General features: G+C 64.8%; 52 protein-coding genes and 1 pseudogene (2 of these 53 only partly in view). 9 read left to right on the forward strand and 44 right to left on the reverse strand.

The features are described 5' to 3' along the window. The 4 genes from B9Y97_RS04225 to B9Y97_RS04240 all read right to left on the reverse strand — a co-directional run. Positions 1–1105, reverse strand: the 5' portion of a protein-coding gene (locus tag B9Y97_RS04225) for an ABC transporter substrate-binding protein (RefSeq protein ID WP_085525574.1). The gene continues 155 nt to the left of window position 1, outside the view; 1105 of the gene's 1260 nt are visible here — the first part of the coding sequence; it begins with the start codon at positions 1103–1105; its stop codon lies off the left edge, out of view. A 24-nt stretch (positions 1106–1129) separates the two neighbouring features. Then, complete coding sequence (locus B9Y97_RS04230; protein WP_085525575.1) at positions 1130–2680, reverse strand: CehA/McbA family metallohydrolase domain-containing protein; 1551 nt, start codon at positions 2678–2680, stop codon at positions 1130–1132. Continuing rightward, entirely contained in the window at positions 2677–3933 is a 1257-nt protein-coding gene (locus B9Y97_RS04235) for a Gfo/Idh/MocA family protein (RefSeq protein WP_085525576.1), read from the reverse strand. Before B9Y97_RS04235 ends, B9Y97_RS04230 begins: the two co-directional genes overlap by 4 nt. Positions 3934–4005: 72 nt before the next feature. Further along, positions 4006–5076: a GntR family transcriptional regulator gene (locus B9Y97_RS04240; RefSeq protein ID WP_176224297.1), complete on the reverse strand. Its 1071-nt coding sequence runs from the start codon at positions 5074–5076 to the stop codon at positions 4006–4008. 388 nt (positions 5077–5464) lie between these two features. Here B9Y97_RS04240 and B9Y97_RS04245 point away from each other — a divergent pair, with 388 nt between their 5' ends. Then, complete coding sequence (locus tag B9Y97_RS04245) at positions 5465–6013, forward strand: hypothetical protein (protein ID WP_085525578.1); 549 nt, start codon at positions 5465–5467, stop codon at positions 6011–6013. 86 nt (positions 6014–6099) lie between these two features. On the opposite strand, the gene ugpC is transcribed toward B9Y97_RS04245, so the two are convergent. From ugpC to B9Y97_RS04270, 5 genes are all read right to left on the reverse strand, one after another. Continuing rightward, a complete protein-coding gene (gene ugpC / locus B9Y97_RS04250; protein ID WP_085525579.1) occupies positions 6100–7152 on the reverse strand; it encodes a sn-glycerol-3-phosphate ABC transporter ATP-binding protein UgpC in 1053 nt (350 codons plus the stop codon). 4 nt (positions 7153–7156) lie between these two features. Continuing rightward, positions 7157–8005 (reverse strand): sn-glycerol-3-phosphate ABC transporter permease UgpE, encoded by an 849-nt coding sequence (gene ugpE / locus B9Y97_RS04255; protein ID WP_085525580.1) that lies wholly within the window; start codon positions 8003–8005, stop codon positions 7157–7159. Positions 8006–8017: 12 nt separating this feature from the next. Beyond that, entirely contained in the window at positions 8018–8908 is an 891-nt protein-coding gene (gene ugpA, locus B9Y97_RS04260; protein ID WP_085525581.1) for a sn-glycerol-3-phosphate ABC transporter permease UgpA, read from the reverse strand. A gap of 79 nt (positions 8909–8987) precedes the next feature. Next, positions 8988–10307, reverse strand: a complete 1320-nt coding sequence (gene ugpB, locus B9Y97_RS04265; protein WP_085528102.1) for a sn-glycerol-3-phosphate ABC transporter substrate-binding protein UgpB — start codon at positions 10305–10307, stop codon at positions 8988–8990. A gap of 476 nt (positions 10308–10783) precedes the next feature. Further along, positions 10784–11668 (reverse strand): ABC transporter substrate-binding protein, encoded by an 885-nt coding sequence (locus tag B9Y97_RS04270; RefSeq protein ID WP_254900845.1) that lies wholly within the window; start codon positions 11666–11668, stop codon positions 10784–10786. Positions 11669–11806: 138 nt separating this feature from the next. Here B9Y97_RS04270 and B9Y97_RS04275 point away from each other — a divergent pair, with 138 nt between their 5' ends. Genes B9Y97_RS04275 through B9Y97_RS04285 form a run of 3 tightly spaced genes read left to right on the forward strand, consistent with a single transcriptional unit; the run spans position 11807 to position 14584 of the window. Beyond that, positions 11807–12784 carry a FecCD family ABC transporter permease gene (locus tag B9Y97_RS04275; RefSeq protein WP_139828222.1) on the forward strand — a complete coding sequence of 326 codons (978 nt, stop codon included), beginning with the start codon at positions 11807–11809 and terminating at the stop codon, positions 12782–12784. Next, on the forward strand, positions 12784–13800 hold the full coding sequence (locus tag B9Y97_RS04280) for a FecCD family ABC transporter permease (RefSeq protein WP_139828390.1): 1017 nt from the start codon (positions 12784–12786) through the stop codon (positions 13798–13800). Before B9Y97_RS04275 ends, B9Y97_RS04280 begins: the two co-directional genes overlap by 1 nt. Next, complete coding sequence (locus tag B9Y97_RS04285) at positions 13793–14584, forward strand: ABC transporter ATP-binding protein (protein WP_085525585.1); 792 nt, start codon at positions 13793–13795, stop codon at positions 14582–14584. Before B9Y97_RS04280 ends, B9Y97_RS04285 begins: the two co-directional genes overlap by 8 nt. A 59-nt stretch (positions 14585–14643) precedes the next feature. On the opposite strand, the gene B9Y97_RS04290 is transcribed toward B9Y97_RS04285, so the two are convergent. Then, on the reverse strand, positions 14644–16044 hold the full coding sequence (locus tag B9Y97_RS04290; protein ID WP_085525586.1) for a Glu/Leu/Phe/Val family dehydrogenase: 1401 nt from the start codon (positions 16042–16044) through the stop codon (positions 14644–14646). Positions 16045–16442: 398 nt separating this feature from the next. Between B9Y97_RS04290 and B9Y97_RS04295 the strand changes: the two genes are divergently transcribed. Beyond that, positions 16443–17261: an IclR family transcriptional regulator gene (locus B9Y97_RS04295; RefSeq protein WP_085528103.1), complete on the forward strand. Its 819-nt coding sequence runs from the start codon at positions 16443–16445 to the stop codon at positions 17259–17261. Positions 17262–17267: 6 nt separating this feature from the next. Here B9Y97_RS04295 and B9Y97_RS04300 read toward each other — a convergent pair whose 3' ends face one another. The 15 genes from B9Y97_RS04300 to B9Y97_RS04370 all read right to left on the reverse strand — a co-directional run bounded on the left by B9Y97_RS04300 (position 17268) and on the right by B9Y97_RS04370 (position 30845). Then, entirely contained in the window at positions 17268–17870 is a 603-nt protein-coding gene (locus tag B9Y97_RS04300) for a pentapeptide repeat-containing protein (RefSeq protein WP_085525587.1), read from the reverse strand. Further along, a complete protein-coding gene (locus B9Y97_RS04305) occupies positions 17867–18334 on the reverse strand; it encodes a flavodoxin domain-containing protein (protein ID WP_085525588.1) in 468 nt (155 codons plus the stop codon). Before B9Y97_RS04305 ends, B9Y97_RS04300 begins: the two co-directional genes overlap by 4 nt. Then, entirely contained in the window at positions 18331–19569 is a 1239-nt protein-coding gene (locus B9Y97_RS04310) for a ferredoxin--NADP reductase domain-containing protein (RefSeq protein WP_085525589.1), read from the reverse strand. Before B9Y97_RS04310 ends, B9Y97_RS04305 begins: the two co-directional genes overlap by 4 nt. Then, positions 19566–21074: an aldehyde dehydrogenase gene (locus tag B9Y97_RS04315; RefSeq protein WP_085525590.1), complete on the reverse strand. Its 1509-nt coding sequence runs from the start codon at positions 21072–21074 to the stop codon at positions 19566–19568. Before B9Y97_RS04315 ends, B9Y97_RS04310 begins: the two co-directional genes overlap by 4 nt. Then, positions 21074–21886, reverse strand: a complete 813-nt coding sequence (locus B9Y97_RS04320) for an aspartate dehydrogenase (protein WP_085525591.1) — start codon at positions 21884–21886, stop codon at positions 21074–21076. Before B9Y97_RS04320 ends, B9Y97_RS04315 begins: the two co-directional genes overlap by 1 nt. A 3-nt stretch (positions 21887–21889) precedes the next feature. Then, positions 21890–23566 carry a thiamine pyrophosphate-binding protein gene (locus tag B9Y97_RS04325; RefSeq protein WP_085525592.1) on the reverse strand — a complete coding sequence of 559 codons (1677 nt, stop codon included), beginning with the start codon at positions 23564–23566 and terminating at the stop codon, positions 21890–21892. 10 nt (positions 23567–23576) lie between these two features. Beyond that, the gene (locus B9Y97_RS04330) at positions 23577–24365 is read right to left on the reverse strand and encodes an SDR family oxidoreductase (protein ID WP_085525593.1); all 789 of its coding nucleotides are present in this window, start codon (positions 24363–24365) and stop codon (positions 23577–23579) included. Then, on the reverse strand, positions 24365–25294 hold the full coding sequence (locus B9Y97_RS04335; protein ID WP_085525594.1) for a VOC family protein: 930 nt from the start codon (positions 25292–25294) through the stop codon (positions 24365–24367). Before B9Y97_RS04335 ends, B9Y97_RS04330 begins: the two co-directional genes overlap by 1 nt. A gap of 31 nt (positions 25295–25325) precedes the next feature. Next, positions 25326–26135 carry an alpha/beta fold hydrolase gene (locus B9Y97_RS04340; protein WP_085525595.1) on the reverse strand — a complete coding sequence of 270 codons (810 nt, stop codon included), beginning with the start codon at positions 26133–26135 and terminating at the stop codon, positions 25326–25328. Beyond that, positions 26132–26872 (reverse strand): SDR family oxidoreductase, encoded by a 741-nt coding sequence (locus B9Y97_RS04345; RefSeq protein WP_085525596.1) that lies wholly within the window; start codon positions 26870–26872, stop codon positions 26132–26134. Before B9Y97_RS04345 ends, B9Y97_RS04340 begins: the two co-directional genes overlap by 4 nt. Next, entirely contained in the window at positions 26872–27918 is a 1047-nt protein-coding gene (locus B9Y97_RS04350) for an aromatic ring-hydroxylating oxygenase subunit alpha (protein ID WP_085525597.1), read from the reverse strand. Before B9Y97_RS04350 ends, B9Y97_RS04345 begins: the two co-directional genes overlap by 1 nt. A 28-nt stretch (positions 27919–27946) precedes the next feature. Next, positions 27947–28714, reverse strand: a complete 768-nt coding sequence (locus tag B9Y97_RS04355) for an ABC transporter permease (RefSeq protein ID WP_139828223.1) — start codon at positions 28712–28714, stop codon at positions 27947–27949. 80 nt (positions 28715–28794) lie between these two features. Then, positions 28795–29769, reverse strand: a complete 975-nt coding sequence (locus B9Y97_RS04360; protein WP_085525599.1) for an ABC transporter substrate-binding protein — start codon at positions 29767–29769, stop codon at positions 28795–28797. Between the two features lie 13 nt (positions 29770–29782). Then, positions 29783–30553, reverse strand: a complete 771-nt coding sequence (locus B9Y97_RS04365) for an ABC transporter ATP-binding protein (RefSeq protein ID WP_085525600.1) — start codon at positions 30551–30553, stop codon at positions 29783–29785. Continuing rightward, entirely contained in the window at positions 30543–30845 is a 303-nt protein-coding gene (locus B9Y97_RS04370; protein ID WP_085525601.1) for a recombinase-like helix-turn-helix domain-containing protein, read from the reverse strand. The genes B9Y97_RS04365 and B9Y97_RS04370 overlap by 11 nt, the downstream gene beginning before the upstream one ends. A 223-nt stretch (positions 30846–31068) precedes the next feature. Here B9Y97_RS04370 and B9Y97_RS04375 point away from each other — a divergent pair, with 223 nt between their 5' ends. Continuing rightward, a complete protein-coding gene (locus tag B9Y97_RS04375; protein ID WP_085525602.1) occupies positions 31069–32220 on the forward strand; it encodes an FAD-dependent monooxygenase in 1152 nt (383 codons plus the stop codon). Positions 32221–32347: 127 nt separating this feature from the next. Here the strand turns inward: B9Y97_RS04375 and B9Y97_RS04380 are convergent, their stop codons facing one another. Then, complete coding sequence (locus B9Y97_RS04380; RefSeq protein ID WP_085525603.1) at positions 32348–33295, reverse strand: cupin domain-containing protein; 948 nt, start codon at positions 33293–33295, stop codon at positions 32348–32350. An 84-nt stretch (positions 33296–33379) separates the two neighbouring features. Between B9Y97_RS04380 and B9Y97_RS04385 the strand changes: the two genes are divergently transcribed. Beyond that, positions 33380–34159 carry an IclR family transcriptional regulator gene (locus tag B9Y97_RS04385; RefSeq protein WP_085525604.1) on the forward strand — a complete coding sequence of 260 codons (780 nt, stop codon included), beginning with the start codon at positions 33380–33382 and terminating at the stop codon, positions 34157–34159. 125 nt (positions 34160–34284) lie between these two features. Here B9Y97_RS04385 and B9Y97_RS04390 read toward each other — a convergent pair whose 3' ends face one another. The 4 genes from B9Y97_RS04390 to B9Y97_RS04405 all read right to left on the reverse strand — a co-directional run bounded on the left by B9Y97_RS04390 (position 34285) and on the right by B9Y97_RS04405 (position 38080). Continuing rightward, positions 34285–35346, reverse strand: coding sequence for a TRAP transporter substrate-binding protein (locus B9Y97_RS04390; protein ID WP_085525605.1), 1062 nt, complete (start codon positions 35344–35346; stop codon positions 34285–34287). Between the two features lie 35 nt (positions 35347–35381). After that, positions 35382–36890, reverse strand: coding sequence for a TRAP transporter large permease (locus B9Y97_RS04395; protein WP_254900964.1), 1509 nt, complete (start codon positions 36888–36890; stop codon positions 35382–35384). A gap of 26 nt (positions 36891–36916) precedes the next feature. After that, positions 36917–37402 (reverse strand): TRAP transporter small permease subunit, encoded by a 486-nt coding sequence (locus B9Y97_RS04400; protein ID WP_085525607.1) that lies wholly within the window; start codon positions 37400–37402, stop codon positions 36917–36919. Between the two features lie 381 nt (positions 37403–37783). Next, complete coding sequence (locus tag B9Y97_RS04405) at positions 37784–38080, reverse strand: nickel-binding protein (RefSeq protein WP_085528104.1); 297 nt, start codon at positions 38078–38080, stop codon at positions 37784–37786. A 50-nt stretch (positions 38081–38130) separates the two neighbouring features. Between B9Y97_RS04405 and B9Y97_RS04410 the strand changes: the two genes are divergently transcribed. Further along, complete coding sequence (locus tag B9Y97_RS04410) at positions 38131–39228, forward strand: GlxA family transcriptional regulator (protein WP_254900846.1); 1098 nt, start codon at positions 38131–38133, stop codon at positions 39226–39228. Positions 39229–39580: 352 nt separating this feature from the next. Here B9Y97_RS04410 and B9Y97_RS04415 read toward each other — a convergent pair whose 3' ends face one another. From B9Y97_RS04415 to rpoN, 12 genes are all read right to left on the reverse strand, one after another. Then, entirely contained in the window at positions 39581–40729 is a 1149-nt protein-coding gene (locus tag B9Y97_RS04415; RefSeq protein ID WP_085525609.1) for a CaiB/BaiF CoA transferase family protein, read from the reverse strand. Further along, positions 40729–41937: an acyl-CoA dehydrogenase gene (locus B9Y97_RS04420; protein ID WP_085525610.1), complete on the reverse strand. Its 1209-nt coding sequence runs from the start codon at positions 41935–41937 to the stop codon at positions 40729–40731. The genes B9Y97_RS04415 and B9Y97_RS04420 overlap by 1 nt, the downstream gene beginning before the upstream one ends. 21 nt (positions 41938–41958) lie before the next feature. Next, positions 41959–42288, reverse strand: a complete 330-nt coding sequence (locus tag B9Y97_RS04425; protein WP_085525611.1) for a DUF4387 domain-containing protein — start codon at positions 42286–42288, stop codon at positions 41959–41961. An 8-nt stretch (positions 42289–42296) separates the two neighbouring features. Continuing rightward, a complete protein-coding gene (locus tag B9Y97_RS04430; protein WP_085525612.1) occupies positions 42297–43655 on the reverse strand; it encodes an acyclic terpene utilization AtuA family protein in 1359 nt (452 codons plus the stop codon). Between the two features lie 165 nt (positions 43656–43820). Further along, complete coding sequence (locus B9Y97_RS04435) at positions 43821–44801, reverse strand: sigma-54 interaction domain-containing protein (RefSeq protein WP_085525613.1); 981 nt, start codon at positions 44799–44801, stop codon at positions 43821–43823. 27 nt (positions 44802–44828) lie between these two features. Next, positions 44829–45929 carry a C45 family autoproteolytic acyltransferase/hydolase gene (locus B9Y97_RS04440; RefSeq protein ID WP_085525614.1) on the reverse strand — a complete coding sequence of 367 codons (1101 nt, stop codon included), beginning with the start codon at positions 45927–45929 and terminating at the stop codon, positions 44829–44831. Further along, entirely contained in the window at positions 45926–46939 is a 1014-nt protein-coding gene (locus B9Y97_RS04445; RefSeq protein WP_085525615.1) for an ABC transporter ATP-binding protein, read from the reverse strand. The genes B9Y97_RS04440 and B9Y97_RS04445 overlap by 4 nt, the downstream gene beginning before the upstream one ends. After that, the gene (locus B9Y97_RS04450; RefSeq protein WP_085525616.1) at positions 46936–47928 is read right to left on the reverse strand and encodes an ABC transporter ATP-binding protein; all 993 of its coding nucleotides are present in this window, start codon (positions 47926–47928) and stop codon (positions 46936–46938) included. Before B9Y97_RS04450 ends, B9Y97_RS04445 begins: the two co-directional genes overlap by 4 nt. Next, positions 47925–48815, reverse strand: coding sequence for an ABC transporter permease (locus B9Y97_RS04455; RefSeq protein ID WP_085525617.1), 891 nt, complete (start codon positions 48813–48815; stop codon positions 47925–47927). Before B9Y97_RS04455 ends, B9Y97_RS04450 begins: the two co-directional genes overlap by 4 nt. Further along, complete coding sequence (locus B9Y97_RS04460; RefSeq protein WP_085525618.1) at positions 48812–49819, reverse strand: ABC transporter permease; 1008 nt, start codon at positions 49817–49819, stop codon at positions 48812–48814. Before B9Y97_RS04460 ends, B9Y97_RS04455 begins: the two co-directional genes overlap by 4 nt. A gap of 29 nt (positions 49820–49848) precedes the next feature. Beyond that, positions 49849–51384, reverse strand: a complete 1536-nt coding sequence (locus B9Y97_RS04465) for an ABC transporter substrate-binding protein (protein ID WP_085525619.1) — start codon at positions 51382–51384, stop codon at positions 49849–49851. A 242-nt stretch (positions 51385–51626) separates the two neighbouring features. Next, entirely contained in the window at positions 51627–52964 is a 1338-nt protein-coding gene (rpoN, locus tag B9Y97_RS04470) for an RNA polymerase factor sigma-54 (RefSeq protein ID WP_085525620.1), read from the reverse strand. 188 nt (positions 52965–53152) lie between these two features. Here rpoN and wrbA point away from each other — a divergent pair. Then, positions 53153–53713, forward strand: a pseudogene (gene wrbA / locus B9Y97_RS18315) (NAD(P)H:quinone oxidoreductase); the annotation flags it as partial. A gap of 3 nt (positions 53714–53716) precedes the next feature. On the opposite strand, the gene B9Y97_RS04480 reads toward wrbA, so the two are convergent. Both B9Y97_RS04480 and B9Y97_RS04485 read right to left on the reverse strand, forming a co-directional pair. Further along, the gene (locus tag B9Y97_RS04480; RefSeq protein ID WP_085525621.1) at positions 53717–56884 is read right to left on the reverse strand and encodes an efflux RND transporter permease subunit; all 3168 of its coding nucleotides are present in this window, start codon (positions 56882–56884) and stop codon (positions 53717–53719) included. Then, positions 56881–56922, reverse strand: partial view of an efflux RND transporter periplasmic adaptor subunit gene (locus tag B9Y97_RS04485; RefSeq protein ID WP_085525622.1) — the end only. Its footprint extends 1311 nt past the window's final position; 42 of the gene's 1353 nt are visible here — the last part of the coding sequence; the start codon falls outside the window, past its right edge — the gene reads right to left on this strand; it ends in the stop codon at positions 56881–56883. Before B9Y97_RS04485 ends, B9Y97_RS04480 begins: the two co-directional genes overlap by 4 nt.

Below are 56922 nucleotides of genomic sequence, written 5' to 3' on the forward strand. Positions count from 1 at the left end.
GGGTGGTGCCGTCAAGAACCGGCTTCCACAGCGGGATGAACGGCATCTTCTCGGCCACCTCGGCATCGTCGTAAATCGCCGTGATCGTGGCCGGACGCGAGGTGTCGATGGCGCGCATCTTCTGGTTCTCGAAGTTCACCAGGAATTTCACCAGTTCGATCGCCACTTCGGGGTGCTCCGAATAGGCCGAAACCCCAAGCGCCGCACCGCCCAGCGTGGCCACGGCCCCGCCCGGCCCGCCGGGCAGCGGAGCGACCTCGACCGCGTCCTTCACCGGGCTGTCATCACCGGTGACGAGGGCATAGGCGTAGTTCCAGTTGCGCATGAACACCGCGTTGCCCGACTGGAAGGTGCCACGCGCATCTTCCTCCTTGTAGTTCAGCACGCCGGACGGGGCGATGCTGCCGACCCACGAAGCGGCCAGGTCGATCGCCGCCGCGGCCTGCGGGTTGTTGATGCCGACGCTGCCGTCTTCGCCCACGATCATGCCGCCGCCCATGGCACCGACCCATTCCATCGCGTTGCAGGTCAGGCCTTCGTAGGCCGCGCCCTGGAAGACGAAGCCCCACATGTCGCCGTTGCCTTCGGCGCGCTCGGCCTCCATCACCTCGGCCGCCGTGGCGGTGAGTTCCTCCCAGGTGGTGGGCACGCTCTTGCCGTGCTTCTCAAGCAGGTCGGCGCGGTAGTAGAGCGCCGGTGCCCCCATGAACATCGGCATCGCCACCAGCTTGCCATCCACCGTCTGCGCATCCAGCGCGGAGGGCACGAACTGGTCGCGGATATCTTCAACCGCCTCGTTCATGTCGACGAAATGCTCCGAAATCTGCGGTGCCCAGATCACGTCGAGGCGGTAGACGTCGATATCGGACGACTGCGCCGAAAGCCAGAGCTTGTACTGGCTGAACTGATCGGTCGTCGATTCCGGCATCGAAACGATGTTGACGGTATGACCGGTGGCCGCCTCGAAGGCATCGAGTTGCCGGCGCAGGATCTCGTCGTCCATGCCGACCGCGCCGTGCACGATGTTCAGCGTTTCGGCCTGCACCGAAAAGGCGGCAAGGCTGACCAGCGCAGCCCCCGCGAGAGATTTCAAGTATTGGGTCATTGTCTTCCTCCTGTTGCAATCATGTTATGAGGTTTGTTCCGCGCGGCAAAAGACCGGCGAGGTCCACGCCATCTGTCCCCCCGCCTGCCGCAGGCGGAGATAGATGTTTTCGCCCGGCGAGACCGTGCCGAGCGGCACCCGGCCGTGCCACTGCCATTGGCGCGGTCGTGGCATGGCGTGGAAGCGCCAGGCCGGGCTGTCGATCGAGCCGAGATTGCCCGACTTCGCACTTTCGAACAGCCGTTCGGCTGGCAGCTCGATGTTTTGTCCGCACAGCTCCGCGCGGATCGTCGCGCCCGCGTCGAGCCGCAGGCGCAGCAGCATCCCTTGGGTGGCGGACGTGAAGTTGTTCGGGTTCGCCTCGGCGGTCACGGCAAAGCGCAATCCGCTGCCGTCTGCGACCAGTTCCGGCAGCGGCGCGCCGCCATCCTGCCCCTCCAGAGGCGAAACCACCTCCGCCCCGCGCCAGCGCGGCTCGGCCGAAAGGATCTCGCCGCCTTCGACCGAGAGCGTGCCGGTCCAGTCGTGGCGCGAGCGTCGCGCACCCCAGCCGAGTTCCAGAAACAACAGGGTCTCGTCGGCCGCACCGATCGGCGCGGGGTCAAGCTCCGGGCTGATCCGATGCCATAGCTGCCCGTTGCGGATCACGTCGATACTGTCGATGAAACCGCCGGCCACCGCTTCGATCCGCAGATCATACGTGCCCGGCGCGACGATACCGCCCTGGATCGCCGGGCCGACCGCCGCCAGAAGGTGAATGTTGTCGCCGGTGAGCGCGTTGGTCGCACGCGACATGAACGCCTGCCACAGGTCATCGCGCCCACCGCTGCGGGCATAGGCACACATCCGGCCATGCCCGTAGCTGCCCGGAAAGGCGGAATGGTGATCGGTATTGCCGACGATTCCGAAAACATGGCCCTGCGCCAGGCCGTGCGCCATGGTGGAATGGCCATCGACCGGCCCCATCGAATGCAGGTAGCCCCGGTCGGTCTCGGAGGTTTCGGCGCAGCCGTGCATCGAGAGCATTTCGACAAAGGGCGAAAGCGCCGGATCGAAGGTGTTCCAGTTGATCCCCCGCGCCCCTTGGCGATAGCCGATGTGATGCGGAAAGGCGAGTGCGCGCGCGCCCTTGCTTTGCCGCAGTGCCGCTTTGAGATCGGCTGGCGTGTCGGCCAGGTGGAGCGGTGCGGGGTCGAGATCGGCATAGACGATCGTGTAATCCCCGTCGGCGTTGGAATGGATCTCGTAGCCGGGAAACACGCAAAATCCGGGACCGTCCGCCGCCTTGAGCGCCTCGAAATGATCCATCCAACCGGCGCGCAGCTTGGCGAAGCCCTTGACGTGGAAATCGACAATATGGGCCACCGACGGGTCATCCACCGGCATGTCGGGCCAATGCGCGTGCCCGGTGATCGACACGAAGTCGAGTTGCAGCGCGGCCCGGGCGAGCGCATCGGCGAAACGGCCGTGGCCATAGCTGAGATCGGAATGATTGTGGATATCGCCATAGAACGGACGCAGGCCCAGTTCGGTGGCGAGCGGCGTCAGCGACGCGGGCAAGGGGGCTCGGATCATGCCCAATCTCCTGTTCTTGGGTCGACCGGGCGGCCCCCGGCGCGCAGGCTCGCCTGCGCAGCCAGAACCAGCCGCAACGACGCGATGCCTTCCGGCACGCCCACGGGTGGATTCTCGCCGTCGAGAAACCGCCGCAGCGACCGCACCAGTTGCAGGTCGGCGCCAAAATGGCTCGTCCCGCGATCGGGGATATCGGGGTGGACAACCTCGCGCTCATGGCCGTGGGCGGTGACGAGGTCGATCGCGCCGGAGTGGCGTTCCATCCGGAGCCGCCCGGTGCTGCCGACGATCTCGAGGGTTTCCTGGTCTTCCGCGAAGGGGCCGAAGATGGCCAGGAACAGGCAGGCGACCATGCCGTTCTCATAAGTGACCGTGACGATGGCGTGATCGTCGATATCGGATCCCGGCAGGTAGACGCAGTTGTCGTTGCGGTCCTGCGATGCGTCGGCGGTCACCCAGCTTTCGTTCGGCACCCGGGCCACGCCCTCGGCGCGGTCGATCAGGGTTTCATGCCGCCGGTAGGGGCAATCGCGGTCGCAATCGCGGCAGCGCGCGGGCGCGTCCGGGTCGGGCGTGAAGATCGCCGAGCGCCCGCCCTGCGCCGAGACCCGCACCGCCGGACTGCGCGCGATCCAGTTCAAGACGTCGAAATGGTGCGATCCCTTGTCGTTGAGCGCCCCACCCGAAAGCGCCTGCTCCCGGTGCCACAATTGCAGATAGCGGGTGTAGGGAATGACCGACCGAAGCAGGATCATCTGCGGCGCACCGATCTCGCCCTCGTGCGCCATTCGCACCGCCTCGATCCAGGGCACCTCGTAGCGGCGGGTGAAGCCCATCATCACCGGGTGCGCGGCCTGTGTCTCGGCCGCGCGGATCGCGAGGGCGTCTTCCATCGTGACGGAAATGGGTTTGTCGAGGTAGACATGGCGGCCCGCCGCCAGCGCCGCCTCGACCGGGGCGCGGTGGGCGTTGGTATGAGTTGTGACCAGCACGAGACGCACCGCCGGGTCGGTCACCGCCGCGTCGAGATCGGCAAACACCTCGACCCGGTGATTGATGCCCCGGCTGGCGTAGATCGCGTTGAGGTGGTCGGCCGACAACCGGGCGCGGTCGGCCAGCCGGTCCTGCACTCCGACGATGCGCAGCCCGGCCTCCAACGCGCTCTCTGCCATCCGCGCGCCGATGTAATAGACGCCGCGCTCGCCTGCGCCGATGATCGCAACCCCGTAAGTGTTCGCGCTGTTGCCGTCCATGACGCCGCCGACTCCCTTGATTCGAGAGTCGGAAGCTATTCAAGTATATTTCAAAGATACTCAAAATTATACTTATTCGAGATCGGCCCGGCTGCTGCCATGGCGGATCAGGGCAATCGGGAGATAATGGGTCTCGACCCGCCGCGACCGCCCCCTCATCCGATCGAGGATGACATTCTCGAACAGATCGAGCTTGGCCGCGTTGCTGTTGCCGATCACATCGAACATGTTGCGATGCTCGGAGGGAAAATCTGTGCTGCCCAGCAGGATCACGCTGATGTCGCGACCGGGCACCAGGCCCGCCTCGGCGAGCGCACTTTCCAGCAGGTAACCTTCGACAACCCCCCATGCAATCAGCGCATCCATCCGCCCGGCGGCACCGGAAATCGCCGCCGACAGCTCGGCCCTGGTATATTCGCCTGGCAAGCGATCGACTTCGATGAGCAGGTCTTCACGCGCCGGTGTCAGCGTCCGGCACAGCAGGCCATATTCGCGCCGGGCCATGGCGATCTGGCGTGCCGGGTGTGACGAGGTCAGGAACCCGATCCGCCGGTGACCGGCATGGAAAAGGTCGAAAAAGGCCACCGTCAGCGCCTCGCGCCAGTTTGTCCCGATCCCGTCCGCCTCGATCCCCGTAACCGACACACCGTCGATCACCAGATGGTCGGCATGGGCGTGAAGCGCGGCCAGAAAGGCCAGCGACAGGGTTTCGAAATGCAGTTGCAAAAGGCAGACTCGGAACCGCTGCATCCGGTCCAGAAGCGAGATCGGCTTGGTCTCGGTGTCATAACCGATGTGCAGCATGGTCAGCCCGCGCGACCGCAGGCGAACTTCGATCTCCTGCATCAGGTTGCGCGCGAGGCGGCTGTCGGAGAGCCGGTAAAGGATCAGCACATCGGCTTCGTACTCGGCCCGATCGGAGGCCTCGGACGGATCGGCAATACGCAACCCGCCTCCCCGCCGTGCGGTGATCTGCCCGGCCTCCACGTAGGGAGCAAGCGCCAGCTCGACACGGCGCTGCCCGACGCCGAACCGGCCCATGATGTCGCGGACCCGCGGCAGCCGGTCGCCCGGTTGCAACGCGGCGATTTCCTTGGCCAGCCAGTCGGCTATCTCGCGGTCTTTGGTTCTGTCATGCGCCATGGATCGAGTATTGGAGTACAGGACGGAAAAGCCAAGTATAACTTTCGCTTGTATGGTGTGCCTCCCGGCAATGCTTGCGCCGAGCGGGGCCCGGCAGCGGCCAGGGCCCGGCGTCTGCCTGTGAAGCAGATCTAGTTGTCTCCATGGCAGAAGGTTTTCGGCCCTTTGCGGTCCGCGCTGAGCAACCTTGTTCGAGAAACTCCGCCAACTCATCCGGGGACCGCCCGACCCCGGACTCGCCCCGAGGATGCAGGGTTGGAATCGCCACACCGAAGCGATAGTTTCTGCGCGTCACGTTCGTGACGCTGTCACCGGGACGGCCTTCCTGCGCTTTCGCACTAGCCGGCCCGGCGTCTTCCCGGCTTAATTGAACACAAGGAATTCGATCATGAACAAGTCTCGCACAACGGCCGTTCTGGCGATGACATGGATTGCCCTCTCGCTGGCGCATCCGGCTCTGGCACAGCCCAAGACGAATCCGCTCGGGACGGTCGAAGCGACCCTCGATGGAACCCGCTATTCCGGGGAAACGCTCTCCGTGCCGTCCGAGGGAACGGCAACGTCGGAGTTCGCCGCGTTCGGCCCGGTGACATCGGTCACCATCCAGGCGCACGACCCGCAGGCCGACAGCATCATGCAGAACGTCCTGTCGATTGAATTCTCTTTGATGGGCGAAGACGCTTCGGCCTCGATGATGGACGCATCGGTTTCGTGGTGGCCTGAAGGGATGAGCCAACCCTTCTTTCACAGCGAAGGCAGCGAGGCGGAATTGACCGTGGCACTCGAAGCATTGTCGCTCGAAGACGGCGCGGCCAGTGCCAAGGGCCGCTTCAGCGCGCGGATCTGCCGGAAAGACGGCTTCGTCGCCGAGGCTGACCTGAGCGACTGCATGCCCGTCGAAGGGGTGTTTGAGACCGCCCTGCACAAGAGCGAGTAACAGCGAATATGCCACGCCCGGGTCAAGAATGCAGTCGGTGCCGAAGAACCGCCCGGAACTCCGTCAAGGCAGGGCAAACACCCCGTTCAGGCCACCCTTAGGCCCGAAGCGCGGTTGAACGGATGCAACACCGGGAGCGGGGCGAAGAGGTTCAAATCTGCTCCCTCCGCCACCGTCGGCAAGCCCTGCACGCGCACCGTGATCGGCTGGGCGCTCCCGCCAAGCGTGACGTAGATGTGGCTTTCCGCCCCGGCAGGTTCCAGCAGCGCAACCTGGCCGCTCAGCCGCAGGTGCGGCCCCTCCGGCGCGGTCATCGACAGGTCGTCGGGCCGGACGCCGATCAGGTCGGTGCCCGGCGGAAAGCCGTGCAGGGCATCGCCTGCGCCGGTCTCGCGCAGATAGTCGACATCCAACATGTTCATCGCCGGCGAGCCGATGAAGCCCGCCACGAAAACCGAGGCGGGCTTTTCGAAAACCTCCATCGGGGTGCCGACCTGTTCCACCTGCCCCGCGTTCAGCACGACCAGCCGGTCCGCCATGGTCAGCGCTTCAAGCTGGTCATGGGTGACATAGAGCGACGTGGTGCCGAGCCGTTTCTGCAACTGCCGGATCTCGACCCGCATCTGCACCCTCAGCTTGGCGTCGAGGTTCGACAACGGCTCGTCGAACAGGAACGCCTCCGGTTCGCGGACCAGCGCGCGGCCCATCGCCACCCTCTGGCGCTGTCCGCCCGACAGGTTGCGCGGCTTGCGGTCGAGGTATTCCTCGATCTCGAGCATCTTCGCCGCTTCACGCACCCGGCGCCCGATCTGGTCTTTCGGAACCTTGCGGTTCTTCAAACCATAGGCAAGGTTGTTGAAGACGGTCATGTGCGGGTAGAGCGCGTAGTTCTGGAACACCATGGCAATGTCGCGTTCGGCCGGTTCCAGCGTGTTGACCACCCGGTCGCCGATCTTGAGCGTGCCGCGCGAGATCGTCTCCAGCCCCGCCACCATGCGCAGAAGCGTGGACTTGCCGCAGCCCGAGGGCCCGACAAGCACGATCATCTCGCCGTCGGCGATGTCGAGGCTGACGCCTGTCACGGCCTTGACGCCGCCGCCATAGACCTTGTGCAGGTCGTCCATGTGAATTGAGGCCATGAGGTTATTTCTCCGTCTCTGTCAGGCCTTTGACGAACAGCCGTTGCATGAACAGGATCACCAGCACCGGCGGCAATGCCGCCAGAACAACGGTCGCCATGACCAGGTGCCAAAGCGGTTCGCTGTCACCGCCGGTGACCATGCGCTGGATGCCCATCACGATGGTATAGAATTCGGGGTCGGTGGTGATCAGCAGCGGCCAGAGATACTGGTTCCAGCCATAGATGAACATGATCACGAAGAGCGCCGCGATGTTGGTGATGCTGAGCGGCAGCAGGATGTCGCGAAAGAATTTCATCGGCCCCGCGCCGTCCACCCGGGCGGCTTCCATCAACTCTTCCGGGACGGTCATGAAGAACTGCCGGAACAGGAAGGTGGCGGTGGCGCTCGCGATCAATGGGATCGACAGCCCCGCGAAGCTGTTCAGCATGCCGAGGTTGGCCACCACCTCGAAGGTCGGCACGATCCGCACCTCGACCGGCAGCATCAGCGTCAGGAAGATCACCCAGAAGAAGAAGATCCGGAATGGGAAGCGGAAATAGACGATGGCGAAGGCCGACAGGATCGAGATCGACAGCTTGCCGATGGTGATCGCCATGGCCATGACGAAACTGTTCCACAGCATCCCTCCGATCGGCGGCGTCCCCGCCACGGAGCGCCCATCGAAGATTGCAGTGCGGTAGTTTTCCAGCGCGTTTGGTCCCGGCAGCAACGGCATCACGCCGCGCACGAAGGTGCCCGGCGGATGGGTCGAGGCGATCACGGCAACATAGACCGGGAATACCACCAGCCCGACGCCAAGGATCAGCACCAGGTGCGACAACAGCATGCCCCAGCGATCATTTTCGACCATGTGTCGGGCCCTTCAATAGTTCACGCGCCGCTCGATATAGCGGAACTGGATGACGGTCAGAACGATGACGATTGCCATCAGGATCACCGACTGCGCGGCGGAAGACCCGGTGTTGAGATTGACGAAACCGTCGCGGAACACCTTGTAGACAAGAATGTTTGTGGCTTGCGCCGGTCCGCCCTCGGTGGTGGCGTGGATGACGCCGAAGGTGTCGAACATCGCGTAAACGATGTTTACCACCAGCAGGAAGAACGTCACCGGCGACAGCAGCGGCAGGATGATGGTCAGGAACCGCTTCCTCCGGCTGGCACCGTCGATTGCCGCCGCCTCGATCAGCGACTGCGGAATCGATTGCAGCCCGGCCAGGAAGAACAGGAAATTGTAGGAAACCTGCTTCCACGCGGCCGCCACGACGACGAGGATCATGGCGTCCCTGCTGCTGGAACGGTGGTTCCAGTCATAGCCGACGCCTTCCATGACGTAAGGAAGGATGCCGATGCTGGGGTTGAAGATGAACCACCACAGAACGCCGGCGATGGCGGGCGCGACGGCATAGGGCCAGACCAGGAAGGTGGTGTAGGTGTCGCGCGACCGGATCATGCGGTTGACCATCATCGCGAACAGCAGGGCGGCCGACATCCCCAGAACGGTCGTCCCGACCGAGAAGATCAGGGTGACCTTGAGCGAGTTCAGATAGAGCGTGTCTCGGAACAGGGCCGCGAAATTCTCCAGCCAAACGAAGGTTGGCGGCCGGATGCCGAACGCATCGCCCTGGCGAAAAAGCGACTGCCAGAGCGCCTGCGCGGCGGGCCAGATGAAGAAGATCAGCGTGACAAGCACCTGCGGGGCGAGCAGCGCATAGGGCAGCCACCAGTTGGAAAAGGTCGTGCGCTTGGTTTGCATCTGCCTGTGGTCCGAGCGGTGGGGAAAAAAATGAAATGGTCCGCCCCGGCAGTGCAGGGGCGGACCGGATGCCGTCGGATCAGTTCATCGACGCTTCAAACTCGCGCAGCAGCGCATTGCCGCGACGAACCGCGTCGTCGGTGGCTTGCTGGCCGGTCTTGGCGCCGGACATCACCGCTTCCATCTCTTCCGAGATGATGTCGCGGATCTGGACGAAGTTGCCGAAGCGCAGGCCGCGGGAATTCTCGGTCGGCGGGTTCAGCGTCATCTGGCGGATCGAGGTGTCGGCCCCCGGGTTCGCATCGTAGTAACCCTGCTCGGCGGTCAGGTCGAACGCGGCCTGCGTGATCGGCAGATAGCCGGTATCCTGGTGCCAGCTTGCCTGGACCTCGGGCTGCGAAAGATACTCGAAGAACTCGGCGACGCCCTGGTACTCGTCATCCGAATGGCCGGTCAGCACCCACAGGGTCGCGCCGCCGATGATCGTGTTCTGCGGCGCGCCCTCGGCATCGTCGTAGTAGGGCTGGAAGGCGAAACCGACATCGAACTCCGCGTTGTTGAGCACACCGGCACGGCTGGCGGAGGAACCGAAGAACATCGCGCATTCGCCGGAGTAGAACATCGGCGCCGAGTCAGGGCCCGAACCGGGGCCGCCCCAGCGGAACGCGCCGGCGTCCTGCCAGGCTTTCAGGTTGTCCCAGTGACGCACGACGAGGTCGGAATTGAACGCGAACTCGGTGTCGAAGCCGTCAAAGCCGTTGGCTTTCGTCGCGAGCGGGATATCGTGCCAGGCGGTGAAGTTCTCCAGCATGACCCAGCTCGGCCATGACGTGGTGAAGCCGCAGGTTGCGGCACCGGACTCGATGATCTGCAGCGACGCCGCTTCCATCTCCGCCCATGTCGCCGGCGGCGCATCGGGGTCGAGACCTGCCGCCTCGAAGATGTCGCGGTTATAGTACATGATCGGCGTCGAGGAGTTGAACGGGAACGACAGCATGTTGCCGTCCGGATCGGTGTAGTAGCTGACGACCGTATCGAGATAGGCCTCGGGTTCGAACGGCACGTCGAAATCGCTCATCAGCTTGTAGATCGGGTAGATCGCGCCCTCGGCCCCCATCATGGTGCCGGTGCCGACTTCGAAAACCTGGATGATGTGCGGCTGCTCGTTGGCGCGGAAGGCGGCGATCGCGCCGGTCATCGCCTCGGCATAGGAACCGCGGAAGCTCGGCACCACCTTGAACTCGGACTGGCTTGCGTTGAAGCCCTCCGCAATCGCCTCGAGCCGCTCGCCGAGCTCGCCGCCCATGGCGTGCCACCATTCGATCTCTGTCTGGGCCTGCGCCGTCGGCGCGGCCATCACAAACGCCAAAGCGGTTGCCGTGAGAAGTGTGCTTTTCATGATCTGGGACCCCATCATTTTCTGTCGCGAGCCGTTCGGAGCAAGCCGCGGGAAGCGCGCCTGTTCACGGCTGACGGAGGCGTGCATATTGCTCCGAGGTAACAGGGATATGTCGATCTCGCGAAGCCTGCCGCGACGGAAAGTTGGCGGCGAAGGGTCGGTTGAGGCGCGACCGCACATCCGCTGAAGTTTTCTTCGCAAGGCCCAATGGGCGCGGCCCTGGACGTGATGCGGACTCGTCGGCCCGGCCGGTGCAACCGGGGCGTGGGATCGCCAAGGCGCGGCTTTTGGCAGCGGTCGACCTTGTCGCGCGTCTTTGCGCCTTGGCCTTGGTGATCGTGAAGGAAAACAGGGCTTGGGATGCCCGCCTTGTGCCGGCTCACCGCCGGCAAGGCCGTGTCACGGGTGCGTTGCGCACCCGTGACATTGATGCGCCGGGATCGGGGTTCGGCGCGTCGGGTATCGAGATGTGCGGTCTATTCGACGCCGTAGATTCGCGCGATATCCGCCAGCATCCTGCGCGCGGCGATGATCCCACCTGCAGTGTTCCACACACCGTCATCGACGGCGTGGACCTTGCCGGCCTGAACCGCCGAAAGCGATTGCCAGAGCGGATCGGACAGCACGTCTTCCGCCGCCTTGATCCCTTCACCGTCGCCGGTTTCCCAGGTGAAGTGGAAGATCCGGTCCCCGTCCATGTCGGGAATACTTTCCTTGCCGGTGCGAATGGCAAAGTCGTCCACATTCTGGTTGTCGGGCCGATTGAAGCCGATGTCCTTCAGCAGCACGCCGGAGAAGGAATTGAGCTGGTAGATCCGGATCTGGCCGGGGAGGAAGCGGATCACCGAGACCTCCTCGTTCACCGCGTCTCCGAGGCGGTCGCGCAGATCAACCACGGCCGCGTCGTAGTCGGCGATCGCGGCCTCTGCTTCGGCAGACTTGCCGAGCGCCTCGGCATAGAGCTCGAAGTTGATCTTCCAGTCGCCCCGCAGTTCCGCCGACATCACCACCGGGGCGATCGCCGTGAGCTGGGGGTAGATTTCCTCGTGCCGCTGTTTGTTGGCGAGAATGAGATCGGGTTCGAGGGCTGCAAGAAGTTCGAGGTTCACCGCGCTCTCCGTGCCGAGCGGAACCGCGTCGCCCATGAGATCCTCGATATGCGACCACCATGGATCGCCGACCCAGGAATTCACCGCCCCCACCGGCGTCACGCCGAGGGCCAGAACCGCTTCCGTGCCCTCATTGGTGAGCACAACGACGCGCTGGGGATCGTCCGGCAAGCTGACCGTGCCCATCGAGTCGGTCACCTCCCGCGCCTGCGCGCCGGATGCAAAGAGAGCGGCAGCCAGGGGCAATGCCATCACGGCGGAACGAAGAAAGCGCATGTATTCACCTTTCAGAGTGTTTTTGTCGGAAAAGGTTTTCAGTTAGTTGACGAAAAGAGTCAACCATGCAATTCGGAGGCAATGACCCTCAGCCCAGCCCGCTCCTCTCGCACAATGGCCCTGCTGCTCCTCTCCGCTTTGCTCGCGGCGATGGTGGCAAGCCTGCATGTCGGATTGCGCACCTATGATCCCGACACCATCTGGCGCGGGCTCACCGGAGGAATCGAGACCGACGAGATCATCGTGCGCAGCCTGCGCCTGCCGCGCACGCTGATCGCGATCACCGCCGGGGCATCGCTCGCGCTCTCGGGGCTGATCATGCAAGCCGCAACCCGCAACCCACTCGCCGAACCCGGGCTTCTCGGCACCAACGCAGGCGCCGCCTTCGCCGTTACCGTCGGGCTCTCGGTGTTTGGCTATTCCGGTCTGTTGCAAGTTGGCGGCTTCGCCATCCTCGGGGCCCTCGTGACAACCGCCGTCGTGTTCGCCCTCACCCTGCGGCTCGGGCCGAATGCCGGGCGTGCCACGATCCTCCTGGTCGGGGTCACGATTGCCGCGATGCTTGCCTCGCTCACACAGATCCTGCTTCTGGTCGACGAAACCGCGCTCGAAACCCTGCTGTTCTGGCTGTCCGGCGGCTTTGCCGATCGCGACCTGCGCCTGCTCTGGCTCGGATGCGGCCTGCTTGGGCTCGTTCTCGTCGGCCTCGTTGCGATTGCCGGATCGATCGATGCCCTGCAACTCGATGATGCCAGCGCACGCGGGATCGGTGTCGATGTCATGCGCACCCGGATGCTCGCGCTTGGCGCGGCCGCCCTGCTCGCCGCGGGGGCCGTCGCGATGGCGGGCCCGGTGATGTTTCTCGGCCTCGTGGCACCGCACATGGCGATGCGGCTGACTCGCCGCCGCCCGGCTTTCCTGACGCTGGCGGGGCTCACGATGCTCTCCGGCGCGCTCGTCGCGGTTCTGGCCGACATCCTCGCACGCCTCATCGTCGCACCGGGCGAGGCTCCGATCGGCGCGGTGCTTGCCATCGTCGGCGTGCCGGTGCTGATCGCGCTCTTGCGCAAACGCGGAGCGCGCGCGGCATGATGCGGCTACGGACAGTATCGCGCCTTGGCCTTCTGACGGCGGCGGTCGTCGCCGGCTTCGTGACAAGCCTTGCGCTCGGATCGAGCCTGATACCCCCCGGGCGGGTGCTGGCTGCTCTCTTCGGCGAGGGCGCGCGGATGGACGAGGTGATCGTCTGGACACTGCGCTTGCCCCGGGTGCTGCTGGCCATCCTTGCCGGGGCGGCGCTCGCGCTCGCCGGGGCGCTGCTGCAGCGCGTGACCCGGAACCCGATGGCCGCCCCCTCGATTCTCGGCATCACGGATGGCGCCGCCCTCGGCGTGGTTTCCTTCCTGTGGGTCTTCTCCGATGAGGCCAACCGCCTGACCGTGTCGATCCATTGGCAACCGCTCGCCGCCGCAATCGGTGCCTTTGGCTTCGCCCTGATCGCGGGCGGGCTCACCCTTGCCGATCCCCGTGGACGCGGGCCGTTGCGCCTGATCCTCTACGGCATCGCCCTCGCCGCACTGGCCAAGGCGGCGGTGACACTGGTGATGATCATCGGGCCGGTCTACCGCGCAGGGCAGGCGCTGACATGGCTTACCGGGACGATCGGTGCGGCGCACTGGGGCGATGTCGCCGTGGTTGCGGCGGGCCTCGCGGTCGCGGCCCCGGTGCTCGCATGGCTCAATCTGCCTCTGCGTCAACTTGCGCTCGATCCACAGACGGCCGCTGCGACGGGGCTTCCGGTCGGCCGCACTCAAATCGTCCTTCTTGCGATCTCCGTCGCCCTGACCGCTCTTGCCGTATCGCAGGTGGGCGCGGTCGGCTTCGTCGGGCTCATTGCGCCGCACGCGGCCCGTCTGGTCATCGGCGCTTTCGCACCCGGATACCTCGTCGCGACGGCGCTCATCGGCAGCCTGCTGGTGCTGGGCGCCGATACCCTCGCCCGCCTGATCGCGGCCCCGCTCGAACTGCCCGCCGGGGCGATCACCGCCCTGATCGGCGCGCCGCTCTTCCTGACCCTCTTGATCCGAAGGCAAGGCACCCATGGCTGATATCCTCGCCCGAATGACCCAGATCACCGCCGATTATGACGACCAGACGGCGCTCGACGCGATTGACCTCGACTTGCCCGAGGGAAAGGTCATCGCCTTCTGCGGCCCCAACGGCAGCGGCAAATCAACGGCCCTGCGCGTCTTGAGGGGCCTGCATCGCCCGAGTGCAGGGGCAGCGTCGGTGGCAGGACGCCCGCTGACCGACTGGGAACCGCGCGCCCTTGCCCGCGAAATCGCCATGCTGAGCCAGTCGCCCGAAGCGCCCGACGAGATGAGCGTGGCCGATCTTGCGATGATGGGGCGGTTTTCTCACCGCAGCCGGTTTTCTGCCCCCTCTGCCGCCGATCACGCGACCGTCGAGCGTGCCCTCAAGGCCACCGGCATGACCACACTTGCCGACCGCGCGCTGGGTCATCTTTCCGGCGGCCAGTTGCAACGGGCATGGATCGCGATGACCCTGGCACAAGACAGTCCACGGATCTTCCTCGACGAACCCACCAACCATCTCGACATCGCCCACGCGCTCGAAGTGCTCGATCTCGTGGTCCGGCTGAACCGATCCGAGCACCGTAGCTTCGTTCTCGTCCTGCACGATCTGAACCTCGCGATGCGCTACGCCGACGAGGTCGTGCTGTTCAGACAGGGCCGCATCGCCGCCCAGGGCCCGACCGAAGCGGTCATGACCTCGGAAACCATCGGTTCGGTGTTCGAAATCGACTGTGACGTTGTCACGGTGGCCTCCGGCGAACGCTTCATCATGTCGCGTTCAAGGGCGAAACCGTAAGGCGTGCGGCTCGCGCGCACCGATCCATCCGTCGCGGCGATCAGGCACCATCCGGTACGTCAAATTCCCAGGTCATGATAGGCCAGCGCGATATCCTCGATCGCAAGAACATAGCCCGCGCGCCTCAGGGTCTTGAGCGATGGATCTTCAGCCAGCCTGTCGGCCATGCGGCGATAGGCAGCGCGGATCATCTCTTCGAGACCAGAGCGAACCAGATCGAGTTCGGTCCCGGTTTCCGACAGGTCCTGGCGGATCTTGGCCGGGATCGCCTCCGCCCGCGCCGCTTCGATCAGATCGGCCACGTGGCTGAACCGCCGCTGCGAGATGCGCCGCTCCATCAGGCCAAACGGCATGTGGGTCAGGTTCTTGACCCACTCGAAGTAACTGACGATCACGCCGCCCGCGTTGGCGCAGAGATCGGGGATCACCTCGACGCCGCGCTCCGAGAGGATGGCATCGGCATCGAAGTCGATCGGGCCGTTGGCTGCCTCGACGATGATCTTCGCCTTGATGGCATGGGCGTTGGCTGCGGTGATCACCCCCTCCTGTGCGGCCGGGATAAGGATATCGCAATCGACGCAAATCGCCTCCGGCGCGGGCAACTCAACCTGCCCCTGGTGGAACGTCTGGATCCCGGCACCCTTCGCAAGATGCGCCGCCAGCGCCTCAACATCGATCCCGGACTCGTCGAACAGGCAGCCGTCGCGCTCGAGCACGCCCGTGACCCTGACACCGAACTCGCGGGTCAGCGTCAGCGCGGCGTGGGAGCCGACGTTGCCGAAACCCTGGATCACCACGCGCGCGTCGCGCAGATCATCCTTGCGCCCCGACCGTTCGAGGTGTTCGGCGAGAACATAGGCAACGCCGCGTCCGGTGGCCTCCGTCCGCCCGGCGATCCCCCCGCGCGACAACGGCTTGCCGGTGACGCAGGCCGCGGCGTTCAGCGTCTCAAGCGGCGAGATTCGCCGGTACTCGTCGGCCATCCACGCCATTTCGCGCTCGCTCGTTCCCATGTCGGGGGCCGGCACGTTGCGCCCGGGGCTGATCAGCCCGCGCCGCGCAAGCTCCTGGGTGAAGCGCCGGGTGATCTTCTCGATCTCCGCCTCGGACCAGTCGCGCGGGTCGATGCGGAGCGCGCCCTTGGAGCCGCCGAAGGGAACCCCCGACAAGGCATTCTTCAGTGTCATCAGCGCCGCGAGCGCCTCGACCTCCTCCCCGTTCGCGTCGGCCGCGTAGCGGATGCCGCCCTTGACCGGCTCGACATGCTCGGAATGCACCGCCCGCCAGCCGGTGAAGCTGATCAACTCGCCGCGCAGCCGCACCCCGAAGGTGACACGGTAGATCGAGTTCGTCGCCTTGATCCGCTCGGCAAGCCCGGGCGGCAGTTCGATATGGTCGAATGCCTGGTCAAAATGCGCCTCGACACTGTCGAGGAAAGTGGAGCCGGGCTGGGATGTCATGGCGGATCCTTCCAGTCGGGAGATTTCGATATCGCCAAACGGGGCTCGCGCTTGGCGGGAGGACCAGATGATGCCACGATGGACCCGGTCAGGCATGGCATTGACCAAGGTTCACGGGCAACGCGTTCGGTCGGCCTCAATCTGATTGAACACAGTCCTGCACCCCGAAGTCAACGTCGTTGTCCAATCGCCGAGATGACGGCAGGGGCGATGAACCGAAGCTCGATCCCTCGACAGGCGAGGCCTGTCCACGAGAAAGGCCAGACCCGATCCTGATGAGGATCTGCCGCGGCGGGATTGAACCACCCGCTCCAAACCGGTCAGTCCGAAAAAGAGCTTTCGGCCACCATTGTGTTCTATTATGGCATGTTGTGTTCAAATATGTTCAACTGGATGTCATGAACGAAGACCCCACACCCGATAAAGCGAGCCCCGATTACTCGGTGCCTCCCGTTGAACGCGCCTTCAAGGTGTTGCGGTTCATAGCGGCGGGAAACCGATGCCAGAACACCAACCAGGCTGCCAAGGAGATCGGGATCAACCGGACCACGCTGATCCGCCTCCTTGCAACGCTGGAGGCGGAGCGGATGATCGACCAGATCCCCGAGCGCGGCGGCTACCGTCTTGGCACCGGGCTCATCACGCTTGCCTCGTTGGCGCTGAACGAACGTGGCCTGGTGCCAACGTCGCGCCCGGTCTTGCGCAGGCTGGTCGAAGAATTGAACCTGTCGGCCCATCTCGGGGTCCGGGACGGCCGCGAGATCGTCTATCTTGCGCGCGAGACGCCAAACTCACATCTCGCGAGCATGGTCCGCGAGGGCACCCGGCTTCCCGCACATGCAACGACGATCGGGCGCATCCTGTTGGCATCGCTCGGGGCGCGCGACCTCGAAGAACTCTACGCCGGCAAGACGCTCGAGGCCTATTCCGAAAAAACCCGCACCTCGCTTGAAGATCTGCGCGAGCAGTTGGAAAGAGACAGGTCGCAGGGGATTTCCTGGAGCGTGGCCAATTTCGAACCGGACATCGGGTCGGCCGCCGTTGCGATCTACGATCACCAGGGCCAGGCGATCGCCGCGATCAATGTTACCGGGCATGCCAGCGCCTTCGCCGCGGATGCACCGCTCGTCGGACGGATCGAAGCGACGCTGAAGGCCGCGGCGCGCGATATCTCCGAGGCGCTCGGCTATCGCGGCTGGGGCGCAGAACAGATGTGATCGCGCTCAGGTGTAGGTATATCCGAACGCCATCTCGACATCTCCGGCGCGCAGCGGCGCATTGCCCAACCGCGCCCCGCGCAGCCAGAGCCGACCGTGCACTTGAGTGCCCGCAAGGTCGGTCGCCGACGGCAAGCGCGCATTGTGGCACCACAAACCGCCCATGAACTCGCTTCGCGCAAGCCGCGCGGAACCCGAAACGGCGACGTCTTCGAGCGAGAAATTCCCGTTGCAGGTGACGCCCGAGGCATCGATGCCCGCGGCAAACCGGGCGCGGTCGAACCGGGCGATCCCGCGGAACTCGGCACCGCCAAAACCCGCCTCGCCTGCGAACGCCGCGTCTTCAAACCGCGCGTCGGAGCAGAACAAGGCACCGTCGAACAAGGCCATGGCATCGAACTCGGCACCGATGAACCAGCTCATCCCCTCAAACCGCGCGCCCCGCGCGTCGATCCCCTCGACAAATCGCGCACCGGAGAAATCGACCCCGGACAGCGTGAGTCCGGAGAGATCGAGCCGGCCTGAACAGGTGATCCCCGCGAAACCACTGTGTGAGCCGTGGCGGAATGGTGCCATGAGCGCCGCCCGGATCTCGGCCGGATCGGTCATGCCGGTGCACCAAGGCGTTCCTCGGCCTCCGCCAAGACCTGTTCGGCCCAGGGAAACGCGATGTCCTCGGCCAGGTCGGGCCCGGAGGCATCATGTGCAATTCGGTCGCCGATCTGCCTTGCCCCCCGGGCGATCATCAGTTCAGCAAGGCGCTTCGGTCCGCCGTTGAACGTCTCGTGATACTCGCTGTCGCCCAGGCCGAAGATCGCGAAATGCACGTTCGAGAGATCGGGACCGGCCTTGTCGATGGCCTCGGCGAACGGCTGGGCCGACGCGGGCAACTCGCCGTCGCCATATGTCGAACAGACCAGCAGGTAGAACCTTGTCGGATCGAGCGCGGTCGGGTCGGTATCGGCGAGGTTGTCGCAGGTCACGTCATGCGCGGCGTCGAGTTCGGCCTGAATGTCTTCGGCCAGCATCTCGGCGTTGCCGGTTTCCGTTCCATAGAGAATGCTGATCTTCATCTGCTCGTCGCTCCTTCAATTGCGGCCATCGTCATGCCCGTGCGCGTCGGGATCTTTATCCGGCACCGCCCCTGCGACGGGGCGGCCGTTTCGGCGGCATCAATGCGACACCATCCGTCGTAATCCACGATCCCCGGTCGACCGTCGAACAGGCCGCGGCCCGGCTTCGCGGGACTGGCGGAAATCTCCGCGAGAATGCGCCCCGCGAGCGCTTGCGCATCGGCCCGGTTGTCGGGGATCGTGCCGCGTGGCCCTCGGCGGAACCAGCCGGTGGCGTAAAGCCCGGGGGCGAGCGCACCCGCCTCGCGATCCGCGGCCGCGGCAATGAGGGCCTCGCGCGGCAGGTCGTCCGCCGGGCCGAAGCCGATCGCAGTCAGCACCGAGCTGCAGGCGATATGTTGCGCGTCGCCCGCAGCGGTTGAAAACCGCATGCCGGTCACTTTCCCCGCCGCGCCAAGCACCTCGGCCGGCGTCAGCTCGAACCGGAAGTCGATCTTGCGGGGACCGTCGCCGTGGCCGTCAATCACCGCCAGCGCGTCGAGACGTTTGGCCGCCTCGTCGTCGGGGGCCTCGCCGGCACCGATCACACGGATCGACACGCCGCCGAGCTTCGCCAGTTCCTTGATCATCACCGGATCGAACTTCGCGCGGGCAGCGGGCGACCGGCCCGTGACCGTGATCGTTTCGATCCCGCTCCGCGCCAGCCAGTCGCTCGGCCCCGGCCCGAGATCGGACCCGGCCAGCTCTTCGGGTTGCTTGGCCAGCAGGCGCAGCAGGTCGATCGCCACGTTGCCGTTGCCCACGATCAGCGGATGGGACCCCAGATCCGGCAGCGCCTCGGCGTCGGGGTGTTCGTAGAGCGCGCGGGTAATCCGCCCGGCACCGTAGACGCCTTCGAGATCGCCGCCGGGCACCCCGAGACGGTTATCCACCGACATCCCCGCCGCCAGCACCACGACATCGTAGGCGGCCCGCAGATCGTCGAGCGATATGTCACGCCCGATGCAGAGATTGCCGAAGAACCGCGCGCCCTGCCGCTCGAAGACACGGGCAAACTGGCGGGTGACGGCCTTCGTGCCCTGGTGATCGGCAGCCACGCCGTAGCGCACCAGCCCGTAAGGCACCGGCAGCGCGTCGATCAAATCGACCTCCAGATCCGGCGCGGCCTTGAGCAGCGCCTGGGCGAGGAAGCAGCCGGACGGTCCCGCCCCGACGATGGCGATCTTGCCGGTCACGACGACACCGCCGCGCCGGCCCAGGGCAGCGGCGCGCCCGTCAGATCGGTGTAGAAGCTCTTTTGCCGCATGTAGGCGCGCAGGCCCTGCCGGCCCTTCTCGCGCCCCATACCGCTCGCGCCGTCGCCGCCGAAGGGAGTCGAAACCGAGAACTGCTTGTAGGTGTTGTGCCAGACCGTGCCCGCCTCGATCGCGCCGCCAACCCGCCAGGCGCGGGGGAAATCGGGGGTCCAGATCCCGCAGGCAAGACCGTATTCGTTGTCGTTCGACTGCGCGATCACGTCATCCTCGTCGTCGAAGGGCAGAACCGCGAGCACCGGGCCGAACACCTCGTCGCGGCAGAGCCGGGCGGTGTTGGGCAGCCCCGCGAGGATCGTCGGCAGGTAGTAGCTGCCGCCCGCATAAGCCGCGCCTTCCGGCGCGCGCCCGCCGGTGAGCAACTCGGCCCCGTCCTCCAACGCGCGCGCCACATGCGCGGCCACCTCGGCGCGGTGATCGATGTGAATGAGCGGCCCGATCTGGGTGGCGTCGTCGAACGGGTGGCCGACCACGAGCCGCTCCGTCGCCGCCACCAGGCGGCTGACGAATTCATCGTAGATCCTGCGCTGAACGAAAAGCCGCGAGCCGGCGATGCAGCTTTGCCCGGTCGATGAGAAGATGCCATAGAGCACGCCGGCGAGCGCTTGATCCATGTCGGCATCCTCGAACACGATGGTCGGTGACTTGCCCCCAAGCTCGAGGCTCACCGGCATCAGCTTCTGTGCCGCCTTCACCGCGAGCGCGCGCCCGGTTTCGGTGCCGCCGGTAAAACTGACCTTGGCGATATCCGGGTGCTCGACAAGCAGGTTGCCAATCTCGCGCCCCGAGCCGGGCAGCACCGAGAACAGCCCCTTGGGCAGCCCCGCCTGATCGACGATCCGGGCCAGTTCCAGCGCGGTGAGCGGCGACCATGAGGCGGGTTTCAGCACCACCGCGTTGCCCGCCGCGAGCGCCGGGGCGACCTTCTGGGCGTCCGATGCAATCGGCGAGTTCCACGGCGTGATCGCGGCGACGACACCCAGCGGCTCGTGCACCGACAGCGTCATCGACGGCCCGCGCCGGGTGGTGATTTCCTCGTCCATGGTCTCGAGCACCGCGCCGAAGTAGCGGAAGGTGCCCGCCGCGGAGGCCGCGAGCGCGCCGGTCTCGCGCAAGGTCTTGCCGGTGTCGCGCGACTGGATGCGGGCGATCCGCTGGGCATTGGCCTCGATCCCGTCGGCGATCCGGTAGAGAAAACGCGCGCGTTCGTGCGGCTTGAGCCCGCGCCAAGCCGGGTCGGCCTGCGCCGCCTTGGCCCGCGCGATCGCGTCTTCGCCATCCTCGGCACTGGCACCCGCAAGCACCCGGTTCAGGCTGCCATCGGCCGGAAAGACCGATGTGATCTCGGCCCCGCGCCCCGTGCGCCACTCACCACCAAGGTAGAGCTTGCCTTCCGGCAGGTCGTTTTCCACGTCGCCATCCTTCATCAGATCACCCTTGGCCCGACGCGGTTCCGGATCTCCCTGAGCACCGAGTAGATTGTTGCCACGCTGGTTTTCACATTGCCCGCCGAGGGCAGGTTTTCGATATCGACCCGCACCCGCGCCGCCGGCGAGACAAGCTCGTAGCCATGCAGGTTGCCCGGCGCCGCCGGGTCTGCCACGAGTTCGACCCGTGTTGCATCGAGCCCCGGCCCGGCAAGGGCAAGGGTTGCAGCCACGTTGGCGTTCTTGGGATAGGCCGTGGCTGCCTCGCGCGCGGTGCCAGTGAAAAAGGTCTCCGCCGCGCTCAGCCCGGCAAGATCGAGTGCCTGCTCGGCAGGGGTTCCGGCCCAGGCCGCCGGCGGCTTGGTGCCGCGATAGGTGAGGTTCACCTCCCCCGCCGCGGCCAGTGCCGACACGAGGTCGATCCCGCCCACGGCACCGGCCGGCAGGATATAGCGCGCACCGCCCTTCCGGGCTGCCGCGTCGAGCCTTGCGGCGAGCGTGTCGTCGGCCAAAGCACCAACCGATACCACGACCACCTCGATCCCCGCTTCGAGACAGGCCGGCACATGGGCGCTCACGCCCGAATGCCCCGCCGCCTCGACCACGAGATCGGGTCGCGCCGCCACAAGCGCGTCGGTGTCTTCGACCACCTCGACGGGCAACTGGTGGCCAGCGAGCGCTGTCGCGGTCGCCCCGCCCCTGCCCGCGCGCACCAACACCGTGACGCGCCCCACCTCGGGCGCGTCCGGCCAGGCGAGGAAGTCCATCAGCGTTTCACCGATATTGCCGTAGCCGATGAGGCCGAGATGCATCGCTCAGTCCCCTTTCTGGGCCGCCCCGGCGGGCGGACCGGCAAAGGCCTCGCCGAACGGGCCGATCGCATTCATGTCGATCTCGATGAGACTCGGTCCCCTCGCCGCCAGGGCGGCGTCGAGTTCGCCGGCAAAGGCGTCTACATGCGTCACCTTTCGGTGCGGCATGCCGATCGAGGCGCAGAAGGTCTCGAACTCGGGCACCGCCAGCGCCGAGTAGTGCCGGCGGCTGTCGTATTGCGCATCCTGGATATTCTGGATGACGCCATAGGCCTGATCGTTCATCAGCACGTAGACCAGCGGCACCGCCTCATCGACGGCGGTGATCATTTCGGCAAGGCCGAGCATGGTGCCGCCGTCGCCCACGAGGGTCACCGCCTTCTGCCCGGGGTCACAGGCCAGCGCCGCGCCGACCCCCATCGCCAGCCCCTGGCCGATCCCGCCGCCCAGCGCATGCACGCCTTGCTCGGGCCGGCTGAGCCGCACGTAGCGATTGCCGAAGGTGGAGTTGGAGATCGTCACGTCGCGCACCCAGGCGTGCCCGCCCGCCGCCACCGCCTCGCTGATCGCGTCGGCGACGACGCGGTAGGGCCCGAGCTGTGCGCGCATCTTTCCTTCGGCTTCGGCCCGGGCGCGGGCAATGTCGAAGGAAAGGTTCGGATCGGTATCGAGCTTCGGCGGCAGCCGGTCGAGCAGGCGGCGCAGGCTATCGGCGGCATCGCCGTGGACGAACAGATCGACCGGGTAGTTGCGCCCGCCCTGGCTGGCATCGGCGTCGATCTGCAGCAGCGGGCGCGGCAGCGGCATGAGGTTGTTGCGGGTTTCGTTGCCGCGCAGGCGCGAACCCACGACCAGAACCAGATCGCAGCTCTCATAGAGCGCCACCGCATCCGGCCCCATGTTGAAGGCACCGAGGTTGGCGGCCGCTTCTTCAGAAACCGTGCCGCGCCCGTTGGTCGAGGTGACTACGCCCACGCCGCGGTTCATAAGCTCCGTCGCCTCGACCGTTGCACCGCGCGCGCCGCCGCCGAGCCAGAGCAGCGGTCGACGGGCACGCAGCAGCGCGGCGGCCAATGCGTCGAGCGCCGCGTCAGAGGCGCGCGGTCGTACTGGCTCTGGCACCAGAACCACGTCCTGCGCAACCGCAGCGCAGCGTTGGACATCGACCGGGATTTCAAGGCTGACCGGCCCGGTCGGTGCCGACAACGCCGCCGAAACCGCCGCGGTGAGCACACCGACGGCCCCGTTTGCGTCCCACATCCGGAACACCGCTTTCGATACACCGCGCAGCATTTCGGGCTGGCGCGGCACATCGTGGATCGCGGCCCGGTCGCGGTCGGCATAGGCAAGGTCAACCTGGCTGGTGATGTGCAGCACCCGGCTGCCCGCGGTCAGCGCCTCGGCCTGTGCCCCGGCGGCATTTCCCGCCGCGGTGCCGGTCGAGGTGATGCAGACACCCAATCCGCCGGAGACGCGCGCATAGGCATCGGCCATGTTCATCGCCCCCGCCTCGCCGCGCGCGGGCACGAAGCGGATGCGACCCTGGCGCGCCACCGCGTCGAGAATAGGCATGTTGTGGATCGAGATTACCCCGAACATCGTGGTCACGCCCACGTCAGCAAGATACCGGGCAATGTAGTCCCCGACGCTCGCGGTCTGCGCGATTGTTTCGTGTTTCATACCCATTTCCCTAAATATGGCGGGCCAGGCCGCCCGACACGTCAAGCTGTGCGCCGGTGATGTAGCTGGCCGCGCGCGAGCCGAGAAAGGCGATCGCATTGGCGGCTTCACCCGGATCGCCGAGGCGGCCCAGCGGAATGCCCTTGCGCGCCGCGAGCGCGCCATACCATTCGGCACGGCTCACCGACTGGTCTTCGCGCGCCGCGAAACGGCGCGTCCACTGACCGGATTCGATCAGCCCCATCAGTACCGAATTGACCCGCACGTCGGGGGCAAGCTCGATGCTGAGCGATTTCAGCAGGTTCTGCACCCCGGCCCGGGCCGAAGAAGTGCAGACCATGTGCGGTTCGGGCTGGTAGGCCAGCAACGAGTTCACCGCCACGATCGCGCCTTTCGCCGCACGCAGCATTGGCAGGAAGGCGTGGATCGGGTGAATCTGGCTGAACAGCTTCAGCTCGTATTCGGCGCGCCAATCCTCGTCTGATGTCTCGGCAAAAGTCGATTGCCGCCCGGCACCGGCGTTGTTGACCAGAAGATCGCAACGGCCCCAGGCCTGCTCAACCTCGGCGGCGAAGGTTTGAACGGCCGGTTTGTCGAGCACCGACAAGGCGCGCGCCAATACGCGGTCTTCACCGAAATCGCGCCGCAGCACATCCGCCACCTGTTCGAGGCGGCTTTCGTTGCGGGCGCAGAGGGCAACCCGTGCGCCCTCCTCCAGCAGAACCCTGACCGTGGCAAGGCCGATCCCCGAGGAACCTCCGGTCACGACCGCGACAGAACCGTCATAGCCATAGTTCATCAGGCCGCTCCCCGGTTGCGTTTGGCGAGATGCGGGAAACCCGGATCGGGGCGCCCCTGCATCACCGCGCGTTGCGCCGGCGTGGGCGGTCCAGCGGTCATCCAGCGGTCCATCGATTCCGGATCGGTCCGCGACCAGACCTTCGCCTCGTGGGTATCCTCGTCGATCTGCTGCAATTCGGAGGTGAACTCGATCACGTAGCCCGAGGGCGACACGAAATAGGCGAACGGGTTGTTGCCCGGCCCGTGTCGCCCCGGGCCCCAGCTCGGCACGTGGCCCTTCTGCTTCATCCGCCCGATCGAGCGCATGAACTCGTCCAGCGACGGCAGTTCAAAGGCAACATGGTTCACGCTGGGATATAGCGTGCGGACCAGCGCGATCGAGTGATGGTCGGTGTTGCAGCGCAGAAAAACCATCTGGTCGGCCGAGTAGTCGGAGGTGCGAAACCCGAGCACGTCTTCATACCAGGCCTGAACCCCGTCCATGTCGGGGGTGTTGAGCACGACGTGGCTGACCTTGCGCGGTTTGGCCCAATCGGGCTCATCGTCCAGCACGCGCGCCTCGGTGCGAAAGCGCAGTCGGCGGTTGTCGGGATCGAGCACCTCGAAACCGTAGCCGCCGGTCCAATCGTCAAACGCGGCCGGCGCGCCAAGCACTTCGGCACCCCGGGCGACGGCTTGCGCGTGCAAGGCATCCATGGAAGCGCGGTCGGGCATGGCGAAATGCACGTATTCGATGCCGTAGGTGTCACCGTCCTTGAGGCCATAGAGGAACGGTTCCGCGCCGGTGCCGCGCAGAAGCGCCTCGCCATCCGCCTGATGCGCGAGGCTGAGCCCCCACATATCGAGGTAGAACGGCAGGGTCTCGATCATGCCCGGCGCGCGCATCATGATCCCGCGCAGGTTTCCGACCCGGATCGTCTCGGTCATGTTTCTGTCCTTCTTCTGGCCGACGCTGTCATCACGCCGTTTCCGTTTGATCTTCGAGCATGGCCGCAAAGGCGGCGGGTGCTTGCTGGTAGAGCGCGTGCCCGGCACCGGGCACGAGAATGTAACGACCGCGGTGACGGGGCGGGACAGCACCGTAGGCCCTGAAGGCCCCGTCGGGCGGTGTCACCACGTCTTCCGCGCCCACGACCACGTCGGTGGCGACGGCGAGCCGCTCGATATCGTCGAGCAGACGCCCGGAGGCCAGCATCCGCGCTGCCTGTCCGTAGCCGGGCATCGTCACCGCCGACATCCCGTCGGTCACCTGCGCCACCAACTCGGGATTGGCCTGAGGCGCGTGCACCAGTCGCGGCGCGCGCGCCTTTGCGAAAGCGACCGGACCCATCCGCTCCAGATCGTCGATCCGCGCCTGGGCGGCCTGGCTCAAGGCCGCGCCGCGCGGCACGCCGTGGCCCAGCGCCGGCGAAGCAAGTACGAGCCGGGCCACCCTGTCGCGATGGCGCGCGGCGAAGGCCGCCCCGGTGAGCGTGCCAAGCGAGTGACCCACAAGCGTCACCTCAACCAGGCCAAGGGCATCGAACACGCCGAGGAGCGCGGCGGCATAATCGTTTGCCTCCGGCCAAGGCTCGGACAGCGGCCGCGATGCCCCGTAGCCCGGAGCATTCCACGCGATCACGCGGGTCTCAGGCGCAAGCTCCGAAAGCAGCGACGTGAACGACGCGGCCCGCGATCCGATGCCATGCAGCAGCACGAGCGCCGCACCGGCACCCGGCCGTTCGAGCACCTCGATCCCGTTCACGTCATGGCGGTGCCAATCAGTCATGAGAACACGAAGCCGTTGTTGACCGGCAGCACCTGCCCGGTGAGTGTCAGCGCCCCCTCGCTGAGCAGGAAGGCGACCACATCGGTAATCTCTTCCGGCCCCTGCGGACCCGGCACGGCGCGCCCCTCGGCATAAAGCCTGTGGCGCGCCTCGGGCACGTAGTCGGTGCTTTCGGTGGTGAGGATCCCCGGCGCCACGGCGGTGACACCGATCCGGTCCGGGCCAAGCTCGCGGGCGAGCGAGCGGGTCATCGCCATCACCGCCCCCTTCGAGGCGACATAAGAGATCAGGTTCGGCGCGCCCCAGAGCGCGGTGTCGGACGCCATGTTGACCACCCGCCCCGAGCCCGAGGCGCGCAGGAGCGGCGCCGCCGCACGCGTCATCAGCCAGGTCCCCCGCACGTTGACCCGCTGGACAAGGTCGAAGGTTTCGATCTCGACATCCTCAAAGCCGATCCCGCCGATCCCGGTGGCAATGGCGCCGTTGTTGACGAGCCCGTGCAACGCGCCGCCGGTGATATCAGACAGGGTCACCGCGAGCGCCTCGATCGATGCCGGATCGCCGAGATCGACAGGCAAGAAGGTTGCGCCCAGCGCCTCCGCGGTGGCGCGTCCTTCGTCCTCGGCGATATCGGCGAGGATCAGCGAGGCCCCGGCCGCGGCCAGCGATCGGGCGATCTCGGCCCCGAGGCCGCGCGCCGCACCGGTCACGAGTATATGACGCCCGTCCAGCCGCATCACTCCGCCGCCACCTCGGCAGCCTTCATCTCGGCTTCGACCTGGGCTTTCGCAGCCCGGGTAAGCATCTGCCGCAACCGGCTCACGCCGAGGTCATGCTGGTAGAGCATCTCCCGCTTGCGGGCGTCGTCGGGCATGCCTTCGAGCATCACCCGGTCCTGTTCGAGCACGTTCCAATGGTTTTCCTCGAGCTGGGCGCGATAGAGGAAGCGCCAGCTTTCGCGCGCGGTGCCCTCAACCTCGCGCAGCCGCCAGAAGAACACCTTGGTGGTGCGCGCGTCGATCGGTGTGACAAAGCCGACGATGCGCATGAACCCACCCGGCCCCGCCGCCGGCGGATAGGGAATGTCGAGGAAACAGAACATGTTGCCGGGATGGATCTCGAACTCCGACCAGTCGAAGTTCTCGCCTACCTGGCCCACCCGCTCGACCCGGAAGCCGTGTTCGGTCTTGTCGAGCTTCATCAAGTCCTGTTTCGAACCATAGGCCAGGGTGAAGCTCTCGGCATGCAGGTAGCAGCCGTGCATCGGGTCGGCGAGGTTGTCGAGCGCGTAGCGGTGGTTGGTCTCCCAGATCGAAGTGCAAAGGAAACCGGTCCAGCTGTCGCTGCGCAGCTCTTTCGGCATCACCAGTTCGGGCGGCTCCGGCTGGTCGACCGACGGAACATAGACGAAAACCGCGTCGTTGCTCTCGGTCACGGCGTAGGAGGTCAGCGCCTTGCGACCTTCCAGCGCGCAATCGGGCATCGCCGGCACCCGCTCGACCACCCCTTCGCCGTTCACGATGACGCCGTGATACCGGCAGCCGATATTGCCACCATGGATCTCGCCATAGCTCAGCGGCGCGCCGCGGTGGGGGCAGAAATCCTCGATACAGGCAATCTTGCCGGTGCCATCACGCCAGAGCACGATCTTCTCGCCAAGCAGCCGTGCGCCATAGGGCCGCGTTGTCTTGATCTCGACCGATTTGGCCACCGGGTACCATTGCCCCTTCAGGCCTTCGTTCACCCGATTTTCAATGAGCGATTTCTTGTCGGTTGCAGTCATGATTTGTCTCCCGTAGCCCCCTTGGCGATCAGTGATCAGCCTTGGGAAGGTAATGCAGAACCCGTTCCTCGATCCGTTCGAGCGCGGCGTAGAGCACGAAGCCGATCACGGTGAGCAGGATGATGGCGTTGAAAACCATGGCCGCGTTGGCCTGGCCCCCGCCGTAGGAAATCAGGTAGCCGAGACCGGTGTTGCCACCGACCAGTTCGCCGACCGTCACGCCGATCACCGCCAGGGTCGACGCGATGCGCAGGCCCGCCATCAGGTTGGGCAGAGTCGAAGGCATCTCGACCTTCCAGAAAATGCCCATCCGGGTAAGATTGTAGGCACGCGCGAGATTTACGAGGTCGCGGTCGACGGTGCGCATCGCCTGCAGCACGTTGACCAGCACCGGGAAGAAGACGATCAGCACCGTCACCAGCAGCTTCGGCATCGAGTTGTAGCCGAACCACATGATGAACAGCGGCGCGAAGGCGACCTTGGGAGCAATCTGAAGCGCGAGAATGTAGGGCGACAGCACCTTTTCCCAGAAGGTAGACATGCCGAGCAGGTAGCCCATCACGGCACCAAGCAGGCTGCCGATCAGGAAACCGATCAGCGTCAGGAGCGCGGTCGAGGTGACGTGGCCAAGCAGACCCTCGTTGGTCCACATCCGTTTGAGTTCGATCATCGAATCCGACAGCGTCGGGATGATGAACCGCGGCACGTCGAGCGCGGTCGGCAGCACTTCCCAGGCAACCAGAACAAGGATGAGGATAGCGGCGCTCGTCAGCTTGGTGGCATGGGTGCGAAGCATCGAGGGGCTCCTTCTGGCGGATCCGGCCGCGGGGGGTACCGGGGCCTTCACGGCCCCGGTCGTGTTTTGTGCTGCGTCGGTCATTTGACGAAGTCGTTGGTGTAGAGCTCGTCGACCGGCACGGCGGTCTGGACGATGCCGCTGTCGAGGTAGAAGTCCTGCACCGCCGCGATCCGCTCGGGATCGAAGGCACCGAGCGGCTGGTTCTCGCCCTCGGGGTAGATCAGCGTTGCATAGGACCGCATGATCGCTTCGATCTGCGCTTCCTGGCCTTCGTGCTGCTGCACCATGCCGACGTAGTCCTTCGCCGCCTGTGCCGGGTCGGCCACGATGTCGCGGATGCCCTGCAGTACGGCATTCACGAAGCCATCGACAACTTCGGGACGCTCGGCAATGGTTTCGTCCGAGGCGATGATCGCCTGCGCCATGGCGGGGAAGATCGTGTCGACCGGGGTCTGGCCCATCTCGACGCCGGCACCCTCGATCGCCGCGATCCACTCCGGCACACCCGACATGCCATCAAGGTCGCCCGAAATGTTGAGCTGGATGATCCCGCCCGAGCCGACCGCCTGGATATCGACGTCATCCTTGGAAAGCCCCACCGAGGCGAGCACGCCGAGCAGGTTGTAATAGGTGGTATCCTGGAACGCGAGCACACCGATCGACTTGCCTGCGAAGTCTTCCGGCCCGGTGATGCCGCTGTCGGCCCGCCAGGCAAGCTGGGTCAGGCCGCGCCCGCCGAGCAGGGCAACGCCGCGGATCGGCAGGCCATTGGCGCGCACGATGATCGGGGTGTCGCCGATGCCGCCACCGAGATCGGCGTTGCCGAGCGCCACCTGGGTGGCCACATCGGCCCCGCCCTTGCCGACCTGAAAGGTCACGTCGAGCCCGGCGTCTTCGAAGTAGCCCTTGCCTTTCGCCAGTTGGAACGGTGCGAAGGCGGGCAGGAAATCGGGCGCGGGGAAAAGGTAGGTGACCTTTTCCTGGGCGAGCGCCGCACTGGCTGAAATCGCGAAAGCCGCGGCGGTGATGGTCTTGAGTAGAGTTTGTTTCATGGTTTTTCCCTGTTCAGGCTGCTTTTTCTTCGAGTTTGAGATGCTTGAAGAGCTGGGCGGCATAGTCGCCCACTTCCGGCATGAGGCGCCGCTTGATCGGCTTGTCGCGGTGCGGCAGATCGACCGTGATCTCGGCGATGATCTGGCCGGGACGTTCGCTCAGAACCAGGATCCGGTCCGACATCAGCACCGCTTCCGAAAGGTCGTGGGTGATCAGCAACGTGGTCTTGCCGGCCTCCTTGATCGTGCCGGCAAACGAGTTCTGAAGCAGAAGCTTGGTCTGCGCGTCGAGCGCCGAGAACGGCTCGTCGAGCAGGATGATTTCGGGATCGATCGCGAGGGTGCGGGCAAGGGCCGCGCGTTGCCGCATGCCGCCCGAAAGCTGGTAGGGAAAGTGATTCTCGAAGCCCTCGAGATGGCAATGGGCAAGCTCCCGCATCGCCCGTTCGCGGCGCTGGGCGCGCGGAACGCCGCGGGATTCGAGACCGAACTCGATATTGTGGATGATGCTCCGCCAAGGCAGCAGCAGGTCTTTCTGGAGCATGAAGCCAACATGGGTGTTGGGCCCCGTCACCCGCTCTTCGCTCACCAGCACTTCGCCTTCCGTCGGCTGGTAGAGCCCCGCGGTCATTGAAAGGATGGTGGACTTGCCGCAGCCCGACGGCCCGACGACCGAGACGAACTCGCCTTCCTCGACCCGGAAGCTCACGTCGTCTACCGCCAGCAGCGAGCCGCCGTCGCGCCCGCCGAAGCTCTTCGAGACGTGGCGGAACTCAAGCGCCATAGCCGTGCTCCGCATAGGCGGCGTCGAGCGCGGCGTTGATCCCCGCAAGCTCGGCATCGAGTTTTTCGGCCGTCCAGTCCGACGTGCCCGAAAGCGGCGCGACGATCCCGCGCTCGGTCAGGGCCTCGGCCACGGCATCGAAGCTGTGCGTACCGGAGCCGTAGATATCCATCAGGGCCGAGGCGAGCGCCTTTTCCGCCTCTGTCAAATCACGCCCCCGGCACTGGTGCGCCAGCGCCGGTCGTCCGGTATCATGCGCCCGTTGCGAAAGCCTGTCCCTGAAAGCGTCCATGTCTCAGCACTCCCTGTTTCGTGCATAGTTCATATTTGCACACTTTGTTCAAATACGAGTTTGGCGGGCAGGTGCGCTTCGAGTCAAGGAATATTTGCAGCTTCGGCGTTGAGTGACCGCGCGGACGGCAAAGGAGTTGACGTTCCGCGATCATCCGACGATTATTCATAATTGAATGATTTGTTCTTTTTTGAACATTTGTCAGGAACAGGGAGAAGATGACATGACGAAACTCCGGATTGCAGTTGCCGGCGGCGGCGTTGGCGGCATGACGGCGGCAATCGCCTTGCAGTCGCTCGGTCACGACGTTGAGATTTTCGAACAGGCTCAGGCTTTTGGCCGTGTCGGTGCCGACGTGAACCTGACCCCGAACGCCGTACATGCGCTTGACGGACTCGGTGCCGGTGTCGGCGCAGAACTTCGCAGGACCGCCGCCCGGCCCGAATACCGAATCAGCCGGATGTGGGACGACGGCCGCGAGACCTCGCGCCTGCCGATGAGCACCGCCGCCGAAGAGAAGTGCGGCGCGCCACAGTTGACCATTCACCGGGCCGACATGCTCGCCGCGCTCGAACAGGCACTCGCGCCAGGCACGATTCGTTTCGCCACGGCGGTGACGGGTTTCACCGAAGATGGCGGCAAGGTCCGGCTTGCCTTCAAGGATGGCAGCACCAGCGAGCCGGCCGACGTGCTGATCGGTGCCGACGGGATTCATTCCGTGCTGCGCACACAGATGTTCGGCGCCGACGCACCCCGCTTCACCGGCCTCGTGTCCTGGCGGGCGGTCGTGCCGCGCGATGCCGTCGCCGGGCTCGACAACCTCGACAGCTTCACCAAGTGGTGGGGGCCCGAGGCGGAGCGCCAGATTGTCACCTTCCCGCTCAGCCGTGGCGAGGAGATCTTCATCTTCGCCACCACCGGCGAGACCGAATGGGAACAGGAAGGCTGGACCCTGCCCGGCGATCCCGCCGAACTGCGCGCGGCCTACACCGATTTCCATCCCGAGGCCCGTGCCCTGCTCGACGCAGTGGGGGAGGTGACGCGCTCGGCCCTGCACGTGCGCGAGCCGATGCCGCGCTGGTCGGCGGGCCGCGTGACCATTTTGGGCGACGCCGCGCACCCGATGGTGCCGTTCATGGCCCAGGGTGCCTGTATGGCGATTGAAGACGCGGTGTTGCTCGCGCGCGCCCTCGACGACCGCCCCGACGACGTGCCCGTCGCCCTTCGCCTCTACGAAGACAGCCGGCGCGACCGGACGGCCGCGGTCCAGCGCGGCTCGCTGGCGAACGACTGGCTCAAGCAGGGCGGCAATGCCGACTGGGTCTATGGCTACAACGCCTGGGCAACTTCGCTAGGTGCGCCGGCGATGACCTGAGCGAGACAATCGGCGCAGGCCATGAAAGGGCGCGCGGCTTCGGCCAGGTGCCCTTTTCTTTTCCTTCGCAGACAAAAATGGGCCGCCCCGCCGGAGCGGAGCGGCCCAGCCTGCCCATGAGCGAGGGTCAGGCGGCTTCGTATTTCACGCCATCGTCGTTGGCGGTGCCGATCACGGCCCAGACCGTGGCTGCACCGGCGCCGTTGTTGCGGAACCAATGTGCTTTTCCCGCGGGCGTTTTCACGAGGTCGCGCGGCCCGAGCTCGACCTCGACCTGCTCGCCGCCGTCTTCCCACCCGACGGTCAGCGAGCCTTCGAGCACGAGGTAGGCGTCTTCCACATCCCGGGTGAATGCCTTCACGCCCACGCGGCTCGGGATGCCCCACATCTCCTTGCGGCAGGTGTCGTTGTCGATCCCACCGGGGCCGACATAGACCTTGCGAGTAAAGCCCGCATCTTCCCAGATCGTCGGCAGCTCGGCGTGGCGCACCACGTATTTGCCCATCATCTGTTGCAGCGGATGGTCGCCGAGGGGATCGAACGGCATGGTCTTGCCCGGTTCCGCCCCGAAGCTGCGGGCCAGTTCGGGCGCGTGATCTTTCGGGTGGTAGTGATATTTCGGCGGCAGTGGCTTGCCGACATCGACCGAGATCGACATCAGCACCGGCTCGACTCCGTCGACCCGGAAGCCATGGCCCACCTCGCGAGCGTTCAGGATCATGTCTTTGGGACCGAGATTGACCTCGACCACCTCGCCGTCACGCTCCCAGCCGACCACCAGCGCGCCGTTGATGATCAGGAAGCTCTCCTCGATCTCGTGGCTGTGGCAGGCGGCATAACGGCCCGGCTCCTTGTAGATCAGCGATAGCGTGAAATGGTCGGGCTTCAGCGTCGAGGTATCGCCAACCTTGGGTGAGCCCCCTGCCCCGATGTAACGCATCTGGGCGCGTGCCAGCTCGTCGAACCCGGCGTTCGACGGGAAGGCGTTCCAATCGAAGGTCTTGTCGGTGAAGCGGCCGACGTGGGCTTTCAGGTCTTCGGCCAGAGGGTTTGGCGTTCCGGCTTGGCTATTCATTGGTCAACTCTCCTGTGTCCTGTTGCGCTTGTGTCGATGGAATCGGGGTAGCCGAGTTGCGTTTTGCACTCCATACTCCGTTTTATGGACAAAACACCCGACCCGGAATTTGACCGATACCTCGTCCCCGGCCTGATGCGCGGCATGCAGGTTCTGGGTGCCTTCACGCCGGACCGGCGCGTCCTGAGCCTGAGCGATATTGCCCGCGTCATCGGCCAAAGCCGTTCGGCGACCTTCCGGACGGTCTACACGCTCACCCACATGGGATATCTGCTGCACGACGAGCGCAACAAGACCTACAGCCTTGGCCCCGAGGTGATGCGCCTTGGCTACGGCTACATGGCCAATCGCGAACTGGTCGAGATTGCCATGCCCGAGCTTGAACGGCTGCGCGACCGCACGGATTGGTCAACCCACCTCGGGGTGCGCGACGGGCCGCGCGTGCTCTACATGCTGCGCGCCCCGAGCCGACTGGGCATGGGCAGCATCGTCCACGTCGGCAGCCGGTTGCCGGCGGCGAGCACGACGATGGGGCGGGTTCTTCTTGCCGCGCTGGACGACGAAACGATAACCGCCCTCTATCGCGACGCGGCACCGGCGGTCTCGGGCGGGACCGTCCTCGGGCTTGCCGACATTCTCGCTCGGTCTCGACGCGACCGCGCGGCGGAAACGGTTGTTCAGGTTGGCAGTTTCGAGGCTGGCGTTGCCTCGGCCGCTGCCCCGGTGCGCGACCTTTCCGGCAACGTGATCGCGGCGATCAACGCCACGCTGGCCACCGAAACACGCTCCAGCGTTCCCGAGGAGGTCAGGCGGGAAGTCCATGACACCGCGCGCCGGATTTCGCATCTCCTGGGCAATGCCTGAGCAATAATCACCGTGGCGAAGCCCTCAACCGGATCCGCGCCTCTCCCGACCGGAGATCTGGCGGAAAACACAGGCATCACACGATCCGGTTGCCAGGGGGCAAAGCGCCCCCTGGCTTCCATGTCTCAACCGCGGTCGGCCATGTAGCGCTGAAGGAAGACGGCGCTATAGGCGTGGGCGTTTGCCTCCCAGGCCTCGATACTCTCCAGAACGCGGGCGGCGTCGGCGCTGGCGGTGCGGGTTTCCTCTTTCACCTCGCCCCAGGCGGTTTTCATGGCCGAAACCACCTCGTCCGGGAAGGCGAGGAATTCCACGCCGTCCTCCTGCAATTGCGCCATGGCCGTCACGTTGAACCAATCGAACTGGCCCATCGTTTCCATCGCGCTTTGCAGCGCCGCGGCCTCGACGATCGCCTGCAGGTTGGCGGGCAGTTCGGCGAAGGCATCGGTATTGACGATGATCTCAAGCCCGGCCGAGGGCTCGGCATAGGCGGGCACGTAGCACAGGTTGGTGATCCGTTGCAGACCGAAGGCCTGATCCAGCATCGGGCCCACCCATTCGGCGGCATCGAGGGCCCCCGACTGCATGGCCTGGAAGATCTCGGGCGCGGGCATCAGCACGGCATTGACACCCAGCTTGCGCATGACCTCGCCACCCAGACCGGCGATGCGCATGTTCAGGCCCTGCAGATCGTCCAGCCCTTCGATCCGGCTCTTGAACCAGCCCCCGGCCTGCACGCCGGAATTGCCGGAATAGAACGGCTTGAGGTTCCGCTCGGCGTAGATCTCGTCCCAGATTTCCTGCCCGCCGCCCCAGCGCAGCCAGGCGTAGTGCTCGGTCGCGGTCAGGCCAAAGGGCACGCCGGTGAACCAATGCGCGGCGGCGGTTTTCGAGGCGGCGTAATAGGGTGTGGAATGCCCGATCGGCACGTTGCCCTGCTGCACCGCGTCTTCAACGCCGAATGGCGGAACCAGCTCGCCTGCCCCGTAATGGGTCAGCACCATCTGCCCGTCGGACATCTTTTCCACCAGTTCGGCAAAGCGCGCGCCGTTGGTGCCCACGCCCGGGGCCGCCTTGGGGAAGCCCGAAGGCATGTCCCATTCGATCCGCCCCTGGGCCACCGCTGGCGCGGCCAGTGCCGCCGCCCCGATGCCCGCGCCCGAGGCCAGGAAAGTTCTGCGTTTCATGTCGTCCTCCACAGTTGGTGTCAAAACTCTGATGATTATTGAAAGAACAGGCCCGGAAGCCATGTCGCCAGCGCCGGAAAGGCAAACAGAATCGCCAGCGCCAACAGTTGCAGCAGCACGAAGGGTATCACACCGCGATAGATGTCGAAGGTGGTGATCGTCGGGGGGGCCACCGACCGGAAATAGAACAGGGCGAACCCGAACGGGGGCGTGAGAAAGCTGGTCTGCAGGTTCATCGCCAGCAATACCGCGAACCAGACCGGCGACACCTCCCCCATCAACACGGCGGGGCCCAGCAGCGGCACCACGATGTAGATGATCTCGACCGCGTCCAGAATGAAGCCCAGAACAAACACCACCGCCATCACCAGCAGCACCGCGCCGATTTCGTCTCCCGGAAGGGCGTCCATCAGGTGGGCCACCGTCTGGTCGCCATGCAATCCCCGGAATACCAGGGCAAGCATAGAGGCCGCGATCACGATGCCGAAGACCATGCCGGACACCTTGATTGTCTCGACCATCGCCTCGCCCGCCAGCCCGCGCTGCCACAGGCGCAGCACCGCGGCCAGCGCGCCCAGCCCGATCACCACCGCGGCCAGCGCCGCCAACATCCCGGCAGGCGTGTCCAGCGCCGCGCGGTCGAGCCCGGTCACACGCAGTCCGACAAGGGCGAAGGCCGAGACCCCCGCCAAACCGATCAACCAGCGTTCCACCCCGCGCACCTGGACGAACGCGGCCATCAACAGCGCGCCCACTGCGCCCAGCCCCGCCGCCTCGGTCGCCGTGGCCACCCCGCCCAGGATCGACCCAAGAACCGCCAGGATCAGCAGCATCGGCGGCAGAAAGGTAAACGCCACCTCGGAGGCCGAAACCGGCTCTCGGGGCGCATGTGCCGCACCCGACACGGGGCGCACCGACACCGCCAGCCAAAGCGCATACAGCCCAACCAGCAAAAGCCCCGGCAACAACGCGCCGGCGAACAGATCGGCCACCGAAACCGCGTCCGGCGCGAAATTGCCCGCGCTCTGCTGCGCCTCCAGATAGGTATTGCCGATCTGGTCGCCCAGCAGAACCAGCACGATGGACGGCGGCACGATCTGGCCCAGCGTACCCGACGCCGTGATCAGCCCCGCCGCCTGACGGCGGTGGATGCCCGCCTCCATCATCGGCTTCAGCGCGATCATCACCAGCATGACGATGGTGGCCCCGATGATCCCCGTCGATGCCGCGATGACGGTTGAAAACAGCAGCACCGACAGCGCCATCCCGCGCGGGCTGCCGCCCATCAGCCGGGCCAGCACGCGCAACATCCGCTCGGCGAGACCCGACCGTTCCAGCACGACGCCCATCAGCACGAACAGCGGCACGGCCATCAACAGCGTGTTGGTCATCACCCCCCAGACACGGGCAGGAAACAGGCTCAGCAGACTCAGGTTGAAAAAGCCGAATTGCCCTGCGATCCAGGCGGTGGCCAGCGGCACCCCGGCGATCGCCAGCATGGCAGGAATGCCCGAGAGGATCGCGGCGAACAGGCCCAAGAACATGGCGATCAAGACAAGTTCCTGGGGGCTCATTCGCGGATCTGTCGCTTGTTCTGCCGGGAACCGCGCGGGGTCAGCAAGCACGCCAGCCCCTGCAGGATCATCAGCGCCGCAGCTATGGGCAACGCCGTGCGCACGAGATAGAGGCCGCCCAGTCCGCCCGGAGTCACCGCCCCCTCGCCGATGTCCCAGGCAAACACGATATCCCGCCACCCGGCCCACACAATCAGCCCGAACAACGGAAGGATCACCAGAACCCAGGCCAAGGCGTCGGCGGCGCGCAGATAGCGCGGGCCCAGACGTTCGGAAACCACCTCGACGCGGACATGCGCTCCGCGCGCCAGTGCCAGCGGCAGGGACAGGATCAGGAACACGGCAAAACCGTAGCCCGCGAGGTCCTGAAACTTGATCGACCCCGCACCAAAGCCATAGCGCAACACCACGTTCAGCAGCACCACGGCCGTCAGAACCGCGCCAGCCATTGCGCAAAGCGCAAGCGTCACACGGTCGAGCATGTCACACACGGACAGATAAAGTCTGATTGCAGCGTTTGTCACCGGCCACCCCTTCCCGGTCCATGCAACAAGTCGGCGCAAGTGCTGTCAAGGGCAGCGAGGCTCCCAGACCAGCCGACTTGTCCATTTGCGCCGGGTTCACGGGAAGATTGCCTTGAACCGCCGCCCGATCAAGTGCGTCCGGGAGCAAGCGATGCCTGCGGCGCCTGCGTTTTTCGTATCCTTGCCGAACGCACCGCGCCCGCTTTCGCCGAACGGCCTTGGCTTCCGGTTTCACACGCCGGCCGACGAAGCGGGACTCCCCGCTTCCCCGGCCCAGAGGCCGCGCAAGGCCGCGCCGCATGCCGCTTGGCGATGCTTCGCTCCCCGGTGCCGTGACGGTCAGACAAATATCACCGGTTCGGGATCGGCCCGCTTGACGGCGGTGCCGCGGGCAAGGCGGATATCCTCGCTCGGCGCCCCGATACGTTGCCCGTGTTCGCGGATCGCCTCGCGGTCACTGGCCTCGTAGATGCAGACCGATCCGATCCGGCCATCTTCCTCGGTCACCGCGTAACTGCGGATCCAGCGCAGTCGGTCCTGCATCTCTTCACCGACCTCAAGCGATTTCCTGTTGGTCTCCGCAAGCTCGTCTTCATTCGACCAGATGCCGTGGCGGCGGATGATGTAGAGTTCCATCTTTGCCTCCTTCTTGGTTGCAGGCCCAGATTGGCAGCAGACCGTGTGCATTGGCACCCGGCGATGCAGACAGAAAGCGGGGGCGATCGTGCCAATGTCTTCCGCGCCGGGTGAAACCTTCGCCCTTTTATGGCAGTCTCGGGGTCATGACAGAGAGGAACGACATACTGGATGTCGCGATCGTTCTCGTCAATGAAGGCTACGCTTCAACCGCCGTCGGCCCAATCGAAGTCTTCGCCTCGGCCGGAACGATGTGGAACGAGATGTGCGGGTCCGATCCGGAGCCGCGATTTCGCGTCACGACCGCGTCGATCGACGGGAAGCCGGTGCAAAGCGCATACGGCCTGCACATCGCGCCCGACCGGGCAATCGGAAATCTCGGGCCGGTCGACCTTGTCATGGTGTCGGCCTCGGGGCCGGTGCCGGCCGAATGGATGTCGCGGCACTCTGCGCTTCCGCCCTGGCTGTCGGAGCGATACCGGAGCGGAACGCGGATCGCCGGGGTCTGTTCCGGCGTCGCGTTCCTTGCCGAGGCAGGGCTGCTCGACGGTCGCCGCGCCACCACCCATTGGGGTGTCGCAGAAGGGTTCCGGCAACGCTATCCCGATGTCGACTGGCAGACCGACCTGCTCATCACCGAGGATGCGGGGATCTATTGTGGCGGTGGCGTCAACGCCGCGAGCGACCTGAGCTTGCATCTCGTCGAAAAGCTTTGCGGCCGCGATGTTGCCGTCAAGGTAGCGAAGTCCCTTCTTCTCGACATGCCCCGGCCGAGCCAGTCCGGCTATGCCCTGCTGCCGATCGCGCGCCCCCATGACGACAGACAGATCCAGGACATCGAGCACCATCTCGGCGTGCATTTCGCGCGTGATCTTCGGATCGAAGACCTTGCCGACATCGCCGGCATGAGTCCGCGCAACTTCGTGCGCCGGTTCAAGGAGGCAACCGGCCACATGCCCGGTGCCTATCTTCAGATGCTTCGCATCGCCGCCGCTCGAACCATGCTCGAGGACGGCGCGCCGTCGATCGAGCGGGTCGGGCGGGCGGTCGGCTACGATGACGCGGCGTTCTTTCGTCGCATCTTCAAGCGCTACAGCGGCACGAGCCCGTCCGCCTACCGAGCCCGCTTTCGTCCGTGGCGGACCTGAGCCCGACCCGCGACAGGGATGGCGGCCCGCGGCCGCGAACCGGACAGGGTCGGCCCGCCCGTCGCCAGCGTGACAGCGGTATGGAACCCGTCCGGCACGGTGTAGAAAGACCGGTCGTGGCGGTCGAGAGAGAAACCCTGCAGGGGTTCTTGGGCATCGAAACGCTTGCGGTCCCCACACACAAGGGTGTCGTCGCGGTAAACGAGGGTCTGCGCCATGCCGGTGTCATCAGAGGCCGCTGGTTGAAGCCGAAGCTGCTGTTGATATGGGCGCGCGAACCCGAGGGCATCTAGAGCGTGTGCATGGTCATGCCGAAATCACCCTCCGGGCCGCCCTCGGGGGGTGAACATGCTCAAACTTTCGAGGTGAAGCCCTGCCCCCGCACAGCTTCGCCGTGCTCGTCCAGTGAAGGTGCCGTCTTGTCGATCGCGAGTGCGCTGCGGGAAAACAGGATCGGTGTTCGGAGCCCTTCGACGCCGCCCGGCTTGATGCGCATCCCGCGCGCCTCTATCTGCGGATCGTCCAAGATTTCGGCGATGGAATTGATCGGCCCTGCCGGCACCTTCACCACGTCGAGCGCCGCGAGGAGCGCCGCCTTCGTCCAGCGGCGTGTTTCGGCCGACAGCAAGGGGATCAGCTTGTCGCGATTGGCGACCCGAACGCGATTGGTGGCGAAGTCGGGATCGCTCGCCAGCTCGGGGCGGGCGAGAACGTCGCACAAGTTGCGGTATTGCCTATCGTTTCCGACGGCGATGATGATACTGCCGTCCGACACCGGGACAACCTGGTAGGGCACAATGTTGGGGTGCTGATTGCCAATCCGGCCCGGTGCATCGCCGGTCGCGAAATAGTTCATCGCCTGGTTGGCGAGCATCGCCGCCGCGCTGTCGAGCAAGGCGATATCGACCTGTTGGCCCATCCCTGTGCGGTCACGCTCGCGCAGCGCCGACAGCACGCCGATAACGGCGTAGAGCCCCGAGAAAAGATCGGTTACCGCAACGCCAACGCGCTGCGGATCGCCTTCGGGCTCGCCGGTGATCGACATCAGCCCCGACATGCCTTGAATAAGGTAATCGTATCCGGCCCGATCGGCATAGGGACCGGTCTGGCCGAACCCGGTGATCGAGCAATAGACTAGGCGCGGATTGATCTTGGCAAGGGCCTCGTAGTCGAGCGCATATTTCGCGAGGCCGCCGAACTTGAAATTCTCGATCAGCACATCTGCCTCGACGGCAAGGCTGCGGACGAAATCCCGCCCCTCCGGAGTGGTGAAATCCGCCACCACGGATTTCTTGCCGCGGTTCGCCGCGTAGTAATAGGCCGCCGACCGATCGTCTTCTCGCGCGATGAAGGGCGGACCCCAGGTGCGGGTATCATCACCGCCCGGCGCTTCGACCTTGATCACCTCGGCACCGAGATCGGCGAAGGTCTGGCCGGCGAAGGGGCCTGCCAGAATCCGGCTCAGATCGAGCACGCGGATGCCTTCGAGCGGTGCGCCCATCAGAAGAACGCCTGCAACCCGGTCTGCGCCCGTCCGAGGATGAGGGCATGCACATCGTGCGTACCCTCATACGTGTTGACCGTCTCGAGGTTCGCCATGTGCCGGAATATTCCGTATTCTTCCTGAATGCCGTTGCCGCCGTGCATGTCGCGAGCGTGACGGGCGATGTCGAGTGCCTTGCCGCAGTTGTTGCGCTTGATCATCGAGATCATTTCGGGCGCGGCCTGCCCTGCATCCATCAGCCGGCCCACACGCAGCGCAGCCTGAAGGCCAAGAGCGATCTCGGTTTGCATATTGGCAAGCTTTTTCTGGAATAGCTGGGTTTGCGCGAGCGGTTTACCGAACTGCTTGCGGTCGAGCCCGTATTGGCGAGCGCGGTGCCAGCAATCTTCGGCCGCGCCCATCACACCCCAGGCAATGCCGTAGCGGGCGCGGTTGAGGCACCCGAAGGGGCCCTTCAACCCCTCCACGTTAGGCAGGAGCGCTTCTTCGCCGACCTCGACACCATCGAGCACGATTTCGCCGGTGACGGAGGCGCGCAAGCTCAACTTGCCACCGATCCTGGGTGCCGAGAGGCCCTTCATGCCTTTTTCCAGCACGAAGCCCCGGATCTTGCCGCCGTGAGCGGCAGACTTGGCCCAGACCACGAAGACATCTGCGATCGGGCTGTTGGAAATCCACGTCTTCGATCCGGTAAGCCGATAGCCACCGTCGATCTTCTCGGCGCGGGTCTTCATGCCGCCGGGGTCGGACCCCGCATCGGGCTCGGTGAGGCCAAAGCACCCGATGAATTCGCCGTTGGAGAGGCCGGGGAGGTATTTCCACCGCTGCTCTTCGGACCCGTAAGCATGGATCGGATACATCACGAGGCTCGATTGCACCGACATCATCGAACGATAGCCGGAATCGACCCGTTCGATTTCGCGCGCGACGAGGCCATAGGTGACGTAGCCCGCACCCAGCCCGCCGAATTGCTCGGGGATGGTCACGCCGAGCAAGCCCATCTCGCCCATCTCGCGGAAGATTTCAGGTTCGATCTGCTCTTCGCGATAGGCGGCGCGGACACGTCTTTGCAAACGGTCCTGTGCATAGGCCCGGGCACTCGCGGCGATCATGCGCTCGTCTTCGGTCAGTTGATCGTCAAGGCGAAACGGGTCCGCCCAGTCAAACGCGGAAAGCTCGGGGCCATAGCCCTTTTCTTGCGCCATGTTATCCTCCCTGCCCCGCGCTCAGGCGGTGATATCGACTTCAAGATCGAGGAACGGCGCATATTGCTGCGCTCCGAAGATGTCACCATCGCCGGCGCTTCCGCTCGGTCGGACCCGCAGGATGGTGAACTTGATCGCGTTCGCCGGGTCGTATTCGACGAAATCGGTCAGCCGGTCCGGGTCGATCCCGAGCACCTTGCACACGCTTTCGCGGGTGAGGGCCTTTGAGCGCTTCACCAGCTCGTAGGTGTCTTTCTCGCGAAAGATGATGTCGAAGGTGATCTTGTCGGTCCCGGCATTCTTCGAACGGATCGTCTTGGCCAGGTCGGCGAGTTTCTTGGGCGTGTTCATGTCTGTCCTCAGCCGATGGTTGCCGTATGGGTGGGAAAAAGCTCCAGCGGATCATCCACGGCCATGGTGTGGTTGATGGTCCAGCGGTAAGCCGGGCTCGCCTTCATGACCTCGTCGAAAATGAAGGAAACGCCTCCCGCGGTGCCTTTCACGTCGGGCAGTCGGGCGTAGAACAACTGGCGGGTACCGGTCATTGTCACCTCTTCGGCCATCTCCTGGGTTGGCGCGACGCCCTGGACGACGATGCACAGCTCGTGCGATGGCCGGTCCTTCAGAGGCTCCATGTCGCCCATGATGCCGTTGCGGCCAAAGACGTTGTAATGAAGTTCCCAGCCCTCCTTGCCGAAGCGTTCTTCGGTCTGGGTGCGGGCCCATGCGATGACGTCATCCACATGCGCGATCGTGTAGGGGTCGCGGATCCCGGCCATGCCGACAAAGCGCTCACCGATCTTGCCCGAACCTTCGAGCTTCACCCGGAATTCCTCGGCCGGCACGAATTCCATGCCGGTTACGCGGGTGGTCTTCTCCGACGCCTGATCGTAGAGGCAATTCGTCATGTCGAGCATGCCACCGGCCACGAATTCGTGGAACGGGTTCGAACGCTCATACATGGCATGGCCCGCGACCGAGGCGATCGTGCAGCGCTGCCAGGGCGCCATGGCGGTGACATTGACCGCATCGGGGGTGATTTCGCCCAGCACCGTCTCTTTCGCGCCGTAGGGTTCCGCACAGAAGGACGCACATTCGAGCACCTTGCCGAGGTAGTAGGATTGAGCTTCGGGAAAGCCCCTGTGCATCGCCGCCGACGCAAAGATCGCGCTGTCGGACGAACGCCCGCCGATGATCACGTCGCACCCTGCTTCGAGGAGTTCCAGGTAGGGGTGCACGCCAGCCATGGCGACGATACGGTCGGTCGCGTCGAGTTCTGCCTCCGTAAGGGCTTCACGCACGTCGAGGCCGTGCACCGCTGATCCGGAACGGATCTTGCCTCGGACGAGTTCCTTGTCGACCTCCGAGTAGAACCAGCCGATCTTGAAGGGTGGAAGTTCGTGCTCGGCCGCGATCTCCCTGATCATGTCGACATACATATCGACCCGACTGTTGGTGCCGGTATCGCCCGCCGAGCCGATCATCATCGGAACTCCGGTCTTGCGCGCGGCAAGCAGCATCGCTTCCAGGTCGTGCCTCTGCCAGGCCTTGGGGCTTGCGCAGGTGTCACTGCCCAGCGGCACTGGGCCAATATCGTCGCTTCCGGAGTCCGCAGCGATGAAATCCGGCCTTGCGGCAACCCCGAGGCGGAAGCTCTCCGTCTTGAGCGGCGCGAAGCCGAGATGCCCGTTGGGGCAGATGATCTTCAGGGATTGCATGTGGTCCTCGCGAGAATTGGCGTCTGACAGATTTAGATGCATTTTTCATGCCAACACCTTCAAAGCAATCAACCCATTGTTATGTATTGGACAAATCAGAGTGCGAGAACATCGCAAACGAGGTTTGCGCCTTCTTCACGCGTTGATGTGGGGTTTTCACGCTGGTCAGAGACCGAGCTTCTGCATCTGGTGGCGTAGGGCGTGGCGGCTGATGCCAAGAGCCTTGGCAGCATCCTGAACGTTGCCATTCGCCTCGGTCAGAGCCCTTGCGACGAGTTTGCGTTGAAAGTCTGCCGTGGCCTCATGGAAGTTGCCTGCCGCTGATTGAAGCTTGCCCGGACCGGCCACCCGCGCCTCGGTCCCACCGGCACGGACGGTGCGAATGATCCGGTCGGGCAGGTGTTTCGGCAATACGATATCTTCATCTTCGAGGATGAAGATCCGCTCGAGCAGGTTTTCAAGCTCTCGCACATTGCCGGGCCAGTCGTAGCGCAGAAAAATCCCTGTTACCTCGTCGGAAAGGCCGCGGATATTGCGATTGTAGATCGTGTTGTAACGGGCGATGAAATGCCGCGACAGCGTGAGCACGTCATCGCCCCGGTCACGCAGCGCCGGGATGTTGATGGCGACGACCTGAAGCCGGTAATACAGATCTTCGCGGAATGCGCCGGCATTGACCTCCGAAAGGAGGATCTTGTTCGTCGCTGCGATGAACCGTGCTTCCACGGTGGTGCTCCGCACCGCACCGACACGCCGGAACTGGTGGGTGTCGAGCAGGCTCAGCAACTTGGCTTGAAGCGTGAGATCCATCTCGCGGATCTCGTCAAGAAAAACCGTTCCGTGGTTCGCCGCTTCGATGAGGCCGAGCTTGCGGTCAACCGCCCCGGTGAAAGCGCCTTTCTCGTGGCCGAACAATTCCGACTCGAGCAGGCTCGCCGGGATGGCGGCACAGTTGATATCAACGAATTCCTTGTCTTTCCGCGATGAAAGGCCGTGTATCAAGCGTGCGACGAGCCCTTTGCCGGTGCCGGTCTCGCCATAAATCAGAACCGTGCGCGCCGGACTGGTGGCAACACGACTGATAAGTCGGTTCAGGTCAACGATGCTGGGATGATCGCCGACAAGCTCGTTTTTGTAGTCTGCCATGTCCCGTCCCATATCCCGGCTCCGAGCTTATTTTGGGAGGGAGTATCTTAGCCACCGCCCGGCACAGGGATTGCCTTCACTGAAGGTCAGCACTCCGAGCCTACACGAATAAATCGCGGTGGAAAGGGTCTGGCTGGCCTCGCCCGCGGCATGCTGGCAGAGCGGCGCGGCGGCTTCTTCGGTGTCTGGGTGGGTGGCCATGAGGCGGGCCGCGGTTGGCGTGTTCCAGTCCTGATGCGGCAGCTTCTCACCGAGGTAGCGGAACCGGTCGCGCGAGTTCTGCGCGATCCGGTCATCACCCGGTGCAAGTGTGTCGGCGGCCAGTTCGGGCGATACATAGTGATTTGTGCGCCATACGGGAGCGTCCGTCACCGACACGGTTTCGCGTGCCCCCAGTTCAACGGCCGCGACCGCGCCGCCCTTGTCGGCAAGCACCAGTGTGCCGCCGCCGGCATGGGACACACCTCGGATGAAATCGAGCGCCTCGGCCACGTCGGCGCACTTCGAGAGCAGGCGCGACATCAGGAAATAGCGCAGCCAGCCCACGCGGTGGGTGCGCACCGAAACCTGGGTATCGACGACGGCAAGGCCGCAGGCGTTCATGCCGCTGGAATAGGCGCCCGGGCTGCCCAAGCTGCCAACGGCAAGCCATGAGCCGGTCTTCACATCCGGCCCGGAATGACGCGCAACGTGCTGGATCCCCAGGTGCGCTCCGGAATAGTCGCGGTTCTTGACCGCGAGCGGCCCCTCGGGGCCATCGCTCACCGCCCAGGCGCTGCAACCATCCTCAAGCACCGCGCCGCCCGTGAAGTCGCGCAGGGTGCCAAGGTGAAGATGCACGAACAAGGCGTCGAGCGGCAGCTCGAAAGCTTCGGCGATGCCGCTCAGCTCGGCCATGCCCGACGGATCGTGAGCCTCGTGAAACGCGCGTTGAGCGGCGAGGTAAGCAAGGGCGCTCTGATCGAGGAGCCCCTCTTCCCGGGCGAGCGCCACGCGACCCACCGTCGCCTCCCGCACGCGGGCCGCCTCCGCGCGCCGGCCTTGGGCCTGCCCCCGCCCGCGCGCCTCCGGCGTGCCCGCAAGAACCAGCGGGCTGGCGTCGCGGGGACCGATCCCGGCCGGGCTCATGCCGTTTCGAGAAGCGAAAGCTTCTCGTGCAACCGGTGACACGCAGCGCGATGCCCGCCGCCAAGATCCTCCGATATCGGGGCCTCGGAACGACAGCGGTCTACGGCAAGCGGACAGCGGGTGTGGAACTTGCATCCCGACGGCGGATCGAGCGGCGAGGGAAGATCACCGGTCAGGCGCACGCGTTGGGCATGGCCCGGATGGTCGACATCGGGCACCGCCGACATCAGGCTTTGCGTATAGGGATGGCGCGGGGCGGACAGCACCGCGTCGACCGGCCCCATTTCCACGATCTCGCCAAGATACATCACCGCAACCCGGTCGGCGAGGTAGCCAATCACCGAGATATCGTGCGAAATGAACAGGTAGGTCAGCCCCATCTCGCGTTTGAGTTCCAGCAGAAGCTCGATGATCTGGGCCTGGATGGAAACGTCGAGAGCCGACACGGGCTCATCGCAGACAATGAAGTCCGGGTTGGAAATCAAGGCCCGGGCGATTCCGATACGCTGCCTTTGCCCACCCGAAAACTGGTGCGGATATCGATCGAGCTGGTTTGCTTTCAGACCGATCCGCTCGATGATCGCGATCACCTTGGCGCGCAAGTCATCGGCTGAAGTAGCGAGGTCATGCAGCTTGAGCGGCAGCCCCACGATTTCGGCCACCGTCCGGCGCGGATTGAGCGAGGCATAGGGATCCTGAAAGATGATCTGCATCCGGCGACGGATGTCTTTCAACGCCATTGGATCGAGCGTCGTAACCTCCTGGCCGTCGAAGGTCACCCGGCCCGAGGTTGGCTCGTGCAGGCGCAGGATTGCGCGGCCAAGGGTGGATTTTCCGCAGCCGCTTTCTCCGATCAAACCAAGGATTTCGCCCTTCCGAACCTCGAGGCTTACATCACTCACCGCCCGCACCACACTTGGCTTCTCGCGCGCGAGGCGCTGGGCGAGGCTGAGGCGGCCAACATAATGCTTCGTGAGGTTCTCGACTTTCAGAAGCGGTTCGGTGCTCATTGGGTGTCCTCCCCGGCCAGAATGCAGCGCGCCTTGCGGTGCGGGCCAACCTGCCGCACGGCAATTGGCGTCAGGCAGGCATCGGTGCGGTCAGCGCAACGCGAGTAGAAGCGGCATTGCGCGGGCAGATCGATCAGGTCGGGCACCTGCCCCTCGATCGGGTGGATCGGCTGGCCGCGCAGCGCGAGGCGCGGAATCGAGCCAAGCAGACCGCGTGTATAAGGGTGGCTCGGCGACCCGATCACCTCGGTCGTCGGCCCTTCTTCCACCACCTGCCCCGCATACATGACCATGACCCGATCGCAATGCTCGGCCACCACACCGAGATCATGCGTGATCAGAACCACGCTCATCCCGAGTTTCGCGCGAATGTCGGAGATCAACTCCAAAACCTGTGCCTGGATCGTGACATCGAGCGCGGTCGTCGGCTCGTCGGCAATCAGGAGTTTCGGCCGACAGGCAAGTGCAATCGCGATCATGATACGCTGACGCATACCGCCGGAAAACTCATGCGGATACTGCGAAAGCCGACTGTCCGGAGACGGGATGCCCACGAGGCCCAGGATTTCGGCTGAACGCTCGCGGATGGCGCGGGTGCGGGCCCTGCGACCGCGCGGCAGGGTCTCGTCGTGGGCTTCGAGCACTTCGGCCAGTTGAACGCCAACGGTGAGCGCCGGGTTGAGCGCCGTCAGCGCGTCCTGCATCGTCATCGCGATATCGCGCCCGCGCACCGCGCGCAGCTCCTTTTGCGAGAGTTTGCGCAGGTCGCGGCCATCGAAAAGGATCTCGCCCGCGTCGATCCGGCCGGGCGAACGCACCAGTCCCATCACCGAGGCAAAGGTCACGCTCTTGCCAGACCCGGATTCCCCGACGATCCCGAGGCACTCGCCACGGCGAACCTCCACGTCCACGCCATCGACGGCACAGACGGTGCCGGCGCGGGTTTCGAAAACCGTCCGCAGGCCCTTGACGTCAAGCAGCGCGCTCATTCGTGAAACCTCGGGTCAAAGGCATCTCGCAGGCCTTGGCCTGCCACGTTGATCGCGAGCACGAGCAGCAGGATCGCGAGGCCCGGGAATGTGGACACCCACCAGGATTCGAGGATGAAGGCCCGGCCATCGGACACCATCGACCCCCAGGACGCGGTCGGCGGCTGCACGCCAAGCCCGAGGAACGAGAGTGACGCCTCGAGGATGATCACATGCGCCATGCGGATTGTGGACACCACGACCACGGGCGACAGGATATTGGGAAGGATCTCCTTGATCATGATATGCTTGCGCGACGCACCCAGGGCACGCGCTGCCTCGACGTATTCCTGCTCACGCGTCGCGAGGGTTTCGCCCCGGACCACGCGGCAGGGGATCACCCATTCCTTGTACGCCAAGGCGAGAATGATGTTGATCAGACCCGGCCCCATCATGGCCATGAGGCCGATGGCGAAAATCAGGTAGGGAAATCCAAGCAGGATATCGACGAGCCGCGAGATCACCACATCGACCCAGCCGCGCAGGTAGCCTGCTGACAGTCCGGCGATGATCCCGATGGTTGTCGCGACGAGGATCACGGCAGCCCCGATGAAGATCGAGATGCGCGCGCCATAGATGATGCGAGAGAGGATATCGCGCCCGAGTTGGTCGCATCCGAGCAGATAGCTCCACTCTCCCCCCTCGACCCATGCCGGCGGTTGCAACCGGCGGAACAGATCGGTTGTGTTCGGGTCGTGCGGTGCAATCAAGGGCGCGAAGATCGCGAGCAGGATGAACAGAAAGACCACGGCAGTGCTGGCCACGGCAAGCCGGTTGCCCATGAAGTTGCGCAGGTTCTGCTGGAAGATCGTTTCCGGCGGGCGGGAGATTTCCGCGACGTTCGTCATAGCTTAACCTTCGGGTTGAGCACGGTGTAGAGGATGTCGGCGAAGAAGTTCAGCAGCACGTAGGTGACCGCGTAGAGCAGCACGGCGGCCTGAACGAGCGGGTAATTGCGCAGGAAGATGCTCTCCACCACGAGGCGGCCGAGCCCCGGCCAGCCGAATACCGTCTCGACGATCATGTTGCCGCCCAGAAGCGAGCCGGTTTCGATCGCGGCGACAGAGACCGTCGGGATCAGCGCGTTTTTCAGCGCATGGCGAAACAGAACCCGGCGGCGCGAAAGGCCCTTGGCCTCGGCAAAGGTGACGTAATCCTGCTGCAGAACCTCGAGCATCGAGCTGCGCGTGACTCGCATCAGGATTGCCGTCATCGGCAAGCCAAGCGTAATCGCGGGCAATACGATGTGTGACAGAGCATCGAGGAAAGCATCGGGCCGCCCGCGCAGCAGCGTATCGATCAGGAGGAAATGCGTTATCGGCGCGATCTCGCTTGCATATCCGATCCTCCCGGCGACGGGCAGGATGTTCAGGTGCACCGCGAACAACATCAACAAAAGAATGCCGAACCAGAAACCGGGCAGTGATACCCCGAGGAGCGAAATAACCGTGGCGATCCGGTCGAAGATCGAGTTCTTGCGGATCGCCGCGAGCACGCCGAGCGGGATCGAGGTGACCAGCGCGAAGATCAGCGCCACGAGACTTAGTTCGATCGTGGCCGGCAAGCGTTCAGCGATCACCTCCGACACGGGTCGGCGATGGTAGAAGCTTTCGCCGAAGTCGCCCTGAACCGCATTTCCGACGAAGACGAAGAACCGTTCGAGCATCGGACGATCCAGGCCAAGGTCGCGGCGCAGCGCCGACTCCTGTTCGGGTGTGATCGCCTGGTCCCCGATCATGATCTGAACCGGGTCGCCCGGGGTCAGTGCCATCATGATGAACACGATCACACTGACCCCGAGGAGGACGGGCACGAGATGAAGCACCCTTTCGAGAAACTTACCAAAGCCCATGACCGTCCCCTCCGCGAGTATACCCTGGTTCAGTCGACACAGGCATCGTGCAGGTTGATCCGGCTGTCAGCGCTCGGCTTCCAGCCCGAGAGGCGCTTCGACACCCCATAGATATCCTGCGGCACCCAAAGGTAGACGTAGGGCAGATCGCGGTTCACGATCAGCTCAGCCTCGCGATACATCTCGGCGCGCTTTTCAGTGTCGAGTTCAACCGCGGCCGCGTCGAGGAGCGCGTCGAGTTCCGGGTTCGCATAGCCAGCCGAGTTGCCGCGATCATTGGTGCGGTGCGTCGGCGTGAAGATGTCAAACGGATCGAGCGAGCCGTTGCCCCAGGAAGAAAAGTACATGTCGCCGCTCTTCGGCTCACCTTTGGTGCGCCATTTGTTGGACAGTTGCGCGCCCTCGCCCACGGCGACGGATGTCTTGATACCCGCATTGGTGAGCAGTGAGGCAATCGCTTCGGCGGTGTCCTTGAATGCGCCTTCGACGTCCATGGTCACCTCGATGCCGTCCGGGTAGCCGGCCTCGGCCAACAGGGCCTTGGATTTTTCGGGATCGTAGTCGTAGCTCGGCAACTCGCTGGAACCAAAGGCATCGGGCGAGAGGATACCATCGATGCTCGCCGCGTTGCCACCAAGAATACGGTCGATGATCAGATCCTTGTCGATGGCGTGGGCGACGGCCTGGCGCACCTTCGGATCATCGAAGTGCTCACCTTCCATGTTCATCGCGATGAAGAAGCTGCGCGTGCCGTTCACCGTCATGACGTCGGTGTTGGGGTTGTTTTTCACCTGTTCGATCGAAAAGGTCGGAAGCTCGTTTATGATATCGACATCGCCCGACAGAAGCGCGGCAACGCGCGAGGCGGTCTCGGGGATGATCTTGAAGATCACGCGGTCGACGCAGGCCGGGCCGACGGGCTCGATGTCGGTCGCGCCGCCATAGTAGTCGTCGAACCGCTCCATGATGATCGAGTCGCCCTTGCGCCATTCGACGAGCTTGAACGGACCGGTGCCGTTCACCTGCGTCGCGAGGCCTTCTGTGCCGACCTCTTCGACGAAGGCCTTGGAGACGACCTCCTGGAAGGGCAGCATGGCCGGAAGGATGGGCCAAGGCTCCGACAGGTTGATCCGCACGGTATCACCATCGACGATCTCCACCGATTCCAGCGGACCGAGAAGGCTTTTTCGCGGGCTGGTCTGGTCATTGCCCATCGCGCCTTCAACGGTCAGGCGGTCGAGCGTGAACTTGACGTCTTCCGCCGTGAGATCGCTGCCGTCATGGAATTTGATACCGCTGCGGATCTTGAAGTCGTAGACGGAGGGCGAAACCTGGGTAAAGGACTCCGCGATTTCCGGCACCACGTTCATCTCGGAATCGCGCGTGAGGATGCCGTCATACATGTTGCGGATGATTGTTTCGGTTTCGCGCTTGCGATGATTTGCCGGGTCGAGGGTATCTGCATCAAGCGTGAAGCCAATCGTCAGATCGGCGGCATGCACCGCCGGAGCCGCGGTTGCCAAGGCAACCACCGACGCCAGCACTGCGCGGTGTATCTTGTTCATCTAACTGTCTCCCTGTTTTGACTGACGCTGTCGGCGCCTTGTCGACTGTGCCCACCGAAGCGGGCACTTTCTTACATGCAATATTGATGCCATGCGGCTTTGTGAATGTAATCATGGGAATTATTCAGTACTTTCTGTGCTTTACACTGCAGGAATTCGGATCGGCATACTGTCCCGTCGCGCGCCGCGTGAATCTCACGCGCCTTACGGGTGCTTCACGCAGAGCCCTGCGTGTACAATGGTCATGGCTTCTTGAGCGCCCTTTGCAACTTGCAGGCTCTCCTTCTTGCCGTGGAACTGGCCAGCCCAAGCTCTACGCGATACTTCGTGACGGTGCGCCGGGCGAGGGCGAGACCCTTCTCGTTCAGGTTCCTCGCGATATCCTGGTCACTCAAGGGCGCGTCCTTGTCTTCGGCACTGATCATTCGACGGATGTCTTCCCGCACGGCCGCGGCCGAAACCGGGGTTGCCCCGTCACTCTGATTCAGCGCGACACTGAAAAAAGACCGCAGCGGCAAGATGCCCCGTGGTGTCTCGATATGACGATCGGACGTGATCCGGCTCACCGTGCTCGCATGAACACCTACGGTATCGGCAATATCGGCAAGCCGAAGCGGCAGAAGCGCCGCGGGGCCCTGCCGCAAGAATCCCTCCTGACGTCGCACGATTTCGGCGGCGACCTTGACCATGGTGCCGTCGCGCCGTTCCGCCGCGCGCTGGATCGAGCGTGCTTCCTGGAGCAGCTCGCGCTCCTGCACAGTCAGGCTGCCGCTCGTCGCGATTTCCTCGGCCGACCTGACCCGGATCGCACGGACCATGGGATTGCGGACATCCACCACCCACTCGCCTTCTCTTTCGAAAACCGTGAGATCCGGCCTGAGCGAAGGCTCGTTCCGGTCGCCAAACGCAGCACCGGGCTTGGGATCGAACCTGCGGATTCGGTGCAGGCGGGCCGCGACATCCTCGACGCCGGCATCGCAAATCTCCGCCAGGTGGTCCAGGCGGCCTTCCGCGATCAACTGGAGGTTTGCGAGCACACCTTCCATGACCGGATCGAACACGTCCGCATCAACAGCCTGCAACCTCAAGCACTCCGCGAGGTTACGCGCAAATAGCCCTGCGGGCTCGACCTGTTGGAGCTTGTGAAGAACATCTTCTGCTTCCTCAAGCGTGCCTTCGGCTTCTCGCGCGATCTCTTCCAGAGGCTGCCCCAACCACCCCGTCGGCTCTATTGCTGCGACCAGGTGCTCGGCAATCTCAAACTCGCGCGGCGTTTTGAGCAGCAAGGGCACCTGCTGCCAGATGTGTTCGAGCAGGCCTGCGGGCGCGGCGGAGATGTTTTCGATGGAATACCCATCATCCGCACCGGAACCCGGCATGAAGGAAGTGTCGCTTCTGGCCGGCGCACCACCGCCCCGATCCGAAAGCTGCAGTTCCAGGAACGGGTTCAGGCGGGCGCGAAACAGCAGGAAATCGGAAAACTGTTGGTTCGACATCCCCAAGGCTTCGATGGCCTGCCGCAGAGACGACGTCAGCTTGATCGACCGCGATTGATGAAGCTGAAACGTGAAACCCTGCATTCAATGGCACCCTTCGGATTGAGCCTGCCAGCGGCCGATGCGGGACTCTACCAGTCTCGGGACGCCCCACCCAGCCCTATGATGGGCGATGGCATTCCCGGCGACCTTGACAGCCGGGAATGCCCGTTCACACGCGGCTCCGGGAGTGATCGGTCACAGCCCATTTTCAGCCTGGCGTTCTCGTTCTCTACTATTCCAGCTATGGCCATGTCCGCGCGCTTGCGCAGGCCGGGGCCGAAGGCGCGCGCAGCGTGCCCGGCACCCATTTCGATCTGCGGCGGGTGCCTGAAACCGTCCCCGATGCCGTCCGGCAGAAGGCCGGCTTCGCGGCGGATGACACGCCCGTTGCCGCGCCGGCAGATCTGGAAGCCTACGACGCCATCATCTTCGGCACCCCGACCCTGTTCGGCATGATGGCCGGGCAGATGAAGTCTTTCCTCGACCAGGCGGGCGGTCTCTGGGCGCGGAACGCGCGTGTGGGCAAGGTCGCCGCTGTTTTCGCCTCGACGGTCTGCCGGCAGGTCAGTGACCGGCCGGAGTGTGTCGATATCGACGCGATGCGGATCGCGCCTTTCGACTATCTCCAAGGGATGACGGCCGCGCTGCGCGATCATTGTCCTCGGCTCTGTCTGGGCGGGGCAGCGGGCCAACCGCCAACGCGCCAGCACGGCCTCGGTGCGGCCGGTCCCGATGCGGGCGAAGACCGACTGAACAAGCTCAGGAAAAGGAATTCCGAATGCGCTGTCTGACCCTCACCCCTGACGTTGCGCCGAAGGTGCGGTTCGCCGGGCTGCGCCACCTGGTCGGACCTCGGTGCCCCGGCTCTCCGCGTCATCTGAGCCCGCCGCTGCGCCGATGCGGGCAAGCCCGAAATCGTCGAGGATGGCATAGACCGCCGGCAGGACCAGGATCACCACGAGGATCGACGCGATGAGGCCGAAAACAAGGCTCGCCACCAGCGGCACGAGAATCTGCGCCTGAAGGCTGGTTTCGGTCAGGATCGGGATCAGCCCGACAACGGTTGTCGTGGTAGTGAGGAACATCGCGCGAAAACGCATCCGCACCGCCCGGCCTGCGGCCCCGGTAACGCCGCCTGGCCCCGCGCCATGTTCGTCCTTGATGAATCCGACGAGCAGGATCGAGTTGTTCACGACCACTCCGGCGAGTGCGACATAGCCCAAGAGGCTCGGCATCGAGAAATCGAGTCCCATCGCGAGATGGCCGAAAATGGTTCCCGTGAGCGCCAGCGGGATCACCAGCATGACCACGAGGGGCTCGATGTAGCTGCGAAACTGGAAGCTGAGCAGGAGGAAAACCCCGAACAGCCCGATGGCGAATCCCTTCATCATCGAAAGCTGCGTTTTCGCCGCCTCCGCGCGCTGGCCCTCCACGTCCAGCGTGATCCCGGGATGGCGTTGCAGCAGGTCCGGCGCGAAGCGGTCGAGCGTGTCGCTGACGATGGCATTGGCATTGGCGAGGCGCGTGTCGATCGTGCCTTGCACCGTGATGGTGCGCACGCCATCCTCGCGGTTGATCCGGGCAAACCCCCGCCCGCTTTCTCCGTCGGCCACCACCGAGAGCGGCACGGCCGCGCCATCGGGCCGCACGATCACGAAATCGTCGAAGTAACCAAGCTGCGCCGCGGCTTCGTCGGTCAGCTGTGCGGTCACCTCGACAGACCGGCCCGCGACCTGCATCTCGCTGACCGTGGTGCCGAGATAGGCCCCACGCAACTGGTCGGCCACCATGGCGGCGGTGATGCCCATTGGCCCCGCCGCATTGTTGAGCGTGATCCGCCGTTCGGGTTTGCCGGGGCGCAGGTCGTCCATCACCGAGGTAACGCCCTGGTAGCTCGCAAGCCAGGCAGTGAGTTCCCGGGCGGCAGACTTGAGCAACTCGAGGTCGTCGCCCTTCAACCGCATGTCGAGGGCGATCCCCGCCGGCCCGATCGTGCTCTCGGCATACTTGAGCGCGATCACGTCCGGCAGGCTGCCCACCTCCGCGCGCCAGGCTGCCATCACCGTATCAGGCCGCAGCGTCCGTTCCGACGAGGGCAGGAGATCGACCGAGACGGTGGCAAGGTGCGGCCCGGCCTCGAAGGAGTCCCGGTTGACGCCGTAGCGCACCGTGATCCCCTGGACAAGCTCGGCACCCCCCGGCTGGGGCGTGGCCGCGTTCACCCGCCCGATGCCCGCGATCAACGCCTCCACCACGGCCTCGGTGCGCGCCAGTGGCGTGCCCTGGGGCAGCAGCAGCCGCGCTTCGACAACGTCGCCGTCAATCTCGGGGAAGGCCGTGAATTTCAGCGCACCTCCTGCCAGTTGCGCCACCGCGACCAGGAGGATCGCGACCGCCGCCCCCGCTACGGCGTAACGCGCGCGGATGGCACCATCTGCGAGCCGGCCCGTTGCATCGGTGAAGTATCCCAGCAGCGAATCGGCGACCCGGGCGAGCCGCCCCTCTCGGCGGGCATCAATGCTGCGCAGGAGGTGGTGCGGCAGGATCAGGAAGGCCTCGATCAGCGACACCGACAGCACGAAGAGCATCACCGCGGGCACGACGCGCAGCACGGCACCGAGATCGCCCTTGAGGAAGGCGAGCGAACCAAAGATCATCGCCGTGGTCGCGAACGAGGCAAGCACGTTGGGAAAGACCTGACGCGCGCCGCGGATAGCCGCGTCGAGCCGGTCTGCGCCCTTCTCCCTGTGCCGGGCGATGTTTTCCGAGATCACGATGGCATCGTCCATCAAGAGGCCGATCACGATGAGCAGGCCGATCGTCGTCATCAGGTTCAGCGAGTAGCCGAAGGCCGCCATGATCGCGAGACCACCCATGAAGGCAACCGGCAGTCCTGCGGTGACCCAGAAGGCGAAGCGCAACCCGAAGAAGAGCCAAAGCACGGCGAAGACGAGGGCGAGGCCCTGCAAGCCGTTCACGACCACCAGCATCAACCTTTCCCGGATGACTGTTGCGCCATCAGACGTGACATCCAGAGACACGCCGGGCGGCGCAGCGGCACGCTCGCCTTCGAGAAACGCAGTGAGCGCGTCGATGGTGTTCAGCGAGTCCTCGGAGCGGGTCTTGGTGACGTCGAGGAGCGCGGCGGGGCGGCCATTGTAGAAGATCGCATCATCCGCATTCGCATAGCTCTCGCTCACGGTCGCGATGTCGCCCACCCGGACCTGTCCGCCACCCTGCGAGGCGCGCACGACAACGTCGGCAAGCTCGGACGGGGTGCGTCGCTCCTCGGCAACGCGGATAAGAAGCGAGCGGGCGGGACTGTTGAGATTGCCTGCCGGCAGGTCGAGGCTTTCGGCCGCAACCGCCTTCGCCACGTCGGCCACCGACACACCGTAGTGGCGAAGCGCCACGGGGTTCAACTCGATCCGAAGTTCGAGCGTGGGAAAGCCCCGGATCTCGACCCGTGGGAGCCCCGCTTGCAGCATCCGCGTGCGCAGGGCCTCGGCATAGGCTTCGAGATCGGGCCGGTCGTCGAGGCCCGTTACCGCCACCGAGGCGACGAAATCCGTCAATCCCAGCGCGCGGATCTCGGGGCGTTCTGCCCGTTCGGGGAAGTCGCCGATTGCGTCGATCTCGGCCGTCACCTCCGCGACGAAACCCTGGAAATCTGCGCCCTCCCGCATGCGGGCAATGGCGCGGCCAAGGCCCTCGCGCGCCTCGCAGGACCTGGTTTCGATATCGTTGACGCCGTCGAGCGCGGTTTCGATCAGCTTGCAGATGCCGGTTTCCACGTCTTCCGGCCGCGCGCCCGGATAGGGCACCGAGATTTCTACCTCATTCGCCCCGGCGCGGGGAAAGGTCTCGCGCAGGAGCGTCGGCGCGGCGATGAGCCCCGCGCCGATGAAGACGATCATCAACAGGTTGGCGATTGTCGGGTGCGCAGCGAAAAAACGGATCATCGCGCGCGCGCCATGGCGGCCGCGAGGGCATCATCTTC

It is taken from the genome of Maritimibacter sp. HL-12, from assembly GCF_900177545.1.
Classification (GTDB): domain Bacteria; phylum Pseudomonadota; class Alphaproteobacteria; order Rhodobacterales; family Rhodobacteraceae; genus Sinisalibacter.

Bases quoted from the DNA above. Each gene is read 5' to 3' on its own strand.
- B9Y97_RS04230 (WP_085525575.1), bottom strand. From the start codon at position 2,680: ATGATCCGAGCCCCCTTGCCCGCGTCGCTGACGCCGCTCGCCACCGAA.
- B9Y97_RS04235 (WP_085525576.1), bottom strand. From the start codon at position 3,933: ATGGACGGCAACAGCGCGAACACTTACGGGGTTGCGATCATCGGCGCA.
- B9Y97_RS04240 (WP_176224297.1), bottom strand. From the start codon at position 5,076: ATGGCGCATGACAGAACCAAAGACCGCGAGATAGCCGACTGGCTGGCC.
- B9Y97_RS04245 (WP_085525578.1), top strand. From the start codon at position 5,465: ATGAACAAGTCTCGCACAACGGCCGTTCTGGCGATGACATGGATTGCC.
- ugpC (WP_085525579.1), bottom strand. From the start codon at position 7,152: ATGGCCTCAATTCACATGGACGACCTGCACAAGGTCTATGGCGGCGGC.
- ugpE (WP_085525580.1), bottom strand. From the start codon at position 8,005: ATGGTCGAAAATGATCGCTGGGGCATGCTGTTGTCGCACCTGGTGCTG.
- ugpA (WP_085525581.1), bottom strand. From the start codon at position 8,908: ATGCAAACCAAGCGCACGACCTTTTCCAACTGGTGGCTGCCCTATGCG.
- ugpB (WP_085528102.1), bottom strand. From the start codon at position 10,307: ATGAAAAGCACACTTCTCACGGCAACCGCTTTGGCGTTTGTGATGGCC.
- B9Y97_RS04270 (WP_254900845.1), bottom strand. From the start codon at position 11,668: ATGGCATTGCCCCTGGCTGCCGCTCTCTTTGCATCCGGCGCGCAGGCG.
- B9Y97_RS04275 (WP_139828222.1), top strand. From the start codon at position 11,807: ATGGCCCTGCTGCTCCTCTCCGCTTTGCTCGCGGCGATGGTGGCAAGC.
- B9Y97_RS04280 (WP_139828390.1), top strand. From the start codon at position 12,784: ATGCGGCTACGGACAGTATCGCGCCTTGGCCTTCTGACGGCGGCGGTC.
- B9Y97_RS04285 (WP_085525585.1), top strand. From the start codon at position 13,793: ATGGCTGATATCCTCGCCCGAATGACCCAGATCACCGCCGATTATGAC.
- B9Y97_RS04290 (WP_085525586.1), bottom strand. From the start codon at position 16,044: ATGACATCCCAGCCCGGCTCCACTTTCCTCGACAGTGTCGAGGCGCAT.
- B9Y97_RS04295 (WP_085528103.1), top strand. From the start codon at position 16,443: ATGAACGAAGACCCCACACCCGATAAAGCGAGCCCCGATTACTCGGTG.
- B9Y97_RS04300 (WP_085525587.1), bottom strand. From the start codon at position 17,870: ATGACCGATCCGGCCGAGATCCGGGCGGCGCTCATGGCACCATTCCGC.
- B9Y97_RS04305 (WP_085525588.1), bottom strand. From the start codon at position 18,334: ATGAAGATCAGCATTCTCTATGGAACGGAAACCGGCAACGCCGAGATG.
- B9Y97_RS04315 (WP_085525590.1), bottom strand. From the start codon at position 21,074: ATGAAGGATGGCGACGTGGAAAACGACCTGCCGGAAGGCAAGCTCTAC.
- B9Y97_RS04320 (WP_085525591.1), bottom strand. From the start codon at position 21,886: ATGCATCTCGGCCTCATCGGCTACGGCAATATCGGTGAAACGCTGATG.
- B9Y97_RS04325 (WP_085525592.1), bottom strand. From the start codon at position 23,566: ATGAAACACGAAACAATCGCGCAGACCGCGAGCGTCGGGGACTACATT.
- B9Y97_RS04330 (WP_085525593.1), bottom strand. From the start codon at position 24,365: ATGAACTATGGCTATGACGGTTCTGTCGCGGTCGTGACCGGAGGTTCC.
- B9Y97_RS04335 (WP_085525594.1), bottom strand. From the start codon at position 25,294: ATGACCGAGACGATCCGGGTCGGAAACCTGCGCGGGATCATGATGCGC.
- B9Y97_RS04340 (WP_085525595.1), bottom strand. From the start codon at position 26,135: ATGACTGATTGGCACCGCCATGACGTGAACGGGATCGAGGTGCTCGAA.
- B9Y97_RS04345 (WP_085525596.1), bottom strand. From the start codon at position 26,872: ATGCGGCTGGACGGGCGTCATATACTCGTGACCGGTGCGGCGCGCGGC.
- B9Y97_RS04350 (WP_085525597.1), bottom strand. From the start codon at position 27,918: ATGACTGCAACCGACAAGAAATCGCTCATTGAAAATCGGGTGAACGAA.
- B9Y97_RS04355 (WP_139828223.1), bottom strand. From the start codon at position 28,714: ATGCTTCGCACCCATGCCACCAAGCTGACGAGCGCCGCTATCCTCATC.
- B9Y97_RS04360 (WP_085525599.1), bottom strand. From the start codon at position 29,769: ATGAAACAAACTCTACTCAAGACCATCACCGCCGCGGCTTTCGCGATT.
- B9Y97_RS04365 (WP_085525600.1), bottom strand. From the start codon at position 30,553: ATGGCGCTTGAGTTCCGCCACGTCTCGAAGAGCTTCGGCGGGCGCGAC.
- B9Y97_RS04370 (WP_085525601.1), bottom strand. From the start codon at position 30,845: ATGGACGCTTTCAGGGACAGGCTTTCGCAACGGGCGCATGATACCGGA.
- B9Y97_RS04375 (WP_085525602.1), top strand. From the start codon at position 31,069: ATGACGAAACTCCGGATTGCAGTTGCCGGCGGCGGCGTTGGCGGCATG.
- B9Y97_RS04380 (WP_085525603.1), bottom strand. From the start codon at position 33,295: ATGAATAGCCAAGCCGGAACGCCAAACCCTCTGGCCGAAGACCTGAAA.
- B9Y97_RS04385 (WP_085525604.1), top strand. From the start codon at position 33,380: ATGGACAAAACACCCGACCCGGAATTTGACCGATACCTCGTCCCCGGC.
- B9Y97_RS04390 (WP_085525605.1), bottom strand. From the start codon at position 35,346: ATGAAACGCAGAACTTTCCTGGCCTCGGGCGCGGGCATCGGGGCGGCG.
- B9Y97_RS04395 (WP_254900964.1), bottom strand. From the start codon at position 36,890: ATGTTCTTGGGCCTGTTCGCCGCGATCCTCTCGGGCATTCCTGCCATG.
- B9Y97_RS04400 (WP_085525607.1), bottom strand. From the start codon at position 37,402: ATGCTCGACCGTGTGACGCTTGCGCTTTGCGCAATGGCTGGCGCGGTT.
- B9Y97_RS04405 (WP_085528104.1), bottom strand. From the start codon at position 38,080: ATGGAACTCTACATCATCCGCCGCCACGGCATCTGGTCGAATGAAGAC.
- B9Y97_RS04415 (WP_085525609.1), bottom strand. From the start codon at position 40,729: ATGGGCGCACCGCTCGAAGGCATCCGCGTGCTCGATCTGAGCCGGATT.
- B9Y97_RS04420 (WP_085525610.1), bottom strand. From the start codon at position 41,937: ATGGCGCAAGAAAAGGGCTATGGCCCCGAGCTTTCCGCGTTTGACTGG.
- B9Y97_RS04425 (WP_085525611.1), bottom strand. From the start codon at position 42,288: ATGAACACGCCCAAGAAACTCGCCGACCTGGCCAAGACGATCCGTTCG.
- B9Y97_RS04430 (WP_085525612.1), bottom strand. From the start codon at position 43,655: ATGCAATCCCTGAAGATCATCTGCCCCAACGGGCATCTCGGCTTCGCG.
- B9Y97_RS04435 (WP_085525613.1), bottom strand. From the start codon at position 44,801: ATGGCAGACTACAAAAACGAGCTTGTCGGCGATCATCCCAGCATCGTT.
- B9Y97_RS04440 (WP_085525614.1), bottom strand. From the start codon at position 45,929: ATGAGCCCGGCCGGGATCGGTCCCCGCGACGCCAGCCCGCTGGTTCTT.
- B9Y97_RS04445 (WP_085525615.1), bottom strand. From the start codon at position 46,939: ATGAGCACCGAACCGCTTCTGAAAGTCGAGAACCTCACGAAGCATTAT.
- B9Y97_RS04450 (WP_085525616.1), bottom strand. From the start codon at position 47,928: ATGAGCGCGCTGCTTGACGTCAAGGGCCTGCGGACGGTTTTCGAAACC.
- B9Y97_RS04455 (WP_085525617.1), bottom strand. From the start codon at position 48,815: ATGACGAACGTCGCGGAAATCTCCCGCCCGCCGGAAACGATCTTCCAG.
- B9Y97_RS04460 (WP_085525618.1), bottom strand. From the start codon at position 49,819: ATGGGCTTTGGTAAGTTTCTCGAAAGGGTGCTTCATCTCGTGCCCGTC.
- B9Y97_RS04465 (WP_085525619.1), bottom strand. From the start codon at position 51,384: ATGAACAAGATACACCGCGCAGTGCTGGCGTCGGTGGTTGCCTTGGCA.
- rpoN (WP_085525620.1), bottom strand. From the start codon at position 52,964: ATGCAGGGTTTCACGTTTCAGCTTCATCAATCGCGGTCGATCAAGCTG.
- B9Y97_RS04480 (WP_085525621.1), bottom strand. From the start codon at position 56,884: ATGATCCGTTTTTTCGCTGCGCACCCGACAATCGCCAACCTGTTGATG.